This is a genomic window from Agromyces archimandritae (genome assembly GCF_018024495.1).
In the GTDB taxonomy this organism is placed as follows: domain Bacteria; phylum Actinomycetota; class Actinomycetes; order Actinomycetales; family Microbacteriaceae; genus Agromyces; species Agromyces archimandritae.
The window spans coordinates 2,052,352-2,110,022 of sequence record NZ_CP071696.1 but is presented as its reverse complement, the minus strand read 5'-3'; the positions used below and the strand labels follow the sequence as shown (position 1 = coordinate 2,110,022).

The 57,671-nt window shown below is 71.7% G+C and carries 44 protein-coding genes, 3 tRNA genes and 1 pseudogene (2 of these 48 only partly in view); 15 read left to right on the top strand and 33 right to left on the bottom strand.

All coding sequences use genetic code 11. The features are described from left to right. Positions 1-2,826, top strand: partial view of a carboxypeptidase regulatory-like domain-containing protein gene (locus G127AT_RS09575; RefSeq protein ID WP_210896342.1) — the 3' portion only. Its footprint begins 1,671 nt before the window's first position; only the last 2,826 of its 4,497 coding nucleotides appear in the window; its start codon lies off the left edge, out of view; the stop codon is at positions 2,824-2,826. Between the two features lie 355 nt (positions 2,827-3,181). Continuing rightward, a complete protein-coding gene (locus G127AT_RS09570) occupies positions 3,182-4,750 on the top strand; it encodes a S8 family serine peptidase (RefSeq protein ID WP_210896340.1) in 1,569 nt (522 codons plus the stop codon). Positions 4,751-5,126: 376 nt separating this feature from the next. On the opposite strand, the pseudogene G127AT_RS16385 reads toward G127AT_RS09570, so the two are convergent. From G127AT_RS16385 to G127AT_RS09550, 4 genes and pseudogenes are all read right to left on the bottom strand, one after another. After that, positions 5,127-5,987 (bottom strand): annotated as a pseudogene (locus G127AT_RS16385) (ABC transporter permease); the annotation flags it as partial. Between the two features lie 23 nt (positions 5,988-6,010). After that, entirely contained in the window at positions 6,011-7,486 is a 1,476-nt protein-coding gene (locus G127AT_RS09560; RefSeq protein ID WP_210896338.1) for a sugar ABC transporter ATP-binding protein, read from the bottom strand. Positions 7,487-7,678: 192 nt separating this feature from the next. Continuing rightward, positions 7,679-8,821, bottom strand: coding sequence for a sugar ABC transporter substrate-binding protein (locus tag G127AT_RS09555; protein ID WP_210896336.1), 1,143 nt, complete (start codon positions 8,819-8,821; stop codon positions 7,679-7,681). 49 nt (positions 8,822-8,870) lie between these two features. Then, the gene (locus G127AT_RS09550; RefSeq protein ID WP_210896334.1) at positions 8,871-10,325 is read right to left on the bottom strand and encodes an aldehyde dehydrogenase family protein; all 1,455 of its coding nucleotides are present in this window, start codon (positions 10,323-10,325) and stop codon (positions 8,871-8,873) included. A gap of 257 nt (positions 10,326-10,582) precedes the next feature. Here G127AT_RS09550 and G127AT_RS09545 point away from each other — a divergent pair, with 257 nt between their 5' ends. Next, complete coding sequence (locus G127AT_RS09545; RefSeq protein WP_210896332.1) at positions 10,583-11,506, top strand: AraC family transcriptional regulator; 924 nt, start codon at positions 10,583-10,585, stop codon at positions 11,504-11,506. Positions 11,507-11,973: 467 nt separating this feature from the next. Here G127AT_RS09545 and G127AT_RS09540 read toward each other — a convergent pair whose 3' ends face one another. Both G127AT_RS09540 and G127AT_RS09535 read right to left on the bottom strand, forming a co-directional pair. Continuing rightward, positions 11,974-13,260 carry a type II toxin-antitoxin system HipA family toxin gene (locus G127AT_RS09540; protein ID WP_210896330.1) on the bottom strand — a complete coding sequence of 429 codons (1,287 nt, stop codon included), beginning with the start codon at positions 13,258-13,260 and terminating at the stop codon, positions 11,974-11,976. Then, the gene (locus G127AT_RS09535) at positions 13,241-13,471 is read right to left on the bottom strand and encodes a helix-turn-helix domain-containing protein (RefSeq protein ID WP_210896328.1); all 231 of its coding nucleotides are present in this window, start codon (positions 13,469-13,471) and stop codon (positions 13,241-13,243) included. Before G127AT_RS09535 ends, G127AT_RS09540 begins: the two co-directional genes overlap by 20 nt. Positions 13,472-13,618: 147 nt before the next feature. Here G127AT_RS09535 and G127AT_RS09530 point away from each other — a divergent pair, with 147 nt between their 5' ends. Then, a complete protein-coding gene (locus tag G127AT_RS09530) occupies positions 13,619-14,086 on the top strand; it encodes a MarR family winged helix-turn-helix transcriptional regulator (RefSeq protein ID WP_244857512.1) in 468 nt (155 codons plus the stop codon). Between the two features lie 4 nt (positions 14,087-14,090). Here G127AT_RS09530 and G127AT_RS09525 read toward each other — a convergent pair whose 3' ends face one another. From G127AT_RS09525 to G127AT_RS09495, 6 genes are all read right to left on the bottom strand, one after another. Beyond that, positions 14,091-14,390, bottom strand: a complete 300-nt coding sequence (locus G127AT_RS09525; RefSeq protein WP_210896327.1) for a GNAT family N-acetyltransferase — start codon at positions 14,388-14,390, stop codon at positions 14,091-14,093. A gap of 39 nt (positions 14,391-14,429) precedes the next feature. Continuing rightward, the gene (locus G127AT_RS09520) at positions 14,430-15,713 is read right to left on the bottom strand and encodes a hypothetical protein (protein WP_210896325.1); all 1,284 of its coding nucleotides are present in this window, start codon (positions 15,711-15,713) and stop codon (positions 14,430-14,432) included. 366 nt (positions 15,714-16,079) lie between these two features. After that, the gene (locus G127AT_RS09515) at positions 16,080-18,122 is read right to left on the bottom strand and encodes an Ig-like domain-containing protein (RefSeq protein ID WP_210896323.1); all 2,043 of its coding nucleotides are present in this window, start codon (positions 18,120-18,122) and stop codon (positions 16,080-16,082) included. 1,035 nt (positions 18,123-19,157) lie between these two features. Next, on the bottom strand, positions 19,158-23,114 hold the full coding sequence (locus G127AT_RS09505) for an Ig-like domain-containing protein (RefSeq protein ID WP_210896322.1): 3,957 nt from the start codon (positions 23,112-23,114) through the stop codon (positions 19,158-19,160). Continuing rightward, positions 23,000-23,935, bottom strand: a complete 936-nt coding sequence (locus tag G127AT_RS09500) for a hypothetical protein (RefSeq protein WP_210896320.1) — start codon at positions 23,933-23,935, stop codon at positions 23,000-23,002. Before G127AT_RS09500 ends, G127AT_RS09505 begins: the two co-directional genes overlap by 115 nt. Positions 23,936-24,021: 86 nt before the next feature. After that, positions 24,022-25,323, bottom strand: coding sequence for an FAD-dependent oxidoreductase (locus G127AT_RS09495; RefSeq protein WP_210896318.1), 1,302 nt, complete (start codon positions 25,321-25,323; stop codon positions 24,022-24,024). Between the two features lie 84 nt (positions 25,324-25,407). On the opposite strand from G127AT_RS09495, the gene G127AT_RS09490 reads away from it, so the two are divergent. Further along, a complete protein-coding gene (locus G127AT_RS09490) occupies positions 25,408-25,752 on the top strand; it encodes an ArsR/SmtB family transcription factor (protein ID WP_210896316.1) in 345 nt (114 codons plus the stop codon). Positions 25,753-25,860: 108 nt separating this feature from the next. Here G127AT_RS09490 and G127AT_RS09485 read toward each other — a convergent pair whose 3' ends face one another. The 7 genes from G127AT_RS09485 to G127AT_RS09455 all read right to left on the bottom strand — a co-directional run bounded on the left by G127AT_RS09485 (position 25,861) and on the right by G127AT_RS09455 (position 32,899). Then, positions 25,861-26,091: a hypothetical protein gene (locus G127AT_RS09485; RefSeq protein ID WP_210902235.1), complete on the bottom strand. Its 231-nt coding sequence runs from the start codon at positions 26,089-26,091 to the stop codon at positions 25,861-25,863. A gap of 326 nt (positions 26,092-26,417) precedes the next feature. After that, positions 26,418-26,490, bottom strand: a tRNA-Arg gene (locus tag G127AT_RS09480). 139 nt (positions 26,491-26,629) lie between these two features. After that, a complete protein-coding gene (locus tag G127AT_RS09475; protein ID WP_210896314.1) occupies positions 26,630-27,571 on the bottom strand; it encodes a carbohydrate ABC transporter permease in 942 nt (313 codons plus the stop codon). Next, complete coding sequence (locus tag G127AT_RS09470; RefSeq protein ID WP_210896312.1) at positions 27,568-28,542, bottom strand: carbohydrate ABC transporter permease; 975 nt, start codon at positions 28,540-28,542, stop codon at positions 27,568-27,570. The genes G127AT_RS09475 and G127AT_RS09470 overlap by 4 nt, the downstream gene beginning before the upstream one ends. 6 nt (positions 28,543-28,548) lie before the next feature. After that, positions 28,549-29,910 carry an ABC transporter substrate-binding protein gene (locus tag G127AT_RS09465; RefSeq protein WP_210896311.1) on the bottom strand — a complete coding sequence of 454 codons (1,362 nt, stop codon included), beginning with the start codon at positions 29,908-29,910 and terminating at the stop codon, positions 28,549-28,551. 82 nt (positions 29,911-29,992) lie between these two features. Next, positions 29,993-31,630, bottom strand: a complete 1,638-nt coding sequence (locus G127AT_RS09460) for a glycoside hydrolase family 13 protein (protein WP_210902018.1) — start codon at positions 31,628-31,630, stop codon at positions 29,993-29,995. Between the two features lie 258 nt (positions 31,631-31,888). Then, a complete protein-coding gene (locus tag G127AT_RS09455) occupies positions 31,889-32,899 on the bottom strand; it encodes a LacI family DNA-binding transcriptional regulator (RefSeq protein WP_210896309.1) in 1,011 nt (336 codons plus the stop codon). A 388-nt stretch (positions 32,900-33,287) separates the two neighbouring features. Here G127AT_RS09455 and G127AT_RS09450 point away from each other — a divergent pair, with 388 nt between their 5' ends. Both G127AT_RS09450 and G127AT_RS09445 read left to right on the top strand, forming a co-directional pair. Beyond that, positions 33,288-33,614, top strand: coding sequence for a DUF7882 family protein (locus G127AT_RS09450; RefSeq protein WP_210896307.1), 327 nt, complete (start codon positions 33,288-33,290; stop codon positions 33,612-33,614). A 71-nt stretch (positions 33,615-33,685) separates the two neighbouring features. Beyond that, positions 33,686-33,946, top strand: a complete 261-nt coding sequence (locus G127AT_RS09445; protein ID WP_210896305.1) for a DUF7218 family protein — start codon at positions 33,686-33,688, stop codon at positions 33,944-33,946. An 843-nt stretch (positions 33,947-34,789) separates the two neighbouring features. Here the strand turns inward: G127AT_RS09445 and G127AT_RS09440 are convergent. After that, complete coding sequence (locus G127AT_RS09440; RefSeq protein ID WP_210896303.1) at positions 34,790-37,312, bottom strand: ATP-dependent DNA ligase; 2,523 nt, start codon at positions 37,310-37,312, stop codon at positions 34,790-34,792. Between the two features lie 128 nt (positions 37,313-37,440). Between G127AT_RS09440 and ku the strand changes: the two genes are divergently transcribed. Beyond that, entirely contained in the window at positions 37,441-38,280 is an 840-nt protein-coding gene (gene ku, locus G127AT_RS09435) for a non-homologous end joining protein Ku (protein WP_210896301.1), read from the top strand. Positions 38,281-38,364: 84 nt separating this feature from the next. Here ku and G127AT_RS09430 read toward each other — a convergent pair whose 3' ends face one another. After that, a complete protein-coding gene (locus tag G127AT_RS09430; RefSeq protein ID WP_210896299.1) occupies positions 38,365-38,790 on the bottom strand; it encodes a hypothetical protein in 426 nt (141 codons plus the stop codon). An 81-nt stretch (positions 38,791-38,871) separates the two neighbouring features. On the opposite strand from G127AT_RS09430, the gene G127AT_RS09425 reads away from it, so the two are divergent. Beyond that, the gene (locus G127AT_RS09425) at positions 38,872-39,759 is read left to right on the top strand and encodes a ketopantoate reductase family protein (protein ID WP_210896297.1); all 888 of its coding nucleotides are present in this window, start codon (positions 38,872-38,874) and stop codon (positions 39,757-39,759) included. A 129-nt stretch (positions 39,760-39,888) separates the two neighbouring features. Here the strand turns inward: G127AT_RS09425 and G127AT_RS09420 are convergent, their stop codons facing one another. Together G127AT_RS09420 and G127AT_RS09415 are read right to left on the bottom strand one after the other, a co-directional pair. Further along, a complete protein-coding gene (locus G127AT_RS09420; RefSeq protein WP_210896296.1) occupies positions 39,889-40,920 on the bottom strand; it encodes an ornithine cyclodeaminase family protein in 1,032 nt (343 codons plus the stop codon). Further along, entirely contained in the window at positions 40,917-42,053 is a 1,137-nt protein-coding gene (locus G127AT_RS09415) for a proline racemase family protein (RefSeq protein WP_210896294.1), read from the bottom strand. Before G127AT_RS09415 ends, G127AT_RS09420 begins: the two co-directional genes overlap by 4 nt. A gap of 160 nt (positions 42,054-42,213) precedes the next feature. Here G127AT_RS09415 and G127AT_RS09410 point away from each other — a divergent pair, with 160 nt between their 5' ends. Genes G127AT_RS09410 through G127AT_RS16130 form a run of 3 tightly spaced genes read left to right on the top strand, consistent with a single transcriptional unit; the run spans position 42,214 to position 43,833 of the window. Further along, the gene (locus tag G127AT_RS09410; protein ID WP_210896292.1) at positions 42,214-42,597 is read left to right on the top strand and encodes a helix-turn-helix domain-containing protein; all 384 of its coding nucleotides are present in this window, start codon (positions 42,214-42,216) and stop codon (positions 42,595-42,597) included. After that, the gene (locus G127AT_RS09405) at positions 42,594-43,190 is read left to right on the top strand and encodes a PIN domain-containing protein (RefSeq protein WP_210896290.1); all 597 of its coding nucleotides are present in this window, start codon (positions 42,594-42,596) and stop codon (positions 43,188-43,190) included. The genes G127AT_RS09410 and G127AT_RS09405 overlap by 4 nt, the downstream gene beginning before the upstream one ends. A gap of 40 nt (positions 43,191-43,230) precedes the next feature. Beyond that, a complete protein-coding gene (locus G127AT_RS16130) occupies positions 43,231-43,833 on the top strand; it encodes a PIN domain-containing protein (protein WP_244857511.1) in 603 nt (200 codons plus the stop codon). A 31-nt stretch (positions 43,834-43,864) separates the two neighbouring features. On the opposite strand, the gene G127AT_RS09395 is transcribed toward G127AT_RS16130, so the two are convergent. The 7 genes from G127AT_RS09395 to serS form a co-directional block, all read right to left on the bottom strand. After that, positions 43,865-44,086 carry a hypothetical protein gene (locus G127AT_RS09395; protein ID WP_210896288.1) on the bottom strand — a complete coding sequence of 74 codons (222 nt, stop codon included), beginning with the start codon at positions 44,084-44,086 and terminating at the stop codon, positions 43,865-43,867. Positions 44,087-44,299: 213 nt separating this feature from the next. After that, a tRNA-Ser gene (locus G127AT_RS09390) sits at positions 44,300-44,388 on the bottom strand. 119 nt (positions 44,389-44,507) lie between these two features. After that, positions 44,508-45,701, bottom strand: coding sequence for an LCP family protein (locus G127AT_RS09385; protein WP_210896286.1), 1,194 nt, complete (start codon positions 45,699-45,701; stop codon positions 44,508-44,510). Between the two features lie 220 nt (positions 45,702-45,921). After that, positions 45,922-46,006, bottom strand: a tRNA-Ser gene (locus G127AT_RS09380). A 116-nt stretch (positions 46,007-46,122) separates the two neighbouring features. Continuing rightward, positions 46,123-47,442, bottom strand: a complete 1,320-nt coding sequence (locus G127AT_RS09375; RefSeq protein ID WP_210896284.1) for an LCP family protein — start codon at positions 47,440-47,442, stop codon at positions 46,123-46,125. A gap of 157 nt (positions 47,443-47,599) precedes the next feature. Continuing rightward, positions 47,600-48,535, bottom strand: coding sequence for an HAD family hydrolase (locus G127AT_RS09370; protein WP_210896282.1), 936 nt, complete (start codon positions 48,533-48,535; stop codon positions 47,600-47,602). Beyond that, entirely contained in the window at positions 48,532-49,797 is a 1,266-nt protein-coding gene (gene serS / locus G127AT_RS09365; RefSeq protein WP_210896280.1) for a serine--tRNA ligase, read from the bottom strand. The genes G127AT_RS09370 and serS overlap by 4 nt, the downstream gene beginning before the upstream one ends. 67 nt (positions 49,798-49,864) lie before the next feature. Between serS and G127AT_RS09360 the strand changes: the two genes are divergently transcribed. Continuing rightward, positions 49,865-50,866, top strand: coding sequence for a diacylglycerol/lipid kinase family protein (locus G127AT_RS09360; protein WP_244857510.1), 1,002 nt, complete (start codon positions 49,865-49,867; stop codon positions 50,864-50,866). A gap of 66 nt (positions 50,867-50,932) precedes the next feature. Here the strand turns inward: G127AT_RS09360 and pheA are convergent, their stop codons facing one another. Further along, positions 50,933-51,880: a prephenate dehydratase gene (pheA, locus tag G127AT_RS09355; RefSeq protein WP_210896278.1), complete on the bottom strand. Its 948-nt coding sequence runs from the start codon at positions 51,878-51,880 to the stop codon at positions 50,933-50,935. Positions 51,881-51,951: 71 nt separating this feature from the next. Here pheA and pgm point away from each other — a divergent pair, with 71 nt between their 5' ends. Beyond that, positions 51,952-53,586, top strand: coding sequence for a phosphoglucomutase (alpha-D-glucose-1,6-bisphosphate-dependent) (gene pgm / locus G127AT_RS09350; RefSeq protein ID WP_210896276.1), 1,635 nt, complete (start codon positions 51,952-51,954; stop codon positions 53,584-53,586). A gap of 129 nt (positions 53,587-53,715) precedes the next feature. Here the strand turns inward: pgm and G127AT_RS09345 are convergent, their stop codons facing one another. Then, a complete protein-coding gene (locus tag G127AT_RS09345) occupies positions 53,716-54,708 on the bottom strand; it encodes an amidase domain-containing protein (protein ID WP_210896274.1) in 993 nt (330 codons plus the stop codon). Positions 54,709-55,807: 1,099 nt separating this feature from the next. Next, positions 55,808-56,599, bottom strand: coding sequence for a M15 family metallopeptidase (locus tag G127AT_RS09340; RefSeq protein WP_244857509.1), 792 nt, complete (start codon positions 56,597-56,599; stop codon positions 55,808-55,810). A 681-nt stretch (positions 56,600-57,280) separates the two neighbouring features. Between G127AT_RS09340 and G127AT_RS09335 the strand changes: the two genes are divergently transcribed. Then, positions 57,281-57,671, top strand: the 5' end (the start) of a protein-coding gene (locus G127AT_RS09335; RefSeq protein ID WP_210896272.1) for an ABC transporter substrate-binding protein. The gene runs 914 nt beyond the window's last position; the window shows 391 of its 1,305 coding nt (coding positions 1-391); its start codon is at positions 57,281-57,283; its stop codon lies beyond the right edge, outside the window.

The window sequence follows — 57,671 nt, the reverse complement described above, 5'->3', positions numbered from 1 at the left end:
GGTGCGACGACCGAGGTTCCCGTCACCCTCGAGGCGGCGACGAGCTTCCCGGTCAGCGGCACGGTGACCGACGCGGCCAGCGGCGCGGCAGTGGCGAACGCCACCGTCGGCCTCTCGGGCCCGATCGAGGCTGCCACGACCGATGCGTCGGGCGCCTTCTCGTTCGCCGAGGTCCCGGCCGGCACGTACACGCTGTCGGCGACCGCCGGCGCATGTGCGGCGCCGTACTCGACCGAGCTCGTCGTGGACGGCCCCGAGTCGGTCGACGTCGCGCTCGACGCGCTGCAGGACGCCTTCGGGTACTCCTGCGCGGTCGGCACCGACGGGTACCGCGAGGGTTCGGACCTGGTCTCCATCACGGGTGACGAGGCCAAGGCCGAAGTCGCGCTTCCGTTCGACTTCCAGCTGTACGGGGAGTTCTACGACACGGCCTACATCTCGAGCAACGGTCACGTGAACTTCCTCGCGGGAGTGACGGTGTACTCGAACAAGGCGATCCCGAGCTCGACGGCCCCGAACGCGGTGATCTACCCGTTCTGGGACGACCTGAAGCTCGACGCGAACTCGGCCGTGTACACGGACGAGACCACGGTCGACGGCCAGGACGCCTTCGTGATCGAGTGGCGGAACGCGCACATCTTCGGTGACGAGACGGCACGCCTGTCGTTCTCGGTGACCCTGGTGGCCAACGGGGCGATCATCCTCGGCTACGGCGACCAGGCCGGTGACTCCGACCGCCTGACCGGCTCCTCGGCCACCATCGGTCTCGAGGACGCCGCCGGTGCGGTCGCGTCGCAGTACTCGTTCAACGAAGCGGTCGTGACCCCCGGGCTCGCGATCACCTACTCGCTGCCGCCCGCCGGCCGCGTGACGGGTGCGATCACCGACGTCAACGACACCCTGCCCATCGAGGGCGCCACGATCACCGCGACGCCGACCGCCGGAGGTGAGGCCGCCGAGACCACGACGGCCGCCGACGGCAGCTACGCGCTGCGGCTGCTCGTCGGCGACTACACCGTGACGGCCTCGGCCGACGGGTACAAGTCGAAGAGCAAGGCGATCTCGTTCACCGAGGACGGCCAGACGGCGAAGTTCAACTCGAAGCTGAAGACCGGGATCGCCTCGATCGACGTCGAGTCGTTCGAGTGGATCGTGGGCGAGGGCGAGCAGCGCCAGGCCGAGCTCAAGGTCACCAACTCGGGCACGGCGCCGCTGCAGCTGGAGATCGGCGAGATCGCCCGTGCGGCCAACGCCGACACGCCGACCCCGGCGCTGTCGCAGGCCGCGGCCAAGGAGCGCGCCGACGGCGGGTTCCAGTCGTCGCGGATGTCGCTGACGGCCGCGGAGGCCGAGCTCGCCGAGCTCGAAGCCGCGACCGAGGCGGCGGACACGAACGCCCGCACCGCCGAAGCCCTCTACACCGACGCGCAGCGCAAGGAGCTCTCCAAGCGCAGCATCGCCCCCGACGCCGAAGGCGACGTGCTCGCCAGCTGGGCGACGGGGCTGTCGGTGCCGTGGGGCGTCGGCTTCGACGGCGACGTGTGGATCTCAGATCCCGAAGAGATCACCAACACCCGCTTCAGCACGGCGGGCGAGCAGCTCGCTTCGTTCTCGTCGAACTGGGGCGGCACGTGGGCCGGCGACCTGGCGCAGGACACCCGCACGGGTGACATGTGCCAGATCAACGTCGGCGGCGACAACGCCATCCACTGCTTCGACCAGGAGACCGGCGAGGAGACCTCGGTGATCTCGGGTTCGGGCTGGACGGCCGTCTCGCAGCGAGGCCTCGCCTACAACCCGGCCGACGACGTGTTCTACACGGGCGGCTGGAACGAAGGCGTGATCTACACGGTCGCCGGTTCGACGCACGGCACGCCGGGTGAGCTGCTCACCCAGTGCTCGCCGTCGAACAGCAAGATCGCCGGTCTCGGCTACAACCCCACCTCCGGAACCCTCTGGATGGTCGACAGCGCGGCGTCGACGACGCTCACGCAGCTGACCCCGGGCGACTGCGCGACGGTTCGCACCGTGGCGTTCCCGAACCAGGGCGAGTATCCCGGCGGCGGCCTCGAGGTCGACGCCTCGGGTGCCCTGTGGGCGACGGATCAGCTCACCGGTGAGGCCTACCTCATCGACGTGGGCGACCCGCAGGAGACCGACGTGCCGTGGCTGTCGGCCGAGCCCGCCTCGGTCAAGGTCCCGGTCGGCGCGACCAAGACGATCACCGTGAACATCGACGCGACGGGCATCGACCCCGGCGTGTACGGCGCGAACCTCGTGATCGCCACGGGTGCGGGCCGCGTCTCGCAGCTGAGCGTTCCGGTCTCCCTCGTCGTGTCGGCCTACCAGGTCGGCGTGAACGCGGGCGGCGGCGCCTACACGGCCGGCGACCTCTTCGAATGGTCTGCGGACCAGGCGTGGAGCGACGGTGCGTGGGGCTGGATCGGCCAGCGTTCCGACGCCGAGGCGAAGGATGTCGCCATCGGCGGCACGACCGACGACACGCTGTACCAGACGCGCCGCACCGGCAGCTTCTCGTACGTGTTCGACGACGTGCCGGCGGGTACCTACACGGTCGATCTCGGCTTCGCCGAGTTCCAGAAGACGCCGAAGGAACGCGACCGCGTCTTCGACGTCCTCGTGAACGGCACCTACCAGCTGATCGAAGAGGATGTCGCAGCCGAGGTGGGCGGTCGGTACGCCGACAAGCACCAGCTCGTGATCGAGCACGACGGGGGCGACCTCACCGTGCAGTTCAAGGAGCGTCGCAGCTACGACTACCCGATCATCAACGCGCTGAAGCTCCAGGAGCGCGGCGACCTCTGAGTTCGCTCAGGGTCGTCCGGAGGCCCGGTTCCCCTCGGGGGGGCCGGGCCTTCGGCCTGTCCGGGGTGCGGATGCCGGGGCGTCGCCGGCCGTGTTCGGGTGCGGATGCCGCAGCGCGCCGGGTTCGTTCGGGCAGTGGATGCCGGGGGCCACGGCATCCATCGCGGGCATCGTGCCCGTCGCCCGACCGCGTTCCGACCGTATTCCGACCGTGATTCGCCCGTGTTCCGACCGTGAATTGCCCGTCGCGGGCTCTTGCGGCGACCCGCGCGCACCGGAAATCTGAGCTATGCCCCCCGAACGGGGGGTACGTTGCGGCCGGTCACGAGCCGGCCGCCGAACGCAAGGAGGATCCGTGACCAGACAGCATCCGTCCACGAGAAGGGCGGCGATCGCCACAGCGGCGGTCGCCGCCCTGCTCTGTTCGGCGACGGCGGCGACGCCCGCCCTCGCCCAGTCGGCCGACGACCCGGCCGGCAAGTTCACCACCACGGCCGAACGGCAGCTCGAGAGCGGTTCCGCCGACTTCTGGGTGCGCTTCGCCGACCGGCCCGAGCTCGACGCCGCCGCCGGCATCGCCGACTGGGGCGAGCGCGGGCAGGCGGTCTACGACGCCCTCACCGAGGCCGCCACCGCATCCCAGGCCGATGTCATCGCCGAGCTCGACGCCGCCGGCGTCGCCTACGAGCCGCACTGGATCACGAACGCCGTGCTCGTCCGCGACGGCTCGATGGAGCTCGCCACGAAGCTCGCCGCCGACCGCGAGGTCGCCGAGATCCGCCAGACCAGCGTGCTGCCCCTCGACGAACCCGTCGAGAAGTCGCCGGCCGAAACCTCGTCCATGGCGCCCAACGCCGTCGAATGGGGCATCGAGGCCATCAACGCCGACGACGCCTGGGCCGCCGGATACACCGGCGAGGGCATCACCGTCTCGAACATCGACTCGGGGGTCGACGGAGACCACCCGGCGCTCGCCCCGCACTACCGCGGCCTGCAGGCCGACGGCACGATCGATGACGACTACAACTGGTTCGACGTCGCCGGCGTCTGCGACGGCTCGCCGTGCGACAGCGACGACCACGGCTCGCACACCATGGGCACGATGATCGGCGACGACGGCGCCGGCAACCAGATCGGCGTCGCCCCCGGCGCGAACTGGATCGCCGCCAACGGTTGCGCGACCTGCTCCGACGCCGACCTCACCGCGGCCGGGGAATGGATCCTCGCCCCGACCACGGTCGCCGGCACCGACGCCGACCCCGCCCAGCGCCCGCACATCGTGAACAACTCGTGGGGCACGACGCAGCCCACGAACGACCCGTTCATGGAGGACGTCCTGGAGGCCTGGGAGGCCGCCGGCATCTTCGCCAGCTGGTCGAACGGCAACAGCGGGCCCTCGTGCACGACGTCGGGCGCGCCCGGCAGCCGCACGATCGCCTACTCGGTCGGCGCGTACAACTCGGCCGGGTCGATCTCCTCGTTCTCGTCGCGCGGCCCGGGCCAGGACGGCGAGATCAAGCCGAACATCGCCGCCCCCGGCGAGGGCATCCGCAGCTCGTACTCCGACGGCAGCTACGGCTCGATGTCGGGCACCTCGATGGCCGCCCCGCACCTCGCGGGCGCCGTGGCGCTGCTGTGGAGCGCGGTGCCGTCGCTCGTCGGCGACATCGAGGGCACGCGTGCCGTGCTCGACGACTCGGCCACCGACGTCGACGACACCACCTGCGGCGGAACCGCCGACGACAACGCCGTCTGGGGCGAGGGCAAGCTCGACGTGGCCGCCGCGATCGATCTCGCGCAGAACGGCGCCGTCGAGCCCGAGGAGCCGAACGACCCCGAGGAGCCGGGCGAGCCGACCGACCCGGGCGACGGCGATGACGGCAGCGACCCGTGGCCCTGGTGGCCGTGGTGGCCCTGGTTCTGATCGGGCGCCCGTGACCGGGCATCCCTGATCTGAGCCTTCCTGACCGGGGGGCCGGGTACCGCACGTGGCCCGGCCCCCTTTTCCATGCCCGCGAACGCTTCCGGGGGTCGAATCCCGCCATCCGCCCGGCCGTTTCCGCATGAACGTGGCGGGATTCGACCCCCGGAACGCGAGAGAGCGCGTCAGCGGGCGGGGGCGGATGCGTCGGGGGCGGATGCGTCGGGGGTGGATGCGTCGGGTGCGGCGGGCACGTCGGGGGCGGGGTGGATGCCGCGGCGCGCCGCCGGGAACGCTTCTCCCACTGCGAGAGGGCGACCGCCAACAGCAGCGAGAGCCCGTAGAAGAGGTCGTTGACCCAGCGCGGCGCGCCGGCCAGCTGCAGGCCCTTGATGCCGACGGCAAGCACGTACATCGCCACGACCGTGCCGAGCACGTTGAAGCGCCCGCCGCGGAACTGGGTCGAGCCGAGGAAGACCGCCGTGAGCGCCGGCAGCAGGAAGCTCGGGCCCACCGTCGGGTCGCCGGCGTTCAGCCGGCTCGTGAGCAGCGCCCCGGCGAGCGCGGCGAGTGCCCCGCCCGCGACGAGGGAGCCGATGCGGAGGGCCTCGACGTTCACGCCGGCGAGGCGGGCGGCGTCGGGGTTGAAGCCGACGGCGTACATCCGCCGCCCCACCGGGGTGCGCTCCAGCACGTACCAGCTGATGACGGCGAGGGCCAGCAGCACCCAGACGGGCACGGTGAGGCCGCCGAAGCGGGCCGAGGCGATCTCGCGGTAGGCCGGGTCCAGGCCGAGGATCTGCTGGCTGCCCGAGACCCACGCCATGCCGGCGAGCAGGATCGAGCTCATGCCGAGGGTCGCGATGATGGGTTCGACCCTCAGGCGGGTGATGACGAGGCCCGTGACGAGGCCGATGAGGGCGCCGACGACGATGACGGCCGGCAGCTGGAACGCGATCGGCAGCCCGGCCTTGCCGAGCATCCACGCCGAGAGGATGGCGGTGAAGCCGACCTGGGCGCCGATGGCGAGGTTCAGGCTGCCGGCGACGAGCGGGATGAGGGCGGCGATGGCGGCGATGCCGGTGAGGGCTTCGGCGTCGAGCAGGGATCGCCAGACGCCGGCCTGCAAGAACTTCTCGGGGATCCAGATCGAGAACACCGCGAAGATGACGATGAAGATGTAGATCGCGCTGATGTTGCGGAACGACAGGGCGCGGGCGAGGTCGCGGCGTGCGGTCATGGATGCTCCTGGTGCTGGGCGGGTCACGGGATGCCGTAGCCGGCGGCGACGAGCCGGCGTTCGGTGAGGTCGTCGCCGGCGAGTTCGGCGGCGGGGCGGCCGGCGCGCATGACGATGACGCGGTCGCAGACGGTCGCGAGCTCCTTGGCGTCGGAGGAGGCGACGAGCACGGCGGTGCCGGCTTCGGCGGCGCGTTCGACGGCGGCGTAGATGGTGGCCTTCGCGCCGATGTCGACGCCCTGGGTGGGTTCGTCGAGCAGCAGCACGGCCGGGCGGTCGCGGAGGGCGCGGGCCATGACGATCTTCTGCTGGTTGCCGCCGCTGAAGAGCGCGATGCGCTGCTCGGGGCGGTTCGGGCGGACGGATGCCTCCGCGAACCGCCGCCCGGCCTCCTCGCGTTCGCCGGCGAGGTCGATGCGGCCGAACGCGCGGGTCAGGCTCTTCAGCTGCGGCAGGGTGAGGTTCTCACGGGCGGTGAGCTCGCGCACCATGCCGTAGCGGGCGCGGTCGCCGGGCACGAACGCGATGCCGCACGCCAGGCTCGCCTTCGGCGGGCCGGGCGTGGCCGAGCGCCCTGCGACGGTGAAGACCTCGGCCGTGGCCGGCGTCGCCCCGTACAGCAGCGACGGCACCGCCTCCCGGCCCGAGCCGAGCACGCCGGCGACGCCGACGATCTCGCCGGCGCGGAGGGCCAGGTCGAAGGATTCGACGCTGCCCCCGGCGAGGCCGCGGACCTCGAGCACGGCGACACCGGCATCCCGAGCCGCACGCGTGTGCACGACGGAGGCCGCATCCGCGCCCGTGATGAGTTCCACGAGCCGCGCTTCGTCGACCTCGGCGACCGGCTCGTCGGCGACCTTGCGGCCGTCGCGGAGCACGACGATACGGTCGGCGAGGCCGCGCACCTCGTCGAGGCGGTGCGAGACGAAGATGACGCCGGCGCCCTCGGCGGCGAGGCGCCGCACGGCTTCGAAGAGCACCTCGACCTCGCTGCGGTGCAGCGATTCGGTGGGTTCGTCGAGCACGAGCACGTTGCCGGGGTGCTCCCAGCCGTCGAGGGCGCGGCTGATCGCGACGACGGCGCGCTGCGCGGGGCTCAGCCGGGTGAGGGGCACGTCGACGTCGAACGCCGGGCCGAAGCGTGCGACGAGCTTGCGGGTGCGCTCGCGCATCCGCCGCCCGCGGTCGGGGGCGAGGCCGGCCGCGCCCGTGCCCCGGGCGAGGGCGAGGTTCTCGGTCGCGGTGAGCTCGTCGACCAGAGCGAGGTCCTGGTGGATGAAGTGCAGCCCGGCATCCGCCGCGAGCCGCACCTCGCCCTCGTCGGCGGCGTACACGCCGGCGAGGATCTTCACGAGCGTCGACTTGCCGGAGCCGTTGTGGCCGACGACGGCGACGATCTCGCCCGGGTGGACATCGAGATCCACCCGGTCGAGCGCCACCAGCCCTGGGAAGGTCTTGGTGAGCCCGGTGACCCGCAGCAGCGGGGCGGTTGTCTCCACGGAGCGTCCTTTCGTTCGGTGTGCGCCGGTCGAGTAGCCCGGAGGGCGTATCGAGACCACGGGGGGTTTCGATACGGCGCTTCGCGCCTCCTCAACCGGCGTCGGTCGAGTAGCCCCGATAGGGGCGTATCGAGACCCACGAGGTTTCGATACGGCGCTTCGCGCCTACTCAACCGGCGGTGGGGGCGGCGCCTACTCGACCAGCCAGTTCGCGGCGAAGCGGTCCTGGTAGTCCTCGATCGCGACGTAGCCGACGACCGGGTCCTCGGGCGCGTTCGACTCGTCCGTGATGCGCGTGAGCGTCGAGGCGCGCGTGGCCACGTCCGGCCACTCGTAGTCCTGCCCGCCCATCTCGCGGAGCAGCTGGTCGAGCACCGTCCACATCATGAGGTTCAGGTCGACCGAGAGCGTCGCATCCTGCTCGCCCGCGGCGATCTGCTCGTAGTTCGGCGGCGCCGGCCACATCGCGATGCCGTCGATCTCGAGGCCGGCGAGGTCGAGCTTCTGGGGCAGGCCGATCTGCACCTCGTCGACGGCGGCGATGAAGTACTCGGTCTGCGGGTTGGCCTGCAGGTCGCTGACGACCCGGTCGGCCGCCGTCGAGCCGAGCTCGGCGATCGGGATGTCGACGACGCGCAGCTCGCAGTCGGCGCACAGCTCGGCGACCTTCGCCTTCGCGCCGTCGAGCTCGTACTCGGAGAACGGGAACTCGGGGACGTTGTAGAACACGAAGTCGCTCGCCCCGCCGGAGCGGGCGATCGCCGCGGCGCCGAGCACCTCTCCGTTCGCGGTCATCCACTCGGGGCCGTTGAAGGCCTCCGGCAGGCCGAACTCGACCGTGTTCATGACGGATCCGCTCGCCATCGGGATGCCCGCGGCATCCAGCTGCTCGATCTGCGACTCGAAGAAGATCGGGTCGAGCGTGATGTTGATGATGCCGTCGGGGGCGAGTTCGACGACCGAGTTCATGGCCGAGTTGATCGACTGGGCGTCTTTGCCGGTCTCGACGCGTTCGAGGTCGATGCCGAGCAGCTCGGCCGGCGCCTGCAGGTTCTGCCACATGACGGCCGAGACCGGGGTGCCCACATCGAGATAGACGACGCGGGCCCCCGCCTTCACGGGTGCCGCCAGCGGTTCGTCGATCAGCAGGCCCTTCTCGCCGGCGCCCGTCCACGGGGCGAGGAACTCCTCGGCCGCGGCGACCGCGTCGGCATCGCCCCCGGCGACATCGGCGGTCTCGTCGCCGCCGTCGCCCGAGCACGAGCTCAGCAGCAGGGCGCCTGCGGCGGCGAGCGCCATCGCCCGGCCGGCTCTTCTCGTCGGTGTGTGCCTCATCGCACGTCCTCTTTCTCTTGGTCGGTGGTGCGTGTGTGTCGAACGGGAATCAGAACGGGTACGTCTGGATGCGCGACTGCATCGTCACCCACTGGGTGTCGGTGAACGCGTCGATGTTGGCCTCGTGCCCGCCGAAGCGGGCGCCCGTGCCCGACAGGCCGACGCCGCCGAACGGCGCCTCGGACTCGTCGTCGACGGTCTGGTCGTTGATGTGGAGGATGCCCGTCGGCATCCGCTCGGCCAGCTCGTAGGCGCGCAGGGCGTCGCGGGCGAGGATGCCGAGCGAGAGCCCGTACTCGCTCGCGTTGGCGAGGTCGACGAGTTCGTCGAGCGAGCCGAAGCGGGTCACGGGTGCGACGGGTCCGAAGATCTCCTTCGCGAACGCCGGATGCGCCGGCGTCACCTCCGCGAGCACCGTCGGCCGGTAGAACAGGCCGTCGTGGGTGCCGCCGGCGGCCAGGCGCGCCCCGGCATCCACCGACTCGTCGACGATCGCGGCCACCTTGTCGCGTTGGTGGGCGTCGATGAGCGGGCCGAGCGGAGCGCCGGTCGCCGGATCGCCGACGGGGATCGCGTCGGCCTTCTCGGCGAGGAGGCCCACGTATTCGTCGTAGACGCGCTCATGCACGAGGTGGCGGCCGGTGGTCATGCAGATCTGCCCCTGGTGCAGGAACGAGCCCCACGCCCCGGCGGATGCGGCGGCCGGCACATCGACGTCGTCGAGCACGACGAGGGCGCTGTTGCCGCCGAGTTCGAGGTGGGCGCGCTTCAGCAGCTGGCCCGCCCGCGACCCGATGACACGGCCGGCCTCGGTCGATCCGGTGAACGAGATCACCGGGATGCGGGGCTCGTCGACGATCGCGGCGCCGACGTCTGCGCGGCCGGCGAGCACCGAGAACAGGCCGGCGGGCAGCCCGGCCGCTTCGAGCAGGGCGGCGAAGAAGAGGCCGCCGGTGACGCTGGTGCGCGGGTCGGGTTTGTGCACGACGGCGTTGCCGAGCGCGAGGGCGGGCGCGATGGATCGGGCCGACAGGATCGCCGGGAAGTTGAACGGCGAGATGACGCCGACGACGCCGACGGGGCGACGGCGTTCGAAGCTCAGGCGCGGTTTGCCGCTGCGCAGCAGCTGCCCGTACGGCATCGTCGCCGTCGCCGCCGCGAGGTGGAACTCGCCGGCGACGAGGCCCGCTTCGAAGGCGGCCTTGCCGGCGCCCGAGCCCGCCTCGCGCACGAGCCAGCCGGCGAGCACGTCCGTATGCGCTTCGACGAGGGCTGCGGCGCGGCGCATGACGGCGGCGCGGTCTTCTGCGGGTCGGGCCGCCCAGTCGCGCTGGGCGTCGACGGCGAGACCCGTGGCCCGGTCGACGTCGGACGGCGTCGTCAGCGCGACGCCGGCGATCCGCTCCCCCGTCGCCGGGTTCACGACGTCGGCGACCGTGCCGCCGTCCTGCCAGCCGCCGATCCACGTGCGGCCGTCCCACGTCGACTGTTCGAAGAACGTCATCGCTGCTTCCTCCTGTGCGCCTCGCGCCCCGTCTTCCGCGGCGACGTGTTCGCCTCGGCACCGTGGACGCTAACAGCGGCCGGCGGCCGCCCGACTGACGTTTCGTGCACGCCGGCCGGGCGGATCGGCCGCAGGCGACGATTCGTGCACGATCGCCCGATCCGCCCTCTGAACTGGCCTTCTCGCGTTGACAGCACCGGCCTGCCGGGTTACGTTGCCGAGCGAGCGAGATATATGCGGACGCAAGGAGGCGTGCGATGGACGTGCTGGAGGTGCAGACCGCCGACGATTGGGAGGACATCGTCTCGCGGCTCTTCGTCCCCCTGTCGTGCCTGTCGTTCGAAGACCGCTTCTACGGGCGCATGGCGCATCTGCAACTGGACGACCGCCTCGCGATCGCCTCGGTGACGACGGCCGGCACGAGCGCCGAACGCACCGCCCGCACGGCCAGCCACGCCGACAGCGACGACCTGCACCTCTCCCTGCAGGTCAACTCGACCGGCATCGTCTCGCAGAACGAACGCCGGGTGCGCGTCTCGCCGGGGTCGGTGACGACGTATGCGACGGATGAGGCCTACCACCTCGACTACTCGGCGCCGGCGCAGCGCCAGCTCATCGTGCAGGTCTCCCGCAGCTCGCTCGGCATCCCGAACCGGCTCATCGACGATTCCTGCCGCCGGCTGCTGGTGCCCTCGAACGCATCCACCCGCACCCTGTTCACCTACGCCTCCGCCCTGCAGGACCGCGCGCCGCTCGCGACCGCGACCGGCCTCGACGAGCTCGCCGAGACGACCCGCGACCTCGCCGCGACGATGATCCGCTCCTCGTTCACCGCCTCGGGCGTCATGCCCCAGACCTCTGCAGGGCTGCTCGCGACGATCGAGGATCACCTCAGGCATCATGCGACGGATGCCGGCCTGTCGCTCGAGGCGGTCGCCCACCGCCACTACATCTCCCGCCGCAAGCTCTACCTGCTCTTCGAACGGGTCGGCACGACACCGGCCGACTACCTGCGCCGGCACCGCCTCGGCCTCGCGCGCACCCTGCTGGCCGCCGGCAGCATCCCCGTCGGGGAGGTCGCCTTCCGCGCCGGCTTCAGCGACCCCACCACCTTCGCCCGCGCGTTCCGCCGCGAGTACGGCTGCACCCCGCGGGAGTTCCGCGGGGGCGGCGCGGCCTGACCGGGCGGCGCAGCCGAGGCGGCGGACCGGGCGGCGCGATCGGCGCGCCCGCCGCGCGCTACGCATCCCACGCCCGCCGCGACGCGGCCGCCTATGCCCCGACGACGCGCTCCAGCGCTCCCCGGGCGCCGTGCTCGTGCAGGTCGCCGAGCGTGTCGAGGTAGGCGGCGACGAAGCGCGGCTCTGCGTTACTGTTCGGCGGATCCGTAACAAACAGTACCGACGGGGCCCCCGCGAATCCAGCCCATGCGATCGTGGATCGGGGCGATTCCGCAACGCGTCGAAAGATTACGAACCGATAACTGGCGCTCGTTACCGTTCCGTTATATATTCGTTCCAGCACCGGTTGTTTGCTGTGGCGGCCGGTGCGGAATGTGATTGCAGGACACTCTTGGTGCAAGGGAGAGGGCCGGTCGTCAGCCTCTACGACCGGCCCTCGACCGTGTCCGGGGGCCTCATCCGGGCGCTCACCGCCGTGGTCGGCTGATCTCCTTGCCCGAGCCGAGCCGTTCGAGGTTCCATCGCAGGCCGGCCTCGAGCCCGTCCGAGGCTTCTGCCGGAAGCGTGACGGCATCCAGAGCGGCACCGAACCGCTCGATCACCTCGGTGACGGTCTCCTCGATCGCGCGTTCGGCGAGCACGCCCCAGGAGCGGGCTTCGGCGACGATGCGATCGCGGCTGATCCTACGATGGTCGAAGACGCCGTCGACGGCCATGGCCATGTTCCAGTCGATACGACCTTCCTGGTACGGATTGGGCACCGCATCGTAGAGCTCGGTCAGGCGGTCCGCCCCGTCGAGGTGGAGCACACCGGTGTTCTTCGCGTGGCCGTCGTTGTCGCCGAGGAGGATCCGCATGACCAGCTGTGCGAGGAAGATGCGCAGCGAGCCCTGATCGCTGAGCCCGGCGACCATCTCTGCGAGCCGGAACACGCTCGCCCGCCTGGGGTCGCGGGGCAGAGCGGGGTTCTGGAACTTCACCTCGTCGCTCACCCAGTCGAGGCCCAGCGCCTGCGCCGCATCCTCCTGGTGGACGAGGTCGACCCGCCCGTCTTCGACGATGCGATCGAAGCGTTCGATGGAGAGGTACGGCATCGATCCCGCGCTGCGGATCTCGCTTGCGAACATCGCGAGGCCCATATGCCGCGCCAGTTCGTGCCCGGCGAATTCGTCGTAGATGCGTGAGGGTTGCGACGACAGCTGCGGCTTCAGGATGTGCGTGGAATGCCCGCCGCCGTGCGGTTGCAGCCAACGGCCGTCCTCGAATGCGGTCACGAGGACTTTCGGCTGGAACCCCGGGAGGGTCGATCGACTGTCGGGGCGGGCGCCCTGATCGTGTTCCTCGACGGCGCGGCGCAGCAGACGGCCCAGCGCGGATGTGCGGAGCGGCTCGTAGCGCGGAACGGCGCGCCCCTCGTCTTCGGTGTCGACGAAGGTCAGGGCGCCGGCGATGGATCCGCCGTATTCGCGAAGCAGCGCGAACAGGTCGTCGCGGTCGATGCCGCGCTCGGCGGCCAAGGCCGTCCGCTGGTTGCCCTCGGGTGCGTAGCCGCCGAGGAAGTCGGAGACGAGGTCGACGTCGGGTGCTCGGCCGGGCAGGACGGTGAAGCTCTCCGAGACCCGCACACCTGCCGGGTCGGCCGACTCGTCCCAAGTCACCCGCACCCGGGCCCGGTCGCGGCGCGGTGCGCGGGTGAGCACGCCGAGGGGCGTGCCGTGCAGAAGAACCCGCAGCTCAGCGGGGCCGATGCTCATAGCTGACGGTGACCTTGACGCCGAGGGCGGTCAGGGTGCGGAAGAGCCTGGCCGCGAAGATTCCGGGTTTGCCCGACTCGAGCGAACCGAGATAGTCGCGACCGAAACCGAGCGACTCCGCGAGTTCCTCCTGCGTGAGACCCCGGCCCTCCCGGGCGGCCTTCATGACGGCACCGAGATCGGCGTACTTGCGAATGGGTACGGTCGGCATGCAGTCCTCCCCGTGCAGGAATATCCCCACATTACACGATCCGAGGATATTCCCGCATGGCGCGATGCGGGAATATTCCGGCATGGCGGCACAGCTGCCGTGCGCACCGCGGCAAGCACCCTATTGTGGGGTGGGGGAAGGAGCCACGTGTCCGATCGCCAGCTCACGGTCAACGCCTGGGAGTCGCTGTTCCGCGCCCAGGTGAGCGTCATGCGCGCCCTCACCGCCGAGTTCCCGTCCGAGATCATCTCGCTGAACGAGTACGACGTGATGTTCATCCTGTCGCGGCAGGAGGATCGGAGCCTGCGCCTGCGCGACATCAACCGCATGACACTCATCACCCAGCCGAGCGTCAGCCGCCTCGTCGACCGGCTCGTCGCCCGCGGGCTGCTCGCCAAACGCGACGACCCGAGCGACGGCCGGGGCACGATCGTCTCGCTGACGGATGCCGGGTTCGACCTCTTCCGCCGCGTCGCCGTCTCGCACATGCAGTCGATCACCACGCATATGCAGGCGCTCGACGACGACGAGCTGCGCGAGCTCACCGCACTCAGCGACAAGATCCGTACGGGCGTGCACGACTCGGCCGCGCCGGGCACGCCGCTGCCCGAGTAGCGGCTCAGTCCGCGGGGCGCACCGCGTCGTCGTACTCGCGATGCCGCTTCACGTACGCGGCGATGAACGGGCACACCGGCACGATCTGCTCCCCGCGCGCGACGGCATCGTCGAGCGCCGCCTTCGCGAGCGCCGAACCGAGCCCCTCGCCCTCATGCCCCGGGAACACCTCGGTGTGCGTGAAGGTGATCCGGCCGGGCTCTGCCGTGTAGGCGGCGAAGCCCTCCGGCGTGCCGTTCACGCGCAGCTCGTAGCGCGACGCGGCGTCGTCGCGCGTCACCTCGATGCGGTCGTCGCTCGTCATCGCAAGCTCCCCTCCGGCGCCGACGGCGCCGTTTCGAGGCTACGTCGCGAGCGCGGGCACCGCCAGGGGCCGCGCGGCGCAGCCGTCGGGCGGTTCGTCCTCGACGCGCGCATCGGCCGGGCGGCCTCGCTGCGGTCTTCGCGAAGAGGACGGATGCCGGCGCCCCGGCGCGAACGGGGCGAACCCGGACGATGCGAGCGCCGCCGGGGCGAACAGCGGGTCGCCGCGTACGGCCGCGGCTGCGTCCGCGAAGCGACCGGCGGCCCCGAGGAGCGCGGGCACGGGCACGATGCGCGATGCGCGCCCCGCGGGTGCGGCAGCGCCTTCGGCGGCGGGGGTCCTCGCGGCATCCGCACCCGAATCGCCCGTCGTGCACACCAGCAGCGCGATCAGCCAGGCGACGACGAGCGAGAACGCGACGATCTCGAACACCGTCAGATTGAACAGACCGACGCGGTCGTAGAGCACCATGGCGGCCGCCTCGGTCGCGAAGAACGCGTACGAGATGACGATGAGGCTGCGGGGCATCCGCCGGGCCCACAGCTGCACGCCGAGCGAGAGCACCGCGAACGCGCCGGCCGAGCCGCAGGCGAAGAGGTTGTGGAGGTCGGTGTCGGTGTCGATCGGCACGAAGCCGACGCCCATGAGGCTGCCGCCGAGGAGCGAGATGCCGACCCGCACGATGGTGAGCGCCCCACGTCGGGTACCGAAACGCACCCGGGCGAGACCCGCGCTCAGCCGCCCCGCCATCAGCACCATGCCGGCGCCCGCGGCGATGATCGCGACGTTGAAGCAGGCGGCGGCGAGGTCGTCGCTCGTGCCGAGCGTCGAGAAGTTCAGCTCCCACCAGGCGCCGGTGCCGGTCGCGCCCATCGCGGCGACCGAACCGCTCGCGAGCACCATCGCGACGAGATTGAAGGTGCGATAGGCGCCATGGGCGGATGCGTCGCGGTGCAGGCGATACATCCCGGTCGCCAGGCCTGTGCCGAGGAGCACCGCGGTGAGCGTCGCGCCACCGGGCAGCGGTTCGAAGGCGGGTGCCGAGAAGCGCACCCCGGCGACGATGAGACCGCCCCAGAGGGCGCCGTTCAGCATCGCACGGCCGCGCGCGCCGAGCGCGACGAGGGGGTGGATGCCGGGATCACCGATCCCCCGGCCCGGCGCCGCCGATGCGATCGCGAGCAGGGCCGTGGCCAGCACTCCCGCGATGACGCCGACGACCGGGGCCGCGGCGACGGCACGCTCGCCGAGGGCGTCGGCGGCGACGGTCGCGACACCGATCGCCGTCACCACGAAGCTCGCGCCGATGACGAGCGTCAGCACGTGCCGGATCGCGACGATCGCCCGGCCTGCCAGCGCGTCGCGGACGCCGGGAACGGCCGGCGCGCCCCGGGCCGCCGATCCACCCCGGAAAAGCGAAAACCATCCTGGCAGACGCGCAGGATGGTTCGATTCGAAGCCGAGCTCACGGCGACTCCCCGGCGGCCGCCCATCGCCCCCATCCGTCTGAAACCTCGTATCCCGCATATTTCCCCTGTTCCGCGTGAGTTTTCAGCGGAAGCATAGCGGGCACCGGCGACGCCCTTCCATCGAGGCGACGAAATACGACGGACTCCTCGGCTGATTCGCAGGATCTGCGGGTTTCGGAGCGTTCCGCGGGTGGATGCCGCGGCACCTTCGGTCGTCGGCTCAGCCCGCGCGCCGCCGGCGCAGCAGGAGCGCGAGCCCGCCGAGGAGGAGCAGCCCGCCGGCGAGCGCCGGGCCGGCCGCATCCGCTCCCGTGCCGGGCAGCGGGCCCGGCGAAGGCGTCGGCCCGGGCTTCGGGCCGGGGGTCGGGCCGGGCGTCGGGCCCGGTGTCGGCGCGACGACCGTGACGGGCGCGGCCCCCTCCGAGGCGCCCCACTCGGTTCCGGGTGTTGCGGTGAACGTCGCGGTGAGGGTGTAGTCGCCGGTCGGGATGCGGCTCCAGTCGGGGGTGAGCGAGAGGAGGCCGGTCTCGCCGGCGACGAGCTCCGCGGCGGGGAACTCGTGGACGACGGTGCCCGCGGCATCCACGAGCCGGAACACGATCGTGCCCTCGGGCACGCCGCCGCCGGCGGTGACCGCCGCGCTCGCGCCGATGGGCTGCCCGCGGGTGACGGCGGGGTCGGCGGTCACCGTCGTGACCGTCGGGGCCGGGTCGACCGTCACCGTGAACGGCGGGCTCACCGAGGCGGAGAAGTTCGGCACCCGCGGCAGGTCCGGCGGTCGCGGGGTCGTCGCCGGCACGTATGCAGCGGTGAGTTCGTGCTCGCCCGGTGCGAACCCGGCCATCGGCACGGGGATGCCCGAGACGGTGACGGCGTTGCCCGAGACGGCGCCGCCGAACACCTCGGCTTCGGCGCCGGGGGCGGGCATGCCGTCCACGAGGATGACGATGCGGCCCTCCTGCACCGGCAGCGGCGAGTCGTCGTTGCGGATGGTGACGGTCGCGAGGCCGCCCTCGCCGTAGGGCACGGGGGCCGGCTCGAGGGCGTCGATGACGAGGGAGGTGTGCGCCAGGACGACGGCGATCGGAGCCCCTCTGGTCGTGACCGCGGGTTCGTAATCGGGGCCGCCGGAGTATTCGGCCGTGATCGTGTAGCCCCCGACGGTCTGCGGAACGATGCCGGCCGGGAACCCGAAGTCCGCGATGCCGCCCTGCACGGGGATGTCGGTGACGGTCATGGTCCGATCGGGCGGCAGGGTCGAGGTGAGCGTCACGTCGACGGTGCCCTGGCTCGGCGGCGGCGCGGTGCCGGTCGGGTCGACCGAAACGGTCCCCGTGACTCCGATGCCGTACGGCCACTCGCCGGTGGACGGGGTCACGGTGACCTCGACCTCGGCGGGCGTGAAGGAGAACGGTGCCTGCCCGGTGGATGCCGCGAAGCCGCTGCTGCCGGAGTACGCGGCCGAGACGATGTGGTCGCCGGCGCCGACGTCGGATGCGGTCCATTCGGCGACACCGTCGACGAGGGGCGCGCTGCCGACGAGCACGCCGTCGACCGAGAAGTCCACGGTCCCGTCCGGCACCGCAGCCGTTCCCGAGTCGTTCGCCACGGTCGCCGTGAAGGTCACCGGCCCCGGGTACGGCCCGCTCGACGGGGCTGCCGTGACGGTCGTGGCGCTCTCCGCCTGAGTCACGGCGAAGCGGATGATGCCGCTCGTGTTCCCGCTGACGCCGCCCGCACCGTCGAAGACGGCCTGAGCGACATAGTCGCCGACGGGCAGGCTCAGGTTGCTCGTGAACGATGCCGCAGCCTGGCCGGTTCCGCCGGGTTCGACGGCGGTGAACGCGAGCGGAATGGGTCCGTCGACGCGCTCGTAGTCCGCCCCGACCGGTCGGTAGAGCGTCACGCTGCCGGGCCCCTCGGGGTCGAGGGCGAAGGTCGTCGACACCAACGTCACGGTGATCGTACCCGAGGTTCGGTCGTCGTAGACGGAGTCGAGGTCGCTGGACGCGAAGGTCACGGTCGAGGCGACGACTTCGAGCGGAACCCGCTCGCTCATCGACGATGCGAGTTCGTCAGTGCCGTCGAAGGCGAGCGCGACCTCGTAGGCTCCCGTCTGCAACTCGCCGCCCGGGATGGTGAACTCCACGTCCCCGGCTGTGACGGGAATGTCGCCGATGGTGAGCAAGACCGTGTCCTCGCCGGCCCGGTACACGCGGAGCGTCGCCGTGCCGTCGACCGGGCCGGCTTCCCCGCTCGTCACGTCACCCTCTCCGACGGTGTCGAAGCCGAAGGCGCTGCTCGGCGGAACCCGCACGGCCGTCGTCGTCGGCGCGGGGGCCTCATAGGTGATCGTGATGAGGGCGGTGCGGCTGAGCGCCGTCTGGATCTGCGCGCCCGCGGGAACCCTGCTCGCACCGCCGCCGCCACCCCCGCCGCCGGTATTGGCATTCGACGCTGCGCCGCCGACGCCGCCACCGCCGCCTCCGCCGCCGGAGCCCCCGTTCGGGATGAACCCGTCTTCGCTCGGCGTCCCGTTGACTCCGTCGGCATCAGGGTCCGCGCCCGCCGCTCCGCCGGCGACGACGCCGCACAGGAGCTCGCTGCCGGAGGACCCTCCGCCCGTCGGGGTGGCGCCGCCGTTACCGCCGGTACCGCCGTCGCAGACTCCGCCGGCACCTCCTGCCCCGCCGCCGCCACCGCCACCGCCGGCGCGGACATCCGTGGATCCGGAGACGAGACGGGTCGCTCCCCCGCCCCCGCCGCCGCCGTTCAGCGGGGAGCACCGCTTCCTGCCGCTGCACCCCAGCCCGCTCGCGGCGAGCCGCTGCCGCCGACTCCTCCCAGACCCCCTTCACGCCCATCATCACCCGTCCGACCGACCTGCACCAGAACGAGACTCCCGGGCGTGGCGGACACGGCACCGGAGATCTCGGCCCCGAAGCCACCGGCACCTCCGCTGCCGGTTCCCACCGAGCCGCCGGCACCGCCGCCGGCTCCCCGGACGAGCACGGAGAGGCTCGTGACACCGGAAGGCACCCTCCAGCGCTCGGAGGTCCCTTCCTCGAAGGTGATCGTCTGCGTCGCCGCCTGGGCCGGTTCGGCGACGACGAGGGCGGCCGGTGCGGCGAGTGCGAGGCTCAGGAGGGCTGCGGCGATGCCGTGGCGGCGATGCTTCCGCGGCGGGCGGCCGGTGCGTACTGGTGTCGTCATGCGGCCGGCCTCCCCCGAACGGTGTGCCTGCAGGCTAGCGCCGTGCCGGCATCCACTCGCGGATGCCGGCACGGCGGGGCGGGGCTCAGCCGAGCCGGCGGCGCCGGCGGACGAGCACGAGGGCGAGGCCGCCGAGGAACAGCACGCCGGCGCCGAGGATCGTGCCGAGCGGATCGACGCCCGTGCCTGGCAGCGGACCCGGCGTCGGGCCGGGCGTCGGCGCGGCGATCACGACGAGCTCGACCGGCAGCGAGGCGCTCGCGCCCAGGCCCGTCGTGCCGAGGAAGCGCGCGGTGACCTCGTAGGTGCCGGGGGCCGGGGCCTCGAAGTCGAGCACCGCCGGCGAGTTCACCGTCGACGTGCCGATCGACTCGCCGTCGAGGAAGAACTCGACGGTGCCGCCCTCGGGCGAGGCCGTGCAACCCGGCGTGATGCCGGTGACCTCGGCGGTCGCGGTGACCGTCGCGCCCTCGCGGGTGCGGTTCGGGTCGATCGTGAGCACCGTCTGCGACGCGCACCCGACGACCGCGACCGGCGCCTCGCCGCTCGAACCCGCCCACACGGAGCGCGGCTCCGGCACGTACTCGCCGGTCAGCGTGTACTCGCCCGGCGGCACCAGGCTCCAGTCGGGCACGAGCGTGAGCTGACCGGTGTCGCCGTCGACCACGGGCACGGCGGGGAAGGTGTAGACGACATCGCCCGCGGCATCCACCAGCCGGAACACCATCGTGCCCTGCGGCGTCCCCTCTTCGCCGACGACCTCGCCGCGTGCGCCGATCGGCTGCCCCCACACGACCGAGGCGTCGGCCGTCACGGTCGTGGTCGTGGTGAACGACGGGATGATCGTGAATGCGACACGGTCCGACACCGACCGGGCGAAATTCACGTTCGGGGCACCGGTGAAGCGTGCGACGGCGACGTAGTCGCCGGGTGCGAGGCCCGCGAGGTCGAGTCCGGCCGCGAAGAGACCCGTCACATCGCCCTCGCTCGTCGTCTCGACGTATTCGATGAGAAGCGGGTTCTCGTACTCGGTGTCGTCGACGGTGAAGACCGCGACCGTCACCTCGGATCCGTCCGGGATGTCGAGGTCGAGAGGCGCTTCGGACGTCGTGCGGCCGTCGGCCTCGGCGAGCTGGCCCTCGAAATACGCGGACCGGTCGAGGTTCAGCGTCGTCGTCGTCGGCGCCGGGCTCACGACGACGTTCGTCACATCCTCGGAGCCCTCGAAGTCCGAGCCCTCCGACGGCTCGTACGTCGCCGTCACCTGCCATGAGCCGGCGCCGGCGATTTCGGTCGGAAGAACGATGTCCTCGAAGACGAGCGTGTGGCCCGTCGGCGTCCCCGTCCCGGCATCCACTCGGACGACATCCGTGCCGATGCGCAGCACGAGTTCGCCGCCCGACGGCGGAACCGCACTGTCCGGCGCGGTGATCGTGACGTCGACGAGTGTGGAATGGGGGTAGTCGACCGGGTCCGGATCGACCGAGGTGATCAGGGTCTCGGTCGGGGCTGCGCCGATGGTGATCGTCGATTCCGCAGAGGTCGAGGACCCGTAGTTCTGCGAGTCCGCGAACGTCGCGACGAGCGTGTACTCACCCCGAGGCAACGGTGGACTCTGCACCGGGATCGTGAAGGATGCGACCCCGGGGCCTTCCGAGAAGACCCGGACCGTGACCGGCGGGATCCCGTTGCCCGAGATCGTGACGTCGGCGTGCCCGTCCACCGGAGGAACGACTCCGGAAGCCTGGGCCGCCACGTTCACGCGTCCGGTGACGGCGCTGCCGTACGGGAAGCTCGTTGCGTCCGGCGATATCGTCGTCGTGGTGGGCGCGGGCAGAACGTCGAAGGCGGATGCCTGCTGCGTACTCGATCCGGCGATATCCCCGGTACCGCGGTAGGTGGCGGTGACGGAGTAGCTGCCGACCGGGAACGTCTGCGCGACGGGCGTGGCCGAGAACGTGCCGTCATCGGCCACGTCCACGGTGAAGGGCGCAACCGTGACGGGCCCGGTGACCGCGATCGTCACCCCGTCCGTCTGCGCCAGGTAGATACCGGACGGATCGGTCGTGACCAGCCCCTCGAGCGTCGGGCTGCCGCTCCACTCCACGCTCGACGGAGTCGCGGCGACCGTGACGTTCGAGGTCGCCTGCACGACGACGAGCTCGACAGGGCCCGTGCTCGATCCGAGGAACTCGCCGTTCTCCGCGTAGACCGCCGTCACCTCATAGTTGCCGGCGGCCAGTCGCACCGCGTCCGACACAGCGACGCCGGCTGCGTTCAACTGCCCCGTCACGGTGATCGGGGTGCCCGTCTCCGGTGCGAAGGTGAACACCACCGGCCCGCCGGGGCCGGCCGCGGTCCCCGAAACGTTCGTGACGGTCACCGACGCGATCACATCGGTGCCATACGTCGGATCCGTCGGCAGGGTGAGCCCGCTCGTCTCCGTCGCCGCCTTCGCGACGGTGAACGGCTGTGACGTGCTGGTGTTGGCCGGGACGGTGGTGTCGCGCCCATCGTAGGCCGCGACGGCGTGATAGCTGCCGGGTACGAGGATCACGGCCGGATCCGTGGGAATCGTGGCCACGGCCGTTCCGTCACCCTGACCGACGTAATCGAGGCCGTCGATGGTGTAGGGGCCGCCGGGGCCCGTGATCGTGAGCGATCCCGTTCCTTCGGGGTCGCCGGTCGCGAGCCCCTGGAGCGTCAGTGTGACGGTGCCGCTCACCGGGTCGTTGAAGATGAGGCCGGCGGCGATGTCGATGTCGAACGCCACCGCCGTGGCGACGACTTCGAACGGCATACGGCTGCTCGCCGACCCGGCGACGTCGGCGGTGCCCGCGTAGACGATCTGCACCGTGTAGTCCCCGGCTTCGAGGCCGGCCGGGATCTCGAACGACACCTGCCCGTCGACGACCTCGCCGTCGACCGGCGCGCCGACGGGCTCCCCGGCCGCGTCGAACACGAACAACTGCGCGTCGCCCGACGCACTGCCGGCATCCGAGTGGACGGTGACCTCACCGGTCACGGGCACCGGATAGTTCTCCGCCACGGTCGGCGACACGGTCGCGACGGTCTCCGACGACGCTCGCACGACCTCGCCGTCGAGGGAATCCGATACGCCGTCCGAGGCGTTCGCGTCGCCGTCGAAGGTCGCCTGGAGGAGGTACTGACCCACCGGCAACGCGACGTCGAAGGTATAAGTGCCGACGCCGCTGCGCGTCACCTCGTACGCCGAACCGTCGATGACCAGATGGACCGCCGTCGCCGCGGCGTCGTACAGTGCGCCGCCGGCCGACACGGTGATCGTGCCCGTGAACGACTCGTTCCAGGTGACCTCCGGGTCGTCGAGGGCGAGAGCGACCTCCGTGTCGGTGGCCGTCACGACCTCGATCGCGGCGGTGCCGCTCGAGCCGGCGAAGTTCCCCGAGTCGGGGGCGAAGGCCGCATGCACCGTGTACTCGCCGGTGTCGATGGGCGGTTCGAACGCGAAAGCGTTGGATGCGGAGACCGGCCTGATGGTCTGCGTCGCCGCCGGAGTGCCTCCGCTCAGGAGGGTCACGACGAGGGTCCCGGTCGGCAGGGTCGCGGAATCCGTTTCGAGCTCGATCGTGCCGCCGACCTCGGTTCCGAACGAGAACTCCGGGGCGCTCGGCTCGACGATCGTCGTGGTGGATGCCTGCTCGACGGTGTACTCGGTACTGCCGGAGCTCTCGCCGTGCGCCCCCGTCTGCGAGTAACTCGCCTCCACGGTGTAGGGGCCTCCTACCGCCTGAGCCGGGTCGGGGGCGACATCCTCGAAGGTCCCCGTCGACACTCCGGCCGGGCCGGGCACGAGATCCACAGTGATCGTGAACCCCGCGCCGAACACCGTGACGCTCCCCGTCGGGGCATTCGCACCGTCATCCGAGGTGACCGTGACCGTACCGCTCAGCGTGCCGCCGTACGGGATCGTCGAGTCGTCGAGCACGACCGCGGTCGTCGTCTCGAATGCCTGGAAGGTGATCGTGACGACACCGTGACCGATCGTCGCCGCGAGGGCCACGTCGCCGCCGCTGCTGGCACCTCCGCCGCCGCCTCCGCCTCCGGCGCCGAATGCCGCGCCCGAGCTCGCGGCACCGCCGAAGCCGTCCCCGCCGCCGCCGCCGCCGGCGCCGCCGCGCGTGTATACCGGGGCGGTTCCGCCCGCCGAGGCGCCGGTCCGCCCGCCGCTCGCGGCCGCTGCTCCGGCCGCGCCTCCGCTCTGCGAGGAGCACACCCCGCCGGCGGACGACCCGCCGGCGGACCCGGCGTTTCCGCCTGCCCCGCCCGCGCAGTTCGTACCGTTGTTGCCGCCCGAGCCCCCGAACCGCCGCCGCCGCCGGCGATGACCGCCGCCACACCGTCGACCAGGACGGCGGACGATCCGCCGCCGCCGCCGCCTCCGCCGCCCAGGGTGCCGATGTTGCTCTCGCGCTGCTCTCCCCCGGCACCGCCCGAGGCATAGCCGCCTCCGCCTGCGCCCGCCGCGCCCGCGGCGGCGACGCCGCCCTGGGCACCGACGACCACGTCCAGCACCTGGCCGCCCGACACCGAGAGCGTTGCCGTGACGAGGGCTCCATGCCCGGGAGCACCGGCGTTCAGCCCGCCGGAACCGCCGCCGCCGCCCTGCACCGCCACATCCACGCTCGAGATCCCCGCCGGCACGGTCCACGTGCCGTCCGCGGTGAAGACCATCTCGACGGTTTCGAGCGCCTGCGCGGGCGCCGCGATGACGAGCGTCGCCGGCACGGCCAGCGCGATGCTCGTGACCGCGGCCGCCCAGGCACGCCAGCGCGAGCTCCACTTCGTCGTGCGGCCTTCCACCCCGTGCGCGGATCCACCCATGCCGGTCAGCCTCCCCCGAGAGAACGGTCAGGGCACACCCTAGTGCCCTCCGGCATCCGCCCACCAGGGGCTGAGGCGGCGCGCCGTCAGCGGCAGCAGCCGGCGCCCCCCGAGGTCGAGCAGACGCCGGTCGCGGGCAGCTCGAGCTCGACGTTCGTCGCGGCGCCGAGGTCGCCGCCCAGCCAGGCGGTCACCGAGCGCACCTGCTCGTAGCCGGTCTTCAGCAGGAAGGTGGGGGCGCGGCCGTACGACTTCATGCCGACGATGAAGAAGCCGGGTTCGGGATGCCGGAGCTCGGCGAAACCGTGCGGGGCGACGGTTCCGCACGAGTGCAGGTTGGGGTCGATGAGCGGCGCGAGGCGCGCGGGGGCTTCGACGACCTCGTCGAGCTCGAGGCGGATCTCGCGGAGCATCGCGAGCTCGGGGCGGAACCCGGTCGCATTGACGATGCGGTCGGTGTCGTGGGCTGCCGCCCGGCCGGCGCGGCGGCCGATGAGGCGCGCACCGGCATCCACTCGCCGGACCCGCTCGATCTCGAACCGGTCGACGACGTCGATGTCGCCGCGGCGCACGGCCGCTTCGACGCGGGCGCCGAGGCTCGCGCGGCCCGGCAGCCCGTCGTCGTCGGAGGAGGAGACGCGCACCGCGCTCGCGTTGCGGATGAGCCAGGCGACGCGGGTGCCGGGCGCCTCGCGGGCGAGCTGGACGAGCGCGAGCAGCGTGTTCGCGGCGGAGTGGCCGGCGCCGACGACGGTCGTGTGCCGCCCGGCGAAGCGGGCGCGATCCACGCCCAGCACATCGGGCAGGGCGGGTTCTGCGAGGTCTTCGATCTCGGCCCGGCCGAGCGGTTCGAGGCCGGCCGAACCGAGCGGGTTCGGGCTGCGGTAGGTGCCGGAGGCGTCGATGACGGCGCGGGCCGGGATCTCGTCGAGGCCGTCGGCGGTGCGGATACGCACGAGGAACGGGGTTCGGTCACGGCCTGCGGTGCGGGTGCGGTCCATGCCCTCGCGGGCGACGCCGACGACCTCGGTGCCGGTGCGGATGCGCCCGGCGATCGTGTCGAGGGCGGCGAGCGGGGCGAGGTACCCCTCGCGCAGTTCGGTGCCGGTGGGGGCGCGTTCGGGGCTCGGCACCTGCCAGCCGGCGGCTTCGAGGAGGCGGGTGGATGCCGGGTCGACGAGGTGCTTCCACGGCGAGAACAGCCGGGTGTGGCCCCAGGCGCGCATGCTGTCGGCGATGTCGTCGCCGGCTTCGAGCACGGTGAAGTCGATGCCGCGCTCGACCAGATTCGCGGCGGCGGCGAGCCCGATCGGGCCGGCGCCGATGATGACCACCGGCAGCGTCGCGAGGCGGTCGGACGGCCTGGGGGTGAGTTCGACGAGCGTCATGCTGGCCTCCACGTATTGAAGAACTTCGATGTATGGATCGAATCGCATCTATCGAAGCTTGTCAATATCGAATACCATCGATGCATGAGAACGCTCGAGGTCACCGACGTCGGCGCCGCCTGTTGCGCCCCGCTCCTCCGCGAACCGCTGGGGGCGGCCGACGCCGAGCAGCTCGCCGGCGCCCTGCGTGCCCTCGCCGACCCCACCCGGCTGCGCCTGCTCTCGATCGTCGCCGCCAGCGACGGGCAGGAGGCGTGCGTCTGCGACCTCACCGCACCCGTCGGCCTCAGCCAGCCCACGGTGTCGCACCACCTGAAGATCCTCACCCAGGCCGGCTTCCTCACCCGCTCCAAGCGCGGCACCTGGGCCTACTACGCCCTCGCCCCCGGCGCCCTCGACCGCATCACCGCCTTCCTCGCCACCCCCTGAGCGGTTCCGGCCGGGCGGCCACCCGGGTGAGTGGACAGGAATGCAGGGTGCGGAGGCCCTCGCACCCTGCATTCCTGTCCACTCACCTGCGGGATGAGGGCAGGAACCTCAGCGGGCGGGGGAATCCTGGCGCGCGGCGGGCCGGCGCGGCGCGGGCGCGGCCGGCTGCCCGACTACGGGCCACACGACCAGGAGGTACGCGGCGATCGGGCCGAGGACCAGCGTCAAGACGAACCACGTCCACGCCGACCGATTCCTGGTCCTGGCGAAACCGCCGGCGAGGATCGCCACCGTCAGCCACAGGGCGAAGAGCATTCCGGACATCCAAGGGTCGGGCATGCTGCGAATGCTAGCACCGGGCACACCGCCGCCTCTTCCTCGCCACCCCTGAGCGGCGCCGGCCGCGCGGCCGCCCCGGGTGAGTGGACAGGAATGCAGGGTGCGGAGGCCCTCGCACCCTGCATTCCTGTCCACTCACCTGCGGGGATGAGGGTAGGAGCCTCACCGAGTCGGGGAATCCCGGCGCACGGCGGGCCGGCGCGGAGCGGAGCGAGACAGCGGCGAGCCCGCGCGGGGGCGCCCGGCGCCGGATACGCGAATGGCCCGCACACGGCGGGCCATTCGGCTACTGTCTCAACACAGTTCTCGTTGCGGTGAACGCGATGTGCGCCCGGAGGGATTCGAACCCCCAACCTTCTGATCCGTAGTCAGATGCTCTATCCGTTGAGCTACGGGCGCTGGTATCACCCCTGCGGAATCCGCATCAGGCAACCCCGATACTCTATCCCACCGCGACGCCGGGCGCCAATCGGGGCCGCGCCCCGGCATCCACCGCACAGGCACATGGGCCGCAGCCCGGCATCCACCCCGCGCGGCATCAGCCCTTCACCGCCCCGCCGAGCCCCGCCGAGCGCAGGAACACGCTCTGGAACACGAGGAACAGCGCGATCGGGATGATCGTCGCGATCGCCAGCGCCGCGAGGAACACGTCGAGCTCGGTCTGCGACTGTACGGCCGGCAGCCGTACCGACAGCGGCTGCACCGCAGGGTCGGGCAGCACGAGCATCGGCCACAGGTAGTCCTTCCAGGCGGCGATGATCGCGAACACCGACACGACGCCGAGGATGGGCCGCGACATCGGCAGCACCACCGACCAGAACAGGCGGAACGGCCCGGCGCCGTCGACGCGCGCCGCCTCGAACACCTCCCGCGGCAGATTGTCGAAGAAGCGCCGCACGAGCAGGATGTTGAACGCGTTCGCCGCCATCGGCAACCACACGGCGGCGTAGTTGTTCAGCAGCGAGAAGTCGCGGCCGAAGAACGGCGGGTTCACGATCGTCATATAAAGAGGTACGAGCAGCACGACCGACGGGATGAACAGGGTCGCCAGCACGAGCGCGTTCAGCACCCGCCCGTAGGCCGGTTTCAGCACCGACAGCACGTACCCGCCGGTGGTGGCGACCAGCAACTGGAAGAACCAGGCGCCGGCGGCGATGACGAGCGTGTTCCAGAAGTACTGGTCGATGTGGATGTCGTTCCACGCCTGCGAGAGGTTCGCCCAGTCGATCCCGTTCGGCCAGAGTGCGAACGGCTCCCGCAGCGTGTCCTGCGTCGGGGTGACGGCGGCCTTCGCGAGCCACAGGATCGGCCCGAGGCCGGCGACGACGAGGCCGCCGAGCAGGAAGACGTGCACGAACCCCATGCCCGAGCGGATGCCGGGGCGGCGCCGGTCGAAGTCGCTGACGATGCCGCGGTCGGCGGCCGCATCCTCGGGCCGGGCCCGGCGGGCGCGGCGGGCCGGGCGGGCGGCGGCGCTCATGTCGTGCTCCAACGGTCGGTGAGTTTGAAGTAGGCCCAGCTGAGCAGGGCGAGCACGATCGCGAGCATCACCGACAGGGCGGTCGCCTCGCCGTAGTTGCCGCCGAGCGAGTTCTGGAACGCGTACCGGTAGATGAGCAGCAGCACCGTCACGGTCGCATTGTTCGGGCCGCCGCCGGTGAACAGGAACGGTTCGAGGAACACCTGCGCGGTCGCGATGATCTGCAGGATGAGCATGATGAAGAGGATGCCGCGCAGCTGCGGCAGCGTGACGTGCCACACCTTCTTCCAGATCGAGGCCCCGTCGACCTCGGCGGCGTCGTACAGCTCCGGCGGCACCGCGAGCAGGGCTGCGAGATAGATGATGATGGATCCGCCCGCGGCCGCCCAGGTCGCCTCGAGCACGAGGGAGGGCATGGCGCTCGCCGGCGATTGCAGCCACGGCTGCGGCGGGATGCCGACCCAGCCGAGCACCGTGTTGAAGACGCCGGTGGGGCTCGCGTCGTAGAACACCTTCCACAGCAGCACCGCGACGACCGGCGGCACGACGACCGGCAGGTAGGCGAGCGCCGAGTACAGCCCCTTCATGCGCTTGACCTCGCTCATGAGCACCGCCATGAACAACGGGAGCGGGAAGCCCATGAGCAGGGCGAGGCCGGCGAAGGCGAGCGTGTTCAGCACGGCCTTGCCGAGCAGCGGGTCGGCGAGCACGTTCGCGAAGTTGTCGAGGCCGACGAACTGCGGATCGGTGACGAGGTTCGTCTTCTGCAGGCTCATCACGACGGACTGCACGATCGGCGACCAGCTGAACAGGCTGAAGACGACGAGCATGGGCAGGGCGAACACGAGGTTCGACAGGCCGCCCCCGCGCAGCCAGGTGCGCGGGGTGCGCCTCGGCCGCGGTGCCGGGGTGGATGCCGCGCTCACGGCATCCACCCCCGCCTCCGCCGCCGTTTCGGTGACGGTCGACATGGCTGCTTACTGGTCGAGCAGTGCCTGCGCGTCGGCGTCGGCCTGCGCGAGGAGGGCGTCGATGTCGGCGTTCCGGTCGGTGAGCACGGCCTGCACGACGGGGTCGAGGAGGGCGTAGACCTCCTGCGTCTTGCCCTTCGGCTCGCCGACGGGGGTCTGCTCCCAGATCCGGTCGATGAACGGCGTCATCTGATCGCGGGGCACGTTGATGTACTCCTCGATCCAGACGAGCGACTCCTCGTAGAGCTCCCGGCTCAGCACCGGCAGCAGCGGCGTGCCGACGGCCTGGTCGGAGTCGGCGAGGGTCTTCGCGTCGAGCTTGGCCGCATCCTCGTCGAGGAGCTTCTGCATGTAGTACCAGTCGATCCACTCGACGGCTGCTGCCTTCGTCGCATCGTCGACGCTCGGGCTGATGACGGCGATGTCGCCGCCGCCGAGCGTGCCGGCCTCGTCGCCGTCGAGGGGGATGACGGTGAGGCCGTACTGCTCGGGCTTCATGCCGAAGTCGCGCACGAGGGCCGTGTACACGTCGGAGCCCGAGGTGTACATGCCGAGGTTGCCGGCGGCGAACTCCTGGTTGATGGTGCCCCAGTCGAGGTCGAACTTCGCGCCGAACGCGTTGTCCTCCCAGCGCACGTCGTGCAGGAACTGCAGGGCGGCCTTCGTGCCGTCGTTGTCGAGCGTCGCCTCGTAGCCGCCGTCGCCGTCGTCGGTCTGGATGCTTCCGCCGCGCGCCGCGGTGGCGGCGGTCAGCTGCCAGCCGCCGGTGTTGTTGATCGCCATCTGCGCGTAGCCGGCTTTGCCGGTCTTCTCGGCGATCTGCTTCGCTGCGGCCCGCACCTCGTCCCACGTCTGCGGCGGGTCGTCGGGGTCGAGGCCGGCCTGCTCGAACAGGTCGCGGTTGTAGTGCAGGCCCATCGCGTAGGCCTGGCGCGGGAAGCCGTAGATGCGGCCGTCGGCGTCGGTGACGCCGTCGAGGATGACGGGATTGAAGCTGTCGGTGTAGCCGAGCTCGTCGATCTCATCGGTGACGTCCATGAGCTGGCCGTTCTCGAGGAGCGTCTTCGAGTCGGTGAAGGGCACCGTGAACACGTCGGGCAGGCTGCCGCCGGCCAGCTGCACGGCGAAGGTCGGCCCCTCCCACTCGTATTCGAGCCCGATCACGTCGATGTCGGGGTGATCCTCCTCGAACTGCTTCTCCTGCGCCTCGAAGGCTTCGTAGGCGGCCGCGTCGGCGCCGGGCGGGAAGGTCCCGACCCGCAGTTCGACCTTGCCGGAGGCGTCGGCGCCGGCGGAGCAGCCGGCGAATGCGCCCGCCATCGCGATCGCGGCGATGCCGGCGATCACGGCCTTTCCTGGTGACTTCATCGTCCCGTTCCTTTCGGAGCTGTGTGTGCTGGATGTGCTGGATGTGGTGCGCCGCGACGGGGTCGCGGTCTCGACGGCGGCCTCAGGTGCGAAGCCAGACCGTGGAGTCCGGGGGGAGCATCCCGTGCTCGAGCGGCGAGCTCGACAGCAGGATGCGGGTGTGGGGCGGCAGTTCGACGGGCCGCCCGGAGAGGTTGGAGAGGTTCGTGAAGTGCGGGCCGCGCGTGAAGGCGAGGATGCCGTCGCCGGCATCCGCCCACGCGAAGGCGTCGCGCGCCGCCCGGCCGAGCACGCCGACCCCGCCGACGAGTTCGCGCCGGCGCAGCCGGAGCGCCTGACGGTACAGCCAGAGCATCGACGACGGGTCGGCTTCCTCGGCCTCGACGGTGAGCCCGGCCCAGTCGGCCGGTTGCGGCAGCCACGGCTCACCCTGCCCCGGCCCGAAGTCGAACGGGGGGCGGGTGCCGCGCCAGGGCAGCGGGACCCGGCATCCGTCGCGCCCGGGGTCGACGCCGCCGCTGCGGACGTGCATGGGATCCTGCAGCAGCTCGCGGGGCAGCTCGACTTCGGGCAGGCCGAGCTCATCGCCCTGGTAGAGGTACAGCGAGCCGGGCAGGGCGGCCGACAGCAGGGCGGCGGCCCGGGCACGACGGGTGCCGAGATCCTGATCGGTGGGGGTGCCGAAGCGTTTCGTGCCGAACGCGAAGGCGGAGTCGGCGCGGCCGTAGCGGGTGACCGGTCGGGTCACGTCGTGGTTGGAGAGCACCCAGGTGGCCGGCGCGCCGACGGGGGCGTGTGCGGCGAGCATGAGGTCGATGGATGCCCGGAGCTCGCCGGCATCCCAGGCGCGCGTCATGAAGTCGAAGTTGAACGCGGTGTGCATCTCGTCGGGGCGGAGGTAGGCGGCGAAGCGTTCGGCGTCGGGCAGCCACACCTCGCCGACGAGCACGCGGGTGCCCTCGTATTCGTCGGCGATGCGCCGCCAGGAGCGGTAGATGTCGTGCAGTTCGTCGCGGTCGACGTGGGGGTGCTCGCCGGGGCCGGGGTGCGCGGGCACCTCGGGCAGCGCCGGGTCCTTCACGAGCTGCGCGGCCGAGTCGATGCGGACGCCGGCGACGCCGCGGTCGAACCAGAAGCGCAGGATCTCCTCGTGCTCGCGGCGCACATCGGGGTGGTTCCAGTTGAGGTCGGGCTGTTCGGGCGCGAAGACGTGCAGGTACCAGTCGCCGGGCGTGCCGTCGGGGTTCGTCGTGCGCGTCCAGGTGCCGCCCTGGAACTCGGAGACCCAGTCGGTGGGGGCTTCGTCGCCGTTCGGGCCGCGACCGGGGCGGAACCAGAAGCGTTCGCGTTCGGGGCTGCCGGGGCCTGCGGCCAGCGCCGCCCGGAACCAGGGGTGCCGGTCGCTGACGTGGTTCGGGACGATGTCGACGATGGTGCGGATGCCGAGCTCGGCCGCTTCGGCGATGAGGCGTTCGGCGTCGGCGAGCCGACCGAAGGCGGGGTGGATCGTGCGGTAGTCGGCGACGTCGTAGCCGCCGTCGGCGAAGGGCGAGTCGTACCAGGGGGTGAACCAGAGGGCGTCGACGCCGAGCTCCTTCAGGTACCCGAGGCGGCTGCGCACGCCTTCGAGGTCGCCGGTGCCGTCGCCGTCGGAGTCCGCGAAGGAGCGCACGTACACCTGGTAGATGACGGCGTCGCGCCACCAATCGGCGTCGGACATGGCCGGGTGCGGCGCGGCATCCACGAGCGGGCTGGTCACTGGTGCGGTCTCCTCGGCCTCGCGCGCCGCGTTCGGACCGCGACGTCGTGGGCCTCAAGGTATTGAGTGCAACAGAATGACGCAACTATTCAACAAGCACGCGCAATCTTGCGATTCTTTCGCTGAAGTTGCGTCAGACGCTTGCACACGACCGGCAGGCGAGTGGATGCCCGTGGGCGCCGATCACCCGGGCGGCGGGTGGATGCCCGTGGGCGCCGATCACGCGGCCGGCGCCGGCCCCGAGGAGCCGCGGACCACGAGCTCCGGCGCGAAGAACAGCTCGTCGCCCACCGGCGTCGCGCTCGACATCTGCCGCATCAGCAGCTCGATCACCATCCGCCCCATCGACTCGATCGGCTGGCGGATCGTCGTGAGCGGCGGCTCGGTGCAGTTCATCAGCGCCGAGTCGTCGTAGCCGATGACCGACACGTCGCCGGGCACCGCGAGCCCCGCCCGCCGCGCGGCCCGCACCGCGCCGAGCGCCATCGGGTCGCTCGCCGCGACGATGCCCGTCCCCCCGGCCGCGAGCAGCTTCGCCGCAGCCGTCTGGCCGGACTCCAGCGAGTAGAAGGCGTGCTCGATCCGCTCCGGCCCGAGCTCGACGCCGAGGCCCGCCGCGATCCGCCGGGCCGCCTCGAGCTTGCGCTGCGAGGGGGCGTGGTCGGCCGGGCCGAGCAGCAGCCCGATCCGCTCGTGCCCGAGCTGGGCGAGATGCCCGAGCGCGAGCTCCATCGACACCCCGTCGTCGCAGGTCACGGTCGCGAAGCCGAGCCCGTCGACGGCCGCATTGATGAGCACGGTCGGCAGGCCGAGCTCGCGCAGCCGCTCGTAGTGCGCGTGCGAAGCGCCGCCCTGTGCATACGCGCCGCCGGCGAAGATCACCCCCGAGACCTGCTGGTGCAGCAGCAGCTCGACGTACTCTGCCTCGGCGATGCCGCCGGCCGTCGTGATACACAACACCGGCGTGTAGCCGCGCTGGGCGAGCCCGCCGCCGATGACCTCGGCGAAGGCGGGGAAGATCGGGTTCTGCAGCTCGGGCATGACGAGGCCGACGAGGCGGGCGCGCTCGCCGCGCAGCTTCGTCGGGCGCTCGTAGCCGAGCACGTCGAGGGCGGTCAGCACCGCATCGCGGGTGGATGCCGACACGCCCGGTTTGCCGTTCAGCACCCGACTGACGGTCGCCTCGCTCACGCCGACCTTGCGGGCGACATCGGCCAGACGCTTCGACATGCTGCATATCGTACGGCCTTGCGCAAGAATCCGACAGGCTCGCGCAGCTACGCCGGTCGAGGTGCGAGCGCCAGCGAGCGTACGCCGGTCGAGTAGCGAGCGCCAGCGAGCGCCAGCGAGCGTACGCCGGTCGAGTAGCGAGCGCCAGCGAGCGTATCGAGACCCCCGGCACCGGCTCTCGACACGACCGCGCGCACGCCGGTCGAGTAGCGAGCGCCAGCGAGCGTATCGAGACCCCCGACACCGCATACGCCGGTCGAGTAGCGAGCGCCAGCGAGCGTATCGAGACCCCCGGCACAAGCTCCCGACACGACCGCGGGCGAGCTCCTCGACCACCGGGCCGGGGCACATCCGACCGCACCCCGGCGGTGCCGGATAGCATCCACACATGGGGAAGCTGATCTACAACTCGTCGCCGCGCGAACTCGACATCGACGACCGCACCCTCGCGCACCTCCGCGTCGCGATCCTCGGCAAGCTGCGACGCGGCGAGAGCTTCGCCATGACCTGGGATCACGGGCTCGACCACGGCAGCGGGCGCACCACGCTCTGGCTGCACCCGGCGATCCCGTTGCAGTTCGTGTTCAGCGGCAACCGGCCGCCGCGGCTGAACCGGCTCTGGATCCAGCAGCTGATGCTGCAGGCCAACACCGCCGCCGGTCTGCAGCCCGTGCCCGAACCCGACCACGACGAGCCGTTCGAGGACGGCGAGTAGGACTGTCAACCCCCTCGCGATCCGTGGCCGCTGCGCGTAGCGTTGGCCGTTCTCGAGCGAGAGGAGCACCCATGCCCCGCACCCCGCAATTGAAGGACGAGAAGCTCTACGAGGACCTCCGCGAAGAGGGCGCGTCGAAGGAGAAAGCGGCACGCATCTCGAACGCGGCCGCCGAGCAGGGCCGTAGCGCCGTCGGCCGACGCGGCGGCCGGTCCGGCTCATACGACCGCTGGACCGTGCCCGAGCTGAAGAAGCGCGCGAAGGAACTCGGTGTCACCGGCGTCAGCCACAAGCGCAAGGACGAGATCATCTCGGCGCTGCGCAAGCACTGACCGCGCCCGCGGCATCCGCCGCGCCCCGCGGCATCCGCTGCGCCCCGCGGCATCCGCTGCGCCCCGCGGCATCCGCCGCTTCCTCCCCTGCACCGCCGCCTCCCCTGCACCGCCGCCGCTGCTCCTGCGCCGCCTCCCCTGCGCCGCCGCCTCCTCAGCCATTTCCTGCGCAATGCAGGAACGCGTACGGCGTGTCGCACCCGCCATGCGGCAGGACCGCCCACGACACGATCGCACTCCTGCATTGCGCAGAAGAAAGCGGGTGCGCGAAGCGGGTGGATGCCGGGGCGCGGTGCGACCGGAGTGGATGCCGGGGCGCGGTGCGACCGGAGTGGATGCCGGAGCCCGCTGCTCCCGCATGCACCCCCTGCTTTCCGCACTGTGGTCTGCGCAATGCAGGAACGCGCACGGCGTGTCGCACCCACCCATGCGGCAGGACCGCCCACGACACGATCGCACTCCTGCATTGCGCAGAAGAAAGCGGGTGCGCGAAGCGGGTGGATGCCGGGGCGCGGTGCGCCGAGGGGCGGCCGGGCATGAGAGCGCCGAGGGGCGCCGGGCATGAGAGCGGGGTGCGGCGATCCCCCCGATCCGCCGCACCCCGTATCCCCTTCAGCGTACGACGGGGAATCGGATCGCGCGAGGGGTTGACCCGCGCTCGCACGGCGGAGTAGGTTTGCGAGTTTGCCTCGAGTCCGCATCCGCGTCCGGGGCCGACTCCGGGACCGGGGCCGACTCCGGGGCCGCGGCCGACTCAGGGACCGGGGCCGACGCCGACTCCGCGTCCGGGTCCGACTCCGGAGCCGACTCCGGGGCCGGGGCGCGATCCCGGCCGCCCGCGGCTCACGACTCCCGCACGACCTCGTCGGGCGACTTGTCGCCGCGCAGCCCTCGCCACGACGGCTGCCTGGCCGAACCGGTGCGGGTCCACCCCGAGAACTCGATCTCGCCGACGTGCCGGGGCTCGATCCACACCGCGTCGGAGGCCTCGGCCCGCGGCACCTGGACGAACGGGCTCGACCCGCGCACGAGCGGCTCGAGCAGCCCGCCGAGCCGGTCGAGCTCCCGTTCGCTGAACCCCGTGCCCACGCGCCCGGCGAACTCCAGCCCGTCCGCGCCGGGGATGCCGACGAGCAGCGAGCCGATGCGCCCGGATCGTCCACCGCGACCCGGCCGGTACCCGCCGATGACGACCTCCTGTGTGCGCGTGCGCTTGATCTTCAGCCACTCCCCCGAACGCTGCCCGTCGCGGTACGGCGACGCCGGGTTCTTCGCGACGATGCCCTCGAGGCCGAGCCGGGCCGCCTCCTCGAACGCGGCGCGCGGGCTGCCGCCGGCCTGCTGCGGCACCGCGATCACCCCGTCGGTGCGGGCGACGAGCGCCTCGAGGCGTGCGCGCCGCTCCGTGTACGGCAGCGCCGTCACCTCGGAGCCGGCGATCTCGAGCACGTCGAAGAGGTAGTAGCGCACCGGAACCGTGCGCCGCACCCGCTCGACGTCGCCCGGCCTGGCGAGGTTCATGCGCTGCTGCAGGAGCCCGAAATCGGGGTGCCCCGCGGCATCCACCGCGACGATCTCGCCGTCGACGACGCCGTCGGCGTCGAGCACCTCGGCGAGCGCCGCGAGCTCCGGGTAGGCCGCCGTGACGTCGTTGCCGTTGCGTGTGATCGCGCGCACCCGCCCGCCGGCGAGGCGGGTGAGGGCGCGGATGCCGTCCCACTTGTACTCCAGCGCCCACTCGCGCCCGCGCAGTTCGGCGAGCGTGGCGGCTTTCGCGAGCATCGGCCGGTGCCCGACGGCCGGCACGCGCGTGCCCGCAGTGGATGCCGCAGGGCGCCCGCCCCGGCCGGCGCCGCCCGACGCAGCACCCGCGCCCGCGCCGCTCCGTCGGGGGCTCGCCCCGACACGCCGCCCCGCGGCATCCAAACCCAGCGTGTCGCCCGATTTCCCCGACGCACCGCCGCCGCGGGTCGACCGCGCCGCCCCCGCGCCGGGCTGCTCCTTCGTGCGGTGCAGCAGCCACTGCGGCTTCGCGCCCGCGCTCGTGCGGATCAGCGCGAAGCGGGCGTCGCCGAGCGGCCCCCCGGTGCGGCCGTGCAGGGTGACGATGATCTCGTCGTCGCGCCATTTCTCGGTGTCGTACGTGCCCGAATCCCAGATGTGGACGGTGCCGGCCCCGTACTCGCCCGTCGGGATGGTGCCCTCGAAGGAGCCGTACTCGAGGGGGTGGTCTTCGACCTCGACGGCGAGGTGGTTCTCGGCGGGGTCGGCCGGGATGCCCTTCGGCACCGCCCAGCTCTTCAGCACCCCGTCGCGCTCCAGCCGGAAGTCGTAGTGCAGGCGCCTGGCGTGATGCTCCTGGATGACGAAACCCGGCGCCCCGCCCCCGGCCGCGCCCGGCGACGAGGGCATCGGCTCCGGTGTGACGCCGGCCGTGCGCATCGAGAGGTACGGCGCGAGCGGCCCCGCACCGGCCGAGACGGCGGCGAGCGGATCGCCCCGGGCATCCACCCGCGAAAGCACCTCGCCGAACTCGAGATGCCTGAGCTTCGGCGAGGCGAGTTCGCGCCAGGTGCGCGGCGCGGCGACCGTCGGCCGCAGCCGCCCCCGCAGCGAGTACGGGGCGATCGTCGTCTTCTTCGCGTTGTTCTGGCTCCAGTCGATGAACACGCGGCCGGCGCGGATCGCCCGGATCATCTTCGACACGATGAGCTCGGGATGGTCGGCCTCGAGGGCGCGGGCGAGCTCCTTGGCGACCTCCGAGACGTGCGCGCTCGTCCACGAGCCGTCGAGCCGTGCGTACAGGTGGATGCCCTTGCTGCCGCTCGTGACCGGCACCGGGTCCAGCCCCATCCCGTCGAGGATCGGCCGGGCCAGGCGCGCGACCTCCGCGCATTCGGCGAGCCCCATCCCCTCCCCCGGGTCGAGGTCGAGCACGAGCCGGTCCGGGGTGCCGGGCTCGCCGTCCGGCCCGAACCGCCACTGCGGAACGTGCAGTTCGAGCGCCGCCTGCTGCGCCAGCCACACGAGCGTCGCCCGATCGCCGGCGACCGGGTACGTCTTCGGCCCGTCCGAGTGGTGGATCACGCCGCGCCGCACCCACTCCGGCGCCGACGCCTCGATCGCCTTCTCGAAGAACGGCTGCTGGGGCTCGTCCGCCGTGCCGACGCCGTGCACCCAGCGCTTCTGCGTCACCGGCCGGCCGGCGACGTGCGGCAGCATCACGGCGGCGATCTCCGCGTAGTAGGAGATCACCTCCCCCTTGGTCGTTCCCGTCTCGGGGTACATCACCTTGTCGAGGTTCGTCAGCCTGAGGTGCCGGCCGTCGACGTCGACGAGGCGCGGGCCCCCCTGCACCGCCGCCATACCCTCATCTTGCCGTGCGGGGGTGGATGCCGCGAGCACCGCTCGGCGCGGGCGGCGCCGAGTGCCGGGTGCGGATGCCGCGAGCACCGCCCCTACCGCCGGCGACGGAACCGGTGTGTACTGGAACCATGAGAGCCATCTGGAAAGGGGCGCTCACATTCGGACTCGTGAATGTGCCCGTCAAGCTCTTCAGCGCCACGGAGGACCACGACGTGGCCCTGCATCAGGTGCACGCCGCCGACGGCGGCCGCATCCGCTACGAACGCAAGTGCGAGATCGACGGCAAGACGGTCGAGTACAAGGACATCGCCAAGGCGTACGACGACGGCGAGCAGACCGTCATCCTCACCGACGCCGATCTGAAGGAGCTGCCCGTCGAACGCAGCCGCGAGATCGAGGTCGTCGAGTTCGTGCCGAACGAGCAGATCGACCCGATCCTCTTCGACCGCGCCTACTATCTCGCCCCGGATTCGAAGTCGACGAAGGCGTACGCGCTGCTGCGCGAGACCCTCGAGTCCACCGACCGCACCGCGATCGTGCGCATCTCGCTGCGGCAGCGCACGAGGCTCGCCGCCCTGCGGGTGCGCGGCGAGGTGCTGATGGTGCAGACGCTCTTGTGGGGCGACGAGGTGCGTGCGGCCGAGTTCCCGGAACTCGACGAGACGCCGAAGATCACGAAGAAGGAGCTGGACCTGTCGAATCAGCTCGTCGAGAGCCTCGTGAGCGATTTCGAACCCGACGATTTCGTCGACGAATACCAGCAGGAGCTGCGCACCCTCATCGACGCCAAGCTCGAGCAGGGCGACGCGATCGACACGGCGGCGACGTTCGGGGAGCAGCCCGAGGAGGAGGGCGCCGAGGTCATCGACCTGATGGATGCCCTGAAGCAGTCGATCGCGTCGAACCGCGGTGCGAAGAGCACGTCGGGCGGGTCGAAGCCGAAGTCGAAATCGCGCAAGGGCGCCTGAGCGAGTGGATGCCCGGGCGCGGCGCCCCTGGCGCTCGGCGCGCCCACGGCATCCACTCACGGCCCGCGTGCCCGCACGGCGGGCTCAGCCGGCGCAGGCCTCCGAGGCTTCGGCGGCGGCGGTCTGGATCGCGGTCTCCTCGGCGCTGAAGTCGACCGGTTCGGACGTCTCGGCGTCGGGGTCGACGGTGGGCGCCGTGGCGACGGCTTCGGCGGCCCCGGCGATGGCGTCGTCGAGTTTCGACAGCGCGCCCGAGACGAGGTCGTCGTCGCCGAACTTCTGCGCGAGCTTCTCGATGCGGCCCTGGGCGGTCTCGAGGTACTCGGTGACCTCGGCCGGATCGGTCATCGCCGCGAGCATGTTCTGCGTGCCGTTCGAGATGTCGCGCACCTCGGATTTCAGTTCGTCGCAGGGTGCGGCGGTCTCGGCCGGCTGCCCGCTCGCGCACGAGCTCAGCAGGAATGCGCCGCCGATGGCGAGCGCCACGAGTACGGGTCGTGTGGATCGCATGTGATTCCCCCAAATACAGTGCTCCGCCCAGTCTAAACCGGCCGTCCGACACCCCTCGTGGCCGCGGTTACACTGGGCCGCATGCCCGCCCCCGAATCCCAGCCCCAGCCCGTGTTCGCCGTCGTCGGCCCGGGGGCCGTGGGCGGCCTTCTCGCGGCCCTACTCCGCCGTGCCGGTGCCGATGTCGTGGTCGTCGCACGCGAGGCGTCCGCGCGGCGCATCGCCGAGCGCGGGCTCACGATCACGAGCGGCCGCTACGGCGAGTGGATCTCCGACGTCCCCGCCGTCACCGAGGTGCCGGCGGGCGCGCATGTGATCCTCGCGGTCAAGGCGTATGCCCTGGGCGAGGTGATCCCGCAGCTGGCCGCCGCGCACCCGGCCGAGGTCCTCACGCTGCTGAACGGCGTCGACCACCTGCCGGCCCTCGCCGGGGCGCTGCCCGGCACCGACGTCATCGGGGCCGCGATCACGATCGAGGCGGCCCGCACCGAGCCGACGGTGCTCGAGCACCGCAGCTCCTTCGCGCGCGTCACGGTACCCGAGCGGGCGGCGGGTTCGCCGATCGCGACGGCGCTCGCAGACGCCGGGGTCGCCGTGACCGCGGCCGGCACCGACGCCGAGGTGCTGTGGACGAAGCTCCGCTTCCTCGCGACCTTCGCCCTGCTGACCTCGCGCACCGAGACGGGCATCGGCGAGGCCCTCGCGGCCGACCCGGGACTCGCGGATGCGCTGATCGAAGAGATCGCCGCCGTCGCGAGCGCCGAGGGGGTGCCGACGGATGCCGGTGAGCTCCGCGCCTCCGTCCACGGCATGCCCGCCGGCATGCGCTCCTCCCTGCAGCACGACTTCGCCGCCGGCGGCCCCACGGAGCTCGACGCGATCGGCGGCGCCGTCGCCCGGGCCGCGCGCGCCCACGGCATCCGCACCCCCGCCCTCGACGCGACCCTCGCCGAGCTCGCGGCGCGCTGACCGCGCACCCGCGGCGCACCCGCCGCGCACCGCGCACACCGCGAAGCCGCTCGGGGTGTTCGTCTTCAGGCTGGGGCTCGCACTGTTCGGCATCGCGGCGGCCGGCATCGGCTTCCAGCTGTTCGCGGCTCAGGCGCCGGCCGCGTTCGCGACGGCTTCGGCGATGGCGAGGTCCTCCCACGACATGCCGGTGCTCTTGAAGACGACGGGCAGGCCGGCGGGCAGGCGCGCGCCGCCGCGCACGACGTCGCGCATCGGGATGAGTGACGCGGGGTCGAGGAATCCCTCGGCGACGGCGAGCACCACGTCGCCGGCTTCGCGGAGGGCGGTCGCCGGGTCCTCGACGATGACGGAGGCACGGCCCATGAGTGCCGCGTCGAGCTCGCGGGCGTCGGGTTCGTGGGAGCCGACGGCGATGACGACCGCATCGGCGCGCACGAGGGAACCGTCGAAGAGCGGTTCGCGCGCGGTCGTCGCGCACACGATGAGGCCGGCTGCGGCGAGCGCGGTGGATGCCTCGGCGCTGCCTGCGACCACGGCGCCGCGCCGCGGTCGGCGTGCGACGCGGGTGACGGTTCCGAGCGCGCGGCGCCCGTCGAGCACGGCGCGGAGGGTCGCGAGGTGCGCCTCGGCCTGCGGTCCGGCGCCGAAGACGACGACGTCGAGCGGAGCGGATGCCGCGGCGCCCGCGCCCTGCGCCCGCCCTCCGGCATCCGCACCCCGTTGGAGGCCCCATCTCCCGCTGGAGTGCTCGAATTCGGGACCTCCGACGGGAGATGGGACCTCCAATGGGGCGAGCAGGAGCTCGCGGACGGCGGCGAAGGAGACGGCGGGGGTGCGGAGCGTCGTCAGGGCGGCGCCGTCGAGCACGGCGCGCGGGCTGAGCGTGGCGGCGTCGGCGAGCAGGTAGAGGCCCTGGATGCGCGGGAGCCCGGCGGCGGGGTTCGCGGGGGCAACCGTGAGCACCTTGACGCCGGCGGCGGTGACTGAGCCGGAGGGCATGAGGAGGAACTCCCCGGAGGCCAGCGGCACCTGGATGCGTGCGGCGTCGAGCGCCGGGTCGAGTCCGTCGGCGAGGGCGGCGCGCACGGCATCCACTGCGGCATCGGGCGCGAGCGCCCGGGCGACGCGCTCGGCGTCGAGGAAGACGGGGCCGGTCATCGCAGCACGAATCCGGGCGTCAGCGGGTCGCGCGGGTCGACGGTGAACTCGCTCGTGCCGGTGCGGTAGGCCATGCCGGTGACGACGGGCACGACGGCGTCGCGGGAGTGGATGCGGGTGCGCGCCGCGATGCGAGCGGTGAACTCCGAGCCGACGATCGAGCCGTGCTCGAGCACGTCGCCGTCGCCCAGTTCGCCGCGGTGGGCGAGGGTCGCGATGCGCGCGCAGGTGCCGGATCCGCACGGCGATCGGTCGAGTTCGCCGTCAGCGAACACGGTCGCGTTCCGCTGCCGCAGGCGGCGGGATGCCGTGGGTTCGCCCGCACCGCGCGCCGGGGCGCCGTCTGCGCCCGTACCGCGAGCACCGGCATCCGCGCCCGACACGTCACCGTGCGCCGGGGCATCCGCACCCGACGCATCGGCGCTCTCGGCGCCCGACCGCTCGAACAGGATCGTGCCGTACACCCCGCTCAGCCGCTCGTCACCCGAGTGGCGGGCATGCTCGGAGTCGTTCAGGGCCAATTTCATCTCGCGGCCGAGGGCGATGATCTCGTCGGCGCGGGCGGGCTCGATCGCAAGCCCGGCGGTCGCCGCATCGAGCTGGGCGTAGATCGCTCCGCCGTAGGCGATGTCGACGAGGAGCGGTCCGCGCGAGGTCTCGACCGGCACGTCCGTCGCGATGACGTAGCTCGGCACGTTCACGAAGTCGACGGCCGTGACGAGCCGGCCTTCGTGGTGCACGCGCGCCGTCACCCGCCCCGATGGAACGTCGATGACGACCTCGGTCACCCCCGAGGGGTCGGCCGGCACGCGGCCGGTCTCCACGGCCCACGCGCCGAGCGCGATCGTGCCGTGCCCGCACGCCGTCGAGAAGCCGTCCTTGTGCCAGAACAGCACGCCGAAGTGCGCGCCGGCGTCGTCGGGCGGGGTGATGAATCCGCCGTACATGTCGGCGTGGCCGCGCGGTTCGAAGCACAGGATCCGCCGCAGGCGCTGCGCCGCGGCATCCGCGATCGCCGCCTGTCGCCGCTCGGCGACCGTCGCCCCGGGCAGCGGCACGGGCGGTTCCGCGACGATCCGGAACGGCTCGCCGCCCGTGTGGTAGTCCTCCGTGCGCACCGCTTCGACGTCCATCGCTCCCTCACGACTCGTGCTTCTTTCCCGAGTGGATGCCGACCGGCACCCGCCCCGGGCACGGCGAGCCTACCGGTCCGCGTCGGGCGTTCGTGCTGCGGATATTGCAGATATTGCAGATCACTTGTTACAGTTATTGCATTTGGAAGGGGGATGAACGATGAGCGACGTACTTTCGCGCGACGCCGACGCCCTGCATCGCGCGCTCGATACCTCGGGCGACGAAGTCGAACTCAGCCTGTCCCGCGAGACCGCCGAATGGTTGGCCCGCATCGTGGATGCCCGCGCCAACGGCCAGGAGGTCGTGCTCACCCGCGGCGGGGGTGAGGTCACACCCGCCGAAGCCGCGGCCCTGCTCGGCATTTCACGACCGCAGGTGCGCAAGCTCATGGACGAGGGGGCCCTGCGGTTCCGAAAGGTCGGCACTCACCATCGGGTCACGCTCGAGTCGCTCCAGGTGTACCGCGACGCACAGCGCGCTCACCGCCGCGTGGCCATGGAAGAACTTTCCCGACTGCAGAACGAACTGGGCCTGCTGGAGTGACCTCATTCCACCGCGAACCCGAACGCGCCCCGATCCGAGTCGTCCTCGCGGATGCCAACGTGCTGTATTCCCGCGTCCTCCGCGACTATCTGCTCTACGCGGCTGATGCGGAGCTCATCAGCATTCGATGGAGCGCGGCGATCCTCGCGGAAGTCATCGAGCATCTCACGAAGAACCTCTCCGGGTTCGACGCCGCATCCGGTCGGCGCCTCATCGCCGCCATGTCTTCGGCGTTCCCCGGCGCCGAAGTCGCGAGCGACGAGGCCTCTCGCCGGGCCGTCGCGGCGATCCCGCTCCCCGACGAGGATGATCGGCACGTCCTCGAGGCTGCTATCGCCGCCGAAGCCGACATCATCTGCACCGACAACACCAAGGACTTCCCGCCAACCGAGCTCGCAGCGATCGGCATCGAAGCGCTGACCGCTGACGCACTGCTCTCGCTCCTCATCGAGGAGTTCCCGGGCGAGATGACCTCCGTCCATGCCACGGTCGTATCCCGGCTGACCGGGGCGACCGACGCATCCATGCTCGCCAAGCTACGACGCGCCGGGGCCGTCAGTGGCGCTCGTCTCTTGAGCGAGCTCGTTCAATAGCCGCGACCTCGAACGCCGCCCTCGTGCCGACACGGGCACCGTGCGCGGTCAGGGCGACCACGGCGACCATCGCGGCGACCACGCCGATCGCGATCATCGGGAACGGAACCGGCAGCAGGGCGCGCTGCAGTTCCGAATGGTCGTTCCTTTCCGCTTCAGCCGCCCGGCCGCGGCGGTCCGCGCCACCTGGATCAACAGCAGCCCGCCGCCGACCACCAAGACGAAAGATCTTGAGCGCCGCCCTCGTGCCGACCCGTCGAATGCGATGCGGCCCGAACCCGACCTGGTCGTAGGCTGGCTCAATGCGCAAGCGGCCGACACTCTGTACATCTCGAGCGTGACCCTCGCCGAACTGCTCTTCGGCATCGGCGCCCTTCCGGCAGGCGCCAGGAAGGAGCGTCTGGCACACGCACTCGACGGGCTGCTCGCCCTCTTCCCCGGACGCGTGCTCGCCTTCGATCAGGAGTCCGCACGGCGATACGCGATCATGGCCGTTGCCGCTCGCGCTGCCGGCACCCCGCTTCCGACCGCCGACGGATACATCGCCGCCGTCGCCACCCGGAACGCCCGGGACCTCGCAGCCACCGGCGTCGAACTGATCGACCCCTGGCAGGAGGACGCCGCCGCAGACGGCGAGCCTTGACGCGCGGTCCCGGCCGGGACTGAGCCGCCAGTTACACCGTCAGCTGCATGCGGGCCGACCGCCGGGCGGCCGCATCGAGCGCACGCTGCGCGCCGCGCAGGGTGCCGCGACGGGCGACCTTGCGGCCGATGCGGTCGTAGGCGGTGAAGGCGGCGCCGTCTGCGACGACGTGCCCGGCGTACTCGCCGTCGAGCGTGGCGCTGTGCACCTCGTGATCGGCGCGCTGCCAGCGCAGCGAAGGACTGGTGTTCATATGAGTGGATTCGATTCGGTACGGCAGGCGGCGATGCCTGCGGAAGAACATGGTGCGCGGGGCGGATGCCTCGGGCAGTGGATATCGGGGCCGTGGGCCTCGAGGCGGTGGATGCCTCGGGCGGTGGATGCCCGGTGCGCCGTACACAGCGACGCATTGATCTGCGAGCACGCCGCCGGAGAGGGAACACGGCGTGTGCCGGAGAAGATTGTGCGGAGACGGCGGGATTTGAACCCGCGGTCCCCTTACGGGGACTCCACCTTAGCAGGGTGGTGCACTCGACCGGACTATGCGACGTCTCCATGCGCGCTCCTCGCGGAACACGCGACTGCCATCATAACCGGTCGCGGCTGCGTGGTCGATTCGAGGGCGGCCCGGCATCCACTCGCGAACGAGAACGGCGCCGCGAATGGGCGGGCTGCTACTGGTCTTCGAGCGTGCGGCCGGCGGAGCAGCGCTCCTCGGCGGCCGTCTGACCGTACACGTCGCTCGGCAGCGCCTCTTCCGTCGGGGTCGGCACGGCGGGGTCGGCGGCGCCCGCTTCGGCGGGTGCCTCTTCTTCGACCGGGGCCTCCTCGACCGGGGCCTCGCCCTCGGCGGGCGGGGCCGGGGTCACGGTCGAACCGAAGCTGACGTCCTGCTGCGCCTCGGCGTCGAAGACGACCGGCTTGTCCTGCTGCAGTGCGAGGTTCACGACCTCGGCGGACTCGGTGGGCGCCTGCCCGCCCGAGCCGTTGCCGACGGTCGGGTACTGGATGAACTGGATCTTCGAGAGGTCCACGTCCTTCAGCGCGAGCGCGATCGAGATCATCGTCGTCGGGTCGAGCAGGCCCTCCGAGAGCTCCATGTTCTGCAGGGCCGCCTTCGCGATGCCGTACAGCTTGCTCGGGTCGGAGAGCGTGCCGTCGTTCTGCACCTTGCGGGCGAGGGCGGAGAGGAACACCTGCTGGTTCGAGATGCGGCCGAGGTCGCTGCCGTCGCCGACGCCGTGCCTGGTCCGCAGGAACTGCAGCGCCGGCAGGCCCTTCAGCTCGTTCATGCCCGCCGGCAGGTAGAGGTCGGTGTGCTCATCCTCGATGGGCTCGGCGACGCAGACCTCGACGCCGCCGATGGCCTCGGAGAGCGCCGCGACGCCCAGGAACTGCACGCTTCCGGCGAACTGGATCGACGTGCCGGTGAGCTCTTCGACGGTGCGGGCGACGCACGGCATCCCGCCCCACGACAGCACCGAGTTGATCTTGACGTCGTACAGCTCCCAGAGCGGATCGCCGCCCGGGTCTTCGGGGTCGACGCACTCGGGCACGTCGACGACCATGTCGCGCGGGAAGCTGATGACCGAGGCGTGGCTGTGGTCCTGCGCGATGTGGAAGAGCATCGTGACGTCGTTCAGCACGGCGGTCTCTTCGTCCGGGTCGCCGAAGCCTTCGCCCTGCCCCTCGCGGCTGTCGTTGCCGATGAGGAGGACGTTCACGCCGCCGTCGATCGCGCCGATGTCGGGGACGTTCGCGAGCTGCTCCTCGTTGCCGAGCTTGACACCGGGCTTGATGGTGTTGGCGAGATCCCACGCGGCGTATGCGCCGACCGCCGATCCGGACACCAGGACGACGCCGAGCATGGCGCCGGCGACCTTGGCGATGGACTTCCACGTGCTGTGGCGCTTCAGGCGACCGTGCCTGGTGCCGACGGGAGGGGTTCCGGGGTGACGGGGTGGCTCACTCGGGTCCTCTCTGAGCTCGGGTGTTCGGGCTCTCGCCCGCCGTGATCGGGTTCATCGGCGGGCCGTGCTTCGGGTTCTCGCGTACTCGGGGGTACTCGGGTCGTACTCGGTCTCGAAGCGGAGGGCGTGGGATTCGAACCCACGAGGCATTTCTGCCCACCGGTTTTCAAGACCGGCTCCATCGGCCGCTCGGACAGCCCTCCTCGCCGTCGTCCGGGCATCCGCTCACGCGGTGCACGGCCGTCCGGCAGGCCCCGATTCTAACCGAAGGTGCCTTCGCGAGCTTTTCAAGCGACCCTGTGAAGGGGCTGAAGCCGGCTCACCAGCCGGTACTCGCGGCGGTGCAGCGCAGCTGCGTCGCGTCCTGCCCCGTCACGTCGGAGGGCAGCGAGACGGTCGGCTCGGGCGTCTCGACGCCGGCGGGCGCGTCGCCGTCGCCCTCATCCGCGGTCGAGCCGTCCGAGGCATCCGAGCCGTCGGAGGCCCCCGAGCCGTCGGACGCATTCGACGCGTCGCCGCCGGGTTCCCCGGAGGCGTCCGACGACCCGTCCGGCGGGTCCGTCGTCGGCCGGGTCGGATCCACCGTTCCGAACGAGGCGTTCGACAGAGCATCCGGATCGAGCAGCACCGGCCGGTCGGCGACGAGCGCGGCGTTCACTTCCTCCGCCGATTCGGCCGGTTCGACGTGCACGCCGTCGTACGCGTAGACCGTCGGGTACTGGATGAACGCGATTTTCGACAGGTCGGTGTCGGCGAGCGCGAGGGCGATCGGGATGAGGGTGCCGGGGTCGCGCAGCCGCTCCGAGAGCTGCATGTTCTTCGTCACGGCCTTCGCGATCGAGTACAGCTTGACGGGGTCGCCGAGCGTGCCGTCGCTCTTCAGGGTGCGCATGAGGGAGGCGAGGAAGGACTGCTGGTTCGCGATCCGCCCGAGGTCGCTGCCGTCGGCGACGCCGTGCCTCGTCCGCAGGAAGCCGAGCGCCTCGTATCCGCTGATCTTCTGCATGCCCGCCGCGAGCACGAGGTTCGCGTCGGGGTCGTCGATCGGCTCGCTCACACACACCTCGACGCCGCCGACGGCCTCGGCCAGGGCCGCGACCCCCTCGAACTCCACGATGCCGCCGACGGGGATCTGCACCCCCGTGAGCTCTTCGATCGTGCGCGCCACGCAGCCGAAACCGCCGTGGCTGAACACGCTGTTCAGCAGCACTCCCCACTGCTCGTCGAGCATCTCGCCGTCTTCGCGCGGGTCGGGGCATTCGGGTACGTCGACGTACATGTCGCGCGGAAAGCTCACGACCTCGACATGCGAATGGTCCTGCGAGATGTGCAGCAGCATGGTGACGTCGTTCAGCACGCCCGAGTCGACGTCGGCGTCGCCGAACGAGCCGTCTTCGGGCCGCTTGTCGCTGCCGACGAGCAGGAAATTCAGGCCGCCCTCCATCGCTCCGATGTCGGGCACGTCGTCGAGCAGATGCTCGCTTCCGAGCTCGAGGCCGGGCCCGACGCCGGCGAAGAGGTCGATCGCCGCATAGGCGCCGACGGCTCCGACGCTGACGACGGCGACGGCCGCGATGGATGCCGTCACGCGCACCGCTGCGGCGAACCCGCCGCGACCGGGCAGTCTTCCGTGCCGCACGGGCTCGGCCGGTCCGGGCACGCTCGAGACGACGACGTGTTCGTCGCCGAGCGCCTCACGGCCTTCTTCCCCCGCGAACCGTCCCCCGCCGGCATCCGCACCCCCAATACGCGATGGGCGCGATCCTACCGCCGCAGGCTGCGGTTTCGGCGTGAGATCAGGGCAGCGAGTCGAGGACGGATGCCAGGCCGTGCTCCTCGACGGTGCCGGTCACCTCGCTGGCGGCACGCTGCACATCAGCGGGGGCCTGCCCCATCGCCGCCGCGCGGCCGGCCGAACCGGCCCAGCTGAACATCTCGATGTCGTTGCGGCCGTCGCCGGCGGCGAGCACCCGCCGGTTCGGCACGCCGAGCCAGCCGCGCACGCGTTCGAGGGCGGTCGCCTTGCTGACGCCCTCGGGGGCGATGTCGAGCCACGCCGTCCAGCCGATCGAGTAACTGACCTGGTGCAGGCCCATCTCTTCGACGACGCCGAGGAAGTCGTCGAGGTCGTGACCGGGTGAGACGACGACGACACGGGTCGCTTCGACGCCGAACAGCTCTTCGAAGGCGACCTGGCGGGCGTCTTCGAGGTTCCAGCCGCCCGGGTCCTCCGTGTACAGGCGGTGCTCGTTCGCGAGCTCGACCATGAAGCGGCCCGTCGGCAGGAATTCGCGGATGCGCTGCAGCACCTCGGTCGGGTCGAAGATCTCGACCTCGACGCGCGAGTAGCCGCCCGGCCCCTCACCGTCGCGACCCATCGTGATGGCGCCGTTCGCGCAGACCACGTACTCGGGTTCGAGCCCGAGGCGGTCGAGCACCGGCTTCGTGGTGAACCAGGAACGGCCGGTGGCGAGCGTCACGATGTGGCCGCGGGCGCGGGCGGCGCGGATCGCCTCGGCGACGGACGCGTCGATGGTGCCGTCTTCGTGCATGACGGTGCCGTCGACGTCGAGGGCGACGAACCACGGATCCTCGCGCTCGGGGCGCCCGGCCTCGCCGAGGCGGACGCGGCCGGCGAGCTCGCTGCCGGCGGGATGCGCGCCGTCGGGGCCGTCGGCGCTCGCGCCGGCGGGATGCGTACCGAGCTCCGTACCGCCGTCCGCGCCCGTCATGCGACCGGCCGCAGCACGTCGAGGCCGCCGAGGAAGGGCCGCAGCACCTCGGGCACGATGACCGAACCGTCGGCCTGCTGGTGCGTCTCGAGGATCGCGACGAGCCAGCGGGTCGTGGCCAGCGTGCCGTTCAGGGTGGCGACCGGTGCGGTCTTCCCGCTCTCGGTGCGGTGGCGGATGTCGAGCCGGCGCGCCTGGAACGTCGTGCAGTTCGAGGTGCTCGTGAGCTCGCGGTACGCCTGCTGCGTCGGCACCCACGCCTCGACGTCGTATTTGCGGGCCGCGCTCGAACCGAGGTCGCCGGCGGCCGTGTCGATCACGCGGTACGACAGGCCGAGGTCCTGCAGCATCCCCTCCTGCCAGCCGAGCAGCCGTTCGTGCTCGGCCTCGGCCTCGTCGGGGTGCACATAGCTGAACATCTCGAGCTTGTTGAACTGGTGCACGCGGATGATGCCCCGCGTGTCTTTGCCGTGGCTGCCGGCTTCGCGCCGGTAGCAGGTCGACCAGCCCGCGTACCGCAGCGGACCGTCGGCCAGGTCGATGATCTCGCCCGAGTGGTAGCCGGCGAGGGCGACCTCGCTCGTGCCGGTGAGGTAGAGCTCGTCGGCCGGCAAGTAGTAGACCTCTTCGGCGTGCGAGCCGAGGAAACCGGTGCCCTGCATGATCTCGGGACGCACGAGGGTCGGGGTGATGAGCGGGGTGAAGCCCGCGGCGAGGGCACGGTCGAGCCCGAGGTTCATGAGCGCGAGCTCGAGCCTGGCGCCGACGCCCTTCAGATAGTCGAAGCGGGCGCCGGAGACCTTCGCACCGCGGGCCATGTCGATCGCGTCGAGCATCTCGCCGAGTTCGAGGTGGTCGCGGGGTTCGAAGTCGAACGCGGGGATGCCGCCGACCTCGCGGAGCACGACGTAGTCGTCTTCGCCGCCGGCCGGGACCCCGTCGATGACGACGTTGCCGATGCGCTGCACGGTCTGATCGAAGCGCTCGCCGGCCTCGCCGGCGGCCTGATTGGCCTCTTTCACGCGCACGGCCAGCTGCTGGGCCTCGGCGACGAGGCCGGCCTTCTCGTCCTTCGGCGCCTTCGCGACCTGCTTGCCGAAGGCGTTCTGCTCGGCCCGCAGCTGCTCGAACGCGGTGATCGCCTGGCGCCGGGAGGCGTCTGCGGCCAGCGCCTCGTCGACGAGCTCGACGGACTCGCCGCGGGCGGCCTGCGAACGCTTGATGAGCTCGGGATTCTCGCGGAGGAGGACGGGATCGATCACCCTTCCGAGTGTAGTCTCGGCCGCCGACACGCCCCTCTGCGGGCGGATGCCGTAGCGTTGAGTCGTGGTGGGGGGCGAACGATCGCGGGCGGATGCCGGTGCCGCCGGCATGCCGCGGGCGGCGATCATCTCGAATCCGTCGAAGGACGGCATCCGTCGCCTGCGCGAGGCCGTCGCCCATGCCGAACGCCGTCAGGGCTTCGCGCCGTCGCTCTGGATCGACACGAGCGCGGACGACCCGGGCGTCGGCCAGGCCCGCGAAGCCGTCGAGGCGGGCGTCTCCCTCGTCGTGGCGGCCGGCGGCGACGGCACCGTGCGCGCGGTCGCCTCGGGGCTGCGCGGCACCGGGGTTCCCCTCGGCATCGTGCCCGCCGGCACCGGCAACCTCTTCGCGCGCAACCTGCAGCTGCCCGTCGGCGACCTCGCCGATGCGGTCGTCGTCGCCTTCTCGGGGGTGGATCGCGCCGTCGACGTCGTGGTCGCCGAGGTCGAACGCGCCGACGGCTCCGAAGAGGCCTTCGCCTCCCTGGTCGTCGCGGGCGTCGGCATCGACGCGGCGATGATCCAGAAGACGAATCCGACGCTGAAGCGCCGCTTCGGGTGGCTCGCCTACGTCGACGGCGGGTTCCGTGCGCTGCCGGCATCCGCACCCTTCCACTTGAACTACCGCCTCGACGGGGCGCACCCCCGGCGGGCCCGCGCATCGAGCGTGCTCATCGCGAACCTCGGTTCGCTGCCCGGCAACATCGAGCTCATTCCCGATGCGGAATACGACGACGGCAAGCTCGACGTCGCCCTGCTGCAGCCGAGGAGCGTGTTCGGCTGGTTCTTCGTGTGGTGGAAGGTCGGCTGGGAGAACGTCGTCATGCGCCGCAGCCGCCTCGGCCGGCGCATCGTGGAGCGCTCCGGCGGGCGCACCGAGATCGTGTACCTCCGCGGCCGCGAGATCACCGTCGAGATGCCCGACGGGCCCGAGGAATTCGAGGTCGACGGCGACGGCTTCGGCGAGATCGTGCGCGCCCGCTTCCGCGTCGAGCCCGCCGCCCTCATCGTGCGCGCGGCGGAATAGGGCGCGCCGCGGCATCCACCGCATGCCGCCCCCAACGCGCCGCGGCATCCACCGCGGACACCGCCGTCAGGCGCCCGGTTCGCCCGTGATGAGGCCCCGCAGCCAGTCGCGGGCCTCGATGAAGACGGCGTCGTCGAAGCGCGACGGGTATTCGACCTCGCGGCGGTCGGCACGTGGATACGATCCGAGGAATATGACGTTCGGGCTCGTGCGGCGAAGGCCGAGGAGAGCGTCGGCGACGCGCTCGTCGGTGAGGTGGCCGTCGAGGTCGATGACGAATCGGTAGCGGCCGAGGGCATCGCCGATCGGGCGCGACTGCAGCTGGCTCATGTTCACGCCGCGCGTCGAGAACTGCTCCAGCATCGCCAGCAGCGCACCCGGCTCGTCGCTCGGCAGCTCGACGATGAGGCTCGTCTTGTCGGCACCCGTGCGATCCGGGATGCGGCGCGAGGCGCTCACGAGCACGAAGCGGGTCACCGCATTCGGGTTGTCGCCGATGTCGCGGGCCAGGACGTCGAGCTCGAGATGCTCCGTGATGCCGGGCGGGGCGATCGCGGCATCCGCCGACGCATCCTCGAACAGGGCCGCGGCGGCCTGCACGTTGCTCGTCGCCGGCAGGTGGCCGTGGGCGGGCAGCTCGCGCTCCAGCCAGCCGCGGCACTGCGCATAGGCGACGGGATGCGCGTTGATCGTGCGCACCTCGGCGAGCGTCGTTCCGGGCCGGGCCACGAGCACGAAGTTCACCGGGACGAGGTACTCCCCCACGATCCGGACGCCCGGCATCGTGGCGAGGGCGTCGAGGGTCGCGCCCACCCCGCCGTCGACCGAGTTCTCGATGGCGATGATCGCCGCGACGGATCTCCCGCTCGTCACGTCCGCGAGCGCCTCGCCGACGTTGTTGACCGGCCGCCACGGCTTGCCGGCGGCCTCGGGCACCTGCTTCAGCGCAGCCTCGGTGAAGGTGCCCGCCGGCCCCAGGTACGAGTAGCTCTCCCCCGTGTTCGCTGCATCCACCCTGCAAGCCTATGCCGCGCCGGCGACGCGACGCGGGTGACGATGTCGGCGGCCGGTGGAAGACTGAGGGCATGCATGAACGTGCAGGAACCCCGGCCCGGCCCGAGGACCTCGTCGACGTCGAGGCGCTCGTCCGCGCCTTCTACGATCGCGTGCCCGACCCGGCCGTTCCGGCCGAGCGCGTCGCCTTCGGCACCTCCGGCCACCGCGGCTCCGCGCTCGCCTCCTCGTTCACCGAGACGCATATCGTCGCGATCACGCAGGCCATCGTCGACTACCGGCGCGGGCAGGGCACGAGCGGGCCGCTCTTCATCGGCGCCGACACGCACGCCCTGTCGGCGCCCGCGATGACCGCCGCCCTCGAGGTGCTCGTCGGCAACGAGGTGCGCGTGCTCGTCGACGAATACGACGACTACGTGCCGACGCCGGCGCTCTCGCACGCGATCCTCACCTGGAACCGCTCGCCGCGGGCGGATGCCGAGGGCCGAGCCGACGGCATCGTCGTCACCCCCTCGCACAACCCGCCGGCCGACGGCGGCTTCAAATACAACCCGCCGCACGGCGGCCCCGCCGACTCCGACGCGACCGGGTGGATCGCCGCGCGCGCGAACGAGCTCATCGAAGCCGGCCTCGCCGGGGTGAACCGGGCCGAGCCGAGCGCCGTGGAGACGTACGACTTCCGCGGCCGCTACGTCGACGACCTCGAGAACGTCATCGACATCGACGCGATCCGCCGCTCCGGGCTCCGCATCGGCGCCGACCCGCTCGGCGGGGCATCCGTGTCGTACTGGGCGGCGATCCGCGACCGCTACGGGCTGCCGATCGAGGTCGTGAACGAACGCGTCGACCCCGCCTGGGGGTTCATGACCCTCGACTGGGACGGCAAGATCCGCATGGACCCGTCGAGCCCGTCCGCGATGGCCGGCGCCCTCGAAGCGGCCGGCCGCTTCGACATCCTCACCGGCAACGACGCCGACGCCGACCGCCACGGCATCATCACGCCCGACGGCGGCCTCATGAACCCCAACCACTACCTCGCGGTCGCCATCGAGTACCTCTTCGGGCACCGGCCGGGCTGGCGCGCCGACGCCGCCGTGGGCAAGACGCTCGTGTCGAGCTCCATGATCGACCGGGTCGCGGATGCCCTGGGCCGACGCCTCTGGGAGGTGCCCGTCGGCTTCAAATGGTTCGTGCCCGGGCTCGTCGACGGCTCGGTCGGCTTCGGCGGCGAAGAGAGCGCCGGCGCCTCGTTCCTGCGCTTCGACGGCACGGTGTGGACGACCGACAAGGACGGGATCCTGCTCGCGCTCCTCGCCTCCGAGATCCGCGCCGTCACCGGGCGCTCGCCCTCGGAGCTCTACCGGGGCCTCGCCGAGCGCTTCGGCGACCCCGCCTACGCGCGGCGCGACGCCCCGGCGAGCCCCGAGCAGAAAACCGCCCTGGGGGCGCTGGACGCGGCATCCATCGACGCCGACACCCTCGCCGGGCAGCCCGTCACCGCGAAGCTCTCGCGGGCCCCCGGCAACGACGCGCCCATCGGCGGCGTCAAGGTCACGACGGCCGACGCGTGGTTCGCCGCACGCCCCTCGGGCACCGAGAACGTGTACAAGCTCTACGCCGAATCGTTCCGCGGGCCCGAACACCTCGCGCTCGTGCAGGACGAGGCGCAGGCCATCGTGGATGCCGCGCTCGGCGGGAGCTCGTAGGGCGCCGCGGGCGGACGATCGGGGGCGGTGCGGTCCGGCATCCACACCCGAAACCCCCGGAGACGCCGAACGGCGCACCCCCGGAGGGATGCGCCGTTCGAAGAGGCGTCGCCTGAGTGGGCTGTCGCCTTACTTGATGGAGAAGTACGACACGGTGCCGCCGCCGGTGGCGAGGGCCTCGTCGACGTCCCAGAAGTCGATGTCCTTGGTGTGGCCGCCGACCCAGATCTTGGTGCCGGCGTCGGTGTGCTCGACCTGGGTCACGACGGCCGTGTGGTCGCGGTCACCGGAGTTGTCCCAGTCGAACTGGGCGACGTCGCCGACGCGGACCAGGTCGCGCTGGGTGTCGTCGAGCGGGGTCGCGCGGTCGGGGCGCGAGTTCAGGTAGTCGCGCATGGCGGTCGAGCTGATCCAGCTGGACGAGACGTTGCCGCCACGGTAGTGCCAGCCTTCGTCCTCTTCCCAGCCGCGCTCGAGGAGCGACTGGCTGGTGAAGTTGGCGCAGTCCACACCGGGCAGGACCATGTAGTGGTCGCTGTTGTAGTTCTGCCAGTGGGCCATGACGTAGTCGATCTGCTTCTGGACACCGGGGTCGCTCACGTAGGAGACGCCGAGCGTGGTCGGTGCGGCCTCGCCCTCCGCGGATGCGGGCTGGGCGCTGCCGGTCGCAGCGGGATCGATCTCGACGGGCTGGCCGTCGGCCGCGGTGAAGGCCAGCTCGGCTCCACCGGTGGCGGCATCCGAGACGCCGGGCACCGCGAAGGTGACCTGCTCGTTCTCGGCCTTGACGATCTCGGCCTCCTGGCCGCCGACGGTCACCTTGGCGACCTTGTCGAGGCCTTCGCCGGAGACGCTGACCTGGGCGCCGCCGCGGACGCTGACCTCGGTCGCCGACGGGCCGGTCGTGATCTTGGGATCGGCGGCAGGGGTGACGACGAGCTCGTCCTTCACGACATCGGTCGCCGGCTTGTTCGCCTTGCCGGTCAGGGCCGGAGCGAGCGACTGGATCGAGGCCTCGCTGAGCTGGGCGGAGGCGGCCTTGGCGGCTGCCTCCTGCTCACCGGCGGCGATGCCGCCGATGGCGGTCACGGCCATGAGGGCCGCGGCACCCGAGGCGAGCACGATGCGGAATCGGGCCTTGGATGCGGGGGAAGTCTGGGTTTCGGACGTGTTCGGGCGTGCAGAAAATACGTTTCGAGTAAGCAATGGTTCGGGTTTCGGTTCGGGTTCGGTTCGGGTTCTCCCCGTCTTGCGACGTCCATCGCCAAACGAGGAAATGACACTTAATCATGTTCGCTTGAAGAAGTCGTGGCCGAGCGCTGGGAAACCAGTGATAATCACTCACTTTTCGCGGATCCGGGCCGCCGACGGCCCATTTCGCGCCGAATCAGGCCGGATTCGGCCGCCCCCGGCGCGGATATTCCCCACCCGTTCGGCCGCGCTGCGGCATCCGCCCGGCCGCGCCCCAACATCCGCCCGGTCGGCCGCGCCCCGGCATCTGTTCGTTCGGCCGCGCCCCGGCATCTGTCCGTTCGGCCGCGCCCCGGCGTCTGTTCATTCGGCCGCGCCCCCGCATCCGCCCGCTCGGCCGCGCCCCAGCATCCGCCCGGTCGGCCGCGCCCCGGCATTCGCCGCCCCTGGCACCGCACCCGGCCGCCGCCGGCACCAGCCGAGGCTTCTGCGCAATGCAGGAGTCCACACGGCGTGTCGGGGGTGCCCATCAGCGAAAACCGGGCGCGACACGGATGCGCTCCTGCATTGCGCAGAGAAACGGGCGACGAACCGGAGGGACGATGCCGGAGCCGCCGCCGCCGACACCAGCCGAGGCTTCTGCGCAATGCAGGAGTCCACACGGCGTGTCGGGGGTGCCCATCAGCGAAAACCGGGCGCGACACGGATGCGCTCCTGCATTGCGCAGAGAAACGGGCGACGAACCGGAGGGGCGATGCCGGAGCGGCCGCCGCCGACACCAGCCGAGGCTTCTGCGCAATGCAGGAGTCCACACGGCGTGTCGGGGGTGCCCATCAGCGAAAACCGGGGCGCGACACGGATGCGCTCCTGCATTGCGCAGAGAAACGGGCGAGCGGTGGGCGCGCGAGGGGCGACGGATGGGCGAGCGCGGCGACGGATGGGCGAGCGCGGTGACGGGTGGGCGAGTGAGGGTGGAGAGTGGCGGGCGGGGCGGGCGGCGCGCCGCGGCATCCACTCGGGGAAGGGAAGGTCAGCCGGCGGCGGGGAGGCCGAAGAACTCCTCGAGGGTGGTGATGCCCTGCTCGTGCATCTCGGTCGCGAGGTCGACGCCGATGTAGCGGAAGTGCCACGGCTCCGGCGGGTACCCCGTCACGTCGACCTTGTCGGCGGGGTAGCGCAGGATGAAGCCGAAGCGGTACCCGTTGTCGCGCAACCACGCGCCCTCGGGGCTCGTCTCCAAGCACTCGAACGAGCAGCCGCCGACGGTGCCGATGTCGATCGTCAGCCCGGTCTGGTGTTCGCTGTGGCCGGGCGGCGCGGTCGTCGGATCGCTGCCGTCGCCGTAGAGCTCGACCTGCGTCTCGTAGTCGCGGAACGCGCTGTTGGACGCGAGCGCGAACCCCGGCTCAGCGCTCGCCGCCTCGAACATCGCGACCACGGCATCCGCCGCCTCCTGCCGCATGAGCGGCTCCCAGGTGTGCTCGACGGGCACCTCGACGAGATCGTCCGGCATGTAGTCGATCGGGTTCAGCGCGCGCAAGCGGTTCACGACCACCCAGATGCTCGCGGGGTCGTCGATGGATCGCGCGGTCTTGTCGAAGGTGTCGATGCTCGCGGGCGGTTCGCTCGTCGGCGGGGCGGCGCGCGGCGTCGGCCGCGTCGACCCGGGTGTGGATGCCGTGGGCTCGCCCGACGGGCCGGCGCCGCCGCTCAGGAGGCCGACGACGAGCGCGACGATCAGGGCGACGACGAGGATGCCGGCGACGAGGATCGTGCGGTTCCGCCGAACCCGGCGAGAGACCGGCGGAGGCGTTTCAGACACCGTTCGAGCCTATCCGAGCGCCCGCCGGGCGCCGAGCCGCCGCCGGGGCGCGGCCGAGCCCCGCGCAGAAGTGCCGATCTCCCGTGGGAGTGCGGAAATCCCGGCACTCCCGCGGGAGATCGGCACTCCTGCAACGCGCGGGACGGGAGATCGGCACTCCTGCGGGAGACCGGCACTCCGGTACGACGGCGCGCCGCGCAGGGCGCGGCGCGGAGTGGGCGCGACGGGGCGGCGCGCAGGGCGCGGCGCGGAGTGGGCGCGACGGGGCGGCGCGGCGCGACGGCGCGGCGCGGAGTGCGCGCGGCGGGGTGGCGCGGCGCGCAGGGCGCGGCCGAGCCCCGCGCAGAAGTGCCGATCTCCCGTGGGAGTGCGGAAATCCCGGCACTCCCACGGGAGATCGGCACTCCTGCGGGAGCCACTGCGACAGATCGGCACTCCGGCGGAGACCGGCACTCCGGTACGACGGCGCGGCGCGGGGGATACGCCGTGAGAGCGCTCTCTTGACAGGGCGGCTCGAAGGTGCGTAGAGTCTCGTCCGGTTCGTGAGAGCGCTCTCACGAAAGCGACACGAGGGCGCAGCGAGCCGTGGCATCCACACACCGCAGCACCCCGCACGGGAACCGCGCGCACACCGCGCGGAGCCCGCGCACCCGAATCCCACCCACGCACAAAGGAGTGACCGTGAAGCTTTCACGCCACACGAGAGCCGCGGCGGCCGTTGCCGGCGCGGCATCCATCGCACTCCTCGCCTCCGCTTGCGCCACCGGCGGCGGCGAGGGATCCGAGGGGGGCGACGTCGAACTGACCGTCACCACCTTCGGCACCTTCGGCTACGAGGACCTCTACAAGGAGTACGAGAAGCTCAACCCGGGCGTCACCATCAAGGCGACGAACATCGACACCGGCGGCAACGCCCGCACGGACGTGTTCACGAAGCTCGCCGCGGGCTCCGGCCTCAGCGACGTCGTCGCCATCGAAGAGGGCTGGCTCGGCGCCATCATGGAGGTCAGCGACCAGTTCGTCGACCTCACCGAATACGGCATCGAGGACCGCAAGGCAGACTGGGTCGACT

Coding starts and splice junctions, on each gene's coding strand:
- G127AT_RS09370 (WP_210896282.1), bottom strand. CDS start 48,535: ATGACGGGCGCGGACGGCGGTACGGAGCTCGGTACGCATCCCGCCGGC.
- G127AT_RS09470 (WP_210896312.1), bottom strand. CDS start 28,542: ATGTCGACCGTCACCGAAACGGCGGCGGAGGCGGGGGTGGATGCCGTG.
- G127AT_RS09445 (WP_210896305.1), top strand. CDS start 33,686: ATGCCCCGCACCCCGCAATTGAAGGACGAGAAGCTCTACGAGGACCTC.
- G127AT_RS09415 (WP_210896294.1), bottom strand. CDS start 42,053: ATGGACGTCGAAGCGGTGCGCACGGAGGACTACCACACGGGCGGCGAG.
- G127AT_RS09485 (WP_210902235.1), bottom strand. CDS start 26,091: ATGCCCGACCCTTGGATGTCCGGAATGCTCTTCGCCCTGTGGCTGACG.
- G127AT_RS09525 (WP_210896327.1), bottom strand. CDS start 14,390: ATGACGAGCGACGACCGCATCGAGGTGACGCGCGACGACGCCGCGTCG.
- G127AT_RS09455 (WP_210896309.1), bottom strand. CDS start 32,899: ATGTCGAAGCGTCTGGCCGATGTCGCCCGCAAGGTCGGCGTGAGCGAG.
- G127AT_RS09460 (WP_210902018.1), bottom strand. CDS start 31,630: ATGTCCGACGCCGATTGGTGGCGCGACGCCGTCATCTACCAGGTGTAC.
- G127AT_RS09450 (WP_210896307.1), top strand. CDS start 33,288: ATGGGGAAGCTGATCTACAACTCGTCGCCGCGCGAACTCGACATCGAC.
- G127AT_RS09395 (WP_210896288.1), bottom strand. CDS start 44,086: ATGAACACCAGTCCTTCGCTGCGCTGGCAGCGCGCCGATCACGAGGTG.
- G127AT_RS09410 (WP_210896292.1), top strand. CDS start 42,214: ATGAGCGACGTACTTTCGCGCGACGCCGACGCCCTGCATCGCGCGCTC.
- G127AT_RS09555 (WP_210896336.1), bottom strand. CDS start 8,821: ATGAGGCACACACCGACGAGAAGAGCCGGCCGGGCGATGGCGCTCGCC.
- G127AT_RS09490 (WP_210896316.1), top strand. CDS start 25,408: ATGAGAACGCTCGAGGTCACCGACGTCGGCGCCGCCTGTTGCGCCCCG.
- G127AT_RS09430 (WP_210896299.1), bottom strand. CDS start 38,790: ATGCGATCCACACGACCCGTACTCGTGGCGCTCGCCATCGGCGGCGCA.
- G127AT_RS09420 (WP_210896296.1), bottom strand. CDS start 40,920: ATGACCGGCCCCGTCTTCCTCGACGCCGAGCGCGTCGCCCGGGCGCTC.
- pgm (WP_210896276.1), top strand. CDS start 51,952: ATGCATGAACGTGCAGGAACCCCGGCCCGGCCCGAGGACCTCGTCGAC.
- G127AT_RS09475 (WP_210896314.1), bottom strand. CDS start 27,571: ATGAGCGCCGCCGCCCGCCCGGCCCGCCGCGCCCGCCGGGCCCGGCCC.
- G127AT_RS09495 (WP_210896318.1), bottom strand. CDS start 25,323: ATGACGCTCGTCGAACTCACCCCCAGGCCGTCCGACCGCCTCGCGACG.
- G127AT_RS09550 (WP_210896334.1), bottom strand. CDS start 10,325: ATGACGTTCTTCGAACAGTCGACGTGGGACGGCCGCACGTGGATCGGC.
- G127AT_RS09385 (WP_210896286.1), bottom strand. CDS start 45,701: ATGCTCGGCGTCGTCCTGGTGTCCGGATCGGCGGTCGGCGCATACGCC.
- G127AT_RS09545 (WP_210896332.1), top strand. CDS start 10,583: ATGGACGTGCTGGAGGTGCAGACCGCCGACGATTGGGAGGACATCGTC.
- G127AT_RS09425 (WP_210896297.1), top strand. CDS start 38,872: ATGCCCGCCCCCGAATCCCAGCCCCAGCCCGTGTTCGCCGTCGTCGGC.
- G127AT_RS09540 (WP_210896330.1), bottom strand. CDS start 13,260: ATGAGCATCGGCCCCGCTGAGCTGCGGGTTCTTCTGCACGGCACGCCC.
- G127AT_RS09500 (WP_210896320.1), bottom strand. CDS start 23,935: ATGGGTGGATCCGCGCACGGGGTGGAAGGCCGCACGACGAAGTGGAGC.
- ku (WP_210896301.1), top strand. CDS start 37,441: ATGAGAGCCATCTGGAAAGGGGCGCTCACATTCGGACTCGTGAATGTG.
- G127AT_RS09440 (WP_210896303.1), bottom strand. CDS start 37,312: ATGGCGGCGGTGCAGGGGGGCCCGCGCCTCGTCGACGTCGACGGCCGG.
- G127AT_RS09535 (WP_210896328.1), bottom strand. CDS start 13,471: ATGCCGACCGTACCCATTCGCAAGTACGCCGATCTCGGTGCCGTCATG.
- G127AT_RS09465 (WP_210896311.1), bottom strand. CDS start 29,910: ATGAAGTCACCAGGAAAGGCCGTGATCGCCGGCATCGCCGCGATCGCG.